This window comes from Pseudomonas sp. IPO3774 (genome assembly GCF_013386835.1).
In the GTDB taxonomy this organism is placed as follows: domain Bacteria; phylum Pseudomonadota; class Gammaproteobacteria; order Pseudomonadales; family Pseudomonadaceae; genus Aquipseudomonas.
The window spans coordinates 1-54405 of the sequence record NZ_JACAQY010000071.1; the positions used below are offsets into that span (position 1 = coordinate 1).

Sequence of the window (54405 nt, forward strand, 5' to 3'; positions counted from 1 at the left end):
ACGCTGGCCGAACGCAGGCTTCGGAACCCCGCATAAGTTATCCGGCTATTGTTACTTCACCTACCTTCCACACATCGGCCACTTATCAATAAGCACACTTGATGTTGCAACTTCCCCAACCTTCTATCTGAACAAACTCTGAACCAGTAACAATTTAAGTCATTAAACGTTGACATCCGGCAACTGCCTGAGTAAATTCCCCGTGCCTGCAACTCAGGGCCATTTTTCAACCTCACAAAAGAAGCCAATGGACACAGTATCTAGTCGTTGTCCGATCACCGTGAATGCGGCGAATCGGGCGCCAAACCCAGAAAAAATGACGGGACTCGCCGTTCCGGCCGAGTAAGCTGCGCTAGAGCCTGACGCTCCAACGTAACTGCCTCACCGGATGCCAGTCCGGTCCCGAGGTGTGTTATGACCTTTCAACTGATTGTTTTACCTGATCTGCGTACGCTGGCTAACGCCCTGCGTGCCAAATTGTGCCGCGAGCCCGTAGGCTTTTCCCCTACCCGCAGCACCTTTGTGACCTCATCCCCCCGCGTGTGCCCGACTCCCCGGGCACACTGGCGTATCTGCCCCACCACCGGCCACCTGGTCCAGCAATGGGATCACGCCGACCCTCAAGACCCACAGAGACGGGACGTTTCCAGCCTGGTCGCGCAAGCGAGCCTGATGCTGAGCCTCTACGTGGACGCTCGCGCGGCATAAGCCAGCTGGAAACAGCAACTTCCTGATTATCCGTTACTTGATTAGCTGGAGTTCTCTATGGACGAAGCCAGTAGTAGCCCGCTGCGCGTTAGTTAACTAACGCGCTGTTAGCGGGCCTGTAGAAAGTTACCCAACACTTTATTTAAACCGATCGCGAAGTCAGCGACTCGGCATGCTTTCGCTCGCCTGTCATCAGGTAAGTACCGGGTATGTTTTGTCGAAAAATTGGCGACAGGAGTACACACAATGAGCGCAGTAAAAAACCCGAAACTGCACAAGAAAAACGGCACGGATACCGACACCAAGCTGTCGATGCGTGCCGCCCGCGAAGCCCAGAACGGCCTCTCGGCAACCCTCGCCAATGTCCGGGCAACCAAGGATGGCCTGACCGAACTGGATGCCTCTGCTCGCCTGCAACGTGAAGGCTACAACGAGGTGGCCCACGACAAGCCGCCTCACGCCATCGTGCAATTCCTCCAGGCCCTGAACAACCCGTTCATCTATGTGCTGCTGACCCTCGGCGCCATCAGTTTCTTCACTGACTACTGGCTGCCACTGCAGGCCGGTGAAGAAGCCGACCTGACCAAGGTCATCATTATCATGACCATGGTCATGCTCAGCAGCCTGCTGCGCTTCTGGCAGGAGCATCGTTCGGCCAAGTCCGCCGAGGCCTTGAAGGCCATGGTGCGCACCACCGCCACGGTGTTGCGTCGCGAGCAAGTGGGCTCCAAGCCGACCCTGCGGGAAGTGCCGATGCGCGACCTGGTGGCCGGCGACATCGTGCAACTGTCTGCCGGCGATATGATCCCGGCCGACATCCGCCTGATCGAGTCCCGTGACCTGTTCATCAGCCAGGCCGTGCTGACCGGCGAAGCCTTGCCGGTAGAGAAGTACGACACCCTCGGGGATGTGACGCAAAAATCCGCCACGTCCACGGCGGCCGACCAGGGCAACCTGCTGGACCTGCCGAACATCTGTTTCATGGGCACCAACGTGGTCAGCGGCCGGGCGAAAGCCGTGGTGGTTGCCACCGGCCCGCGCACCTACTTTGGCTCGCTGGCCAAGGCGATTGTCGGCTCCCGGGTGCAAACCGCATTTGACCGCGGGGTGAACAGCGTCAGCTGGCTGTTGATCCGCTTCATGCTGGTAATGACGCCGATCGTGTTCTTCCTCAACGGCTTCTCCAAGGGTGACTGGAGCGACGCGTTGCTGTTCGCCCTGGCAGTGGCGGTAGGCCTGACCCCGGAAATGCTGCCGATGATCGTCAGCGCCAACCTGGCCAAGGGTGCAACCGCCATGGCCAAGCGCAAGGTGGTGGTCAAGCGCCTCAACGCGATCCAGAACTTCGGTTCGATGGACGTGCTGTGCACCGACAAGACCGGCACCCTGACCCAGGACAAGATCATCCTCGAGCACCACGTCAACGCCTTTGGCAACCGTGATGATTCAGTGCTGACCCTCGCCTGGCTCAACAGCCATCACCAGAGCGGCATGAAGAACCTGATGGACCAGGCGGTCGTACAGTTCTCCGTGCAGAATCCGAAGTTCCAGGTGCCGTTTGCCTACAGCAAGGTGGATGAGTTGCCGTTCGACTTTATTCGCCGTCGCCTGTCGATCGTGGTCAAGGACGCGCAAAACGATCACCTGCTGGTGTGCAAGGGTGCGGTCGAGGAGATGCTGAGCATTTCCACCCACGTGATGGAAGGCGACGTGGCCGTCGAGCTGGATGATCGGCGTCGCAACGAGTTGCTGGCGATTGCCCAGGACTACAACGAGGACGGCTTCCGGGTGCTGGTGCTGGCCACCCGCAACATTCCCCAGGCACTCGCCCGCAAGCAGTACACCACGGCCGATGAGCGCAACCTGGTGATCCGTGGTTTCCTGACCTTCCTTGATCCACCAAAGGAAACCGCTGGCCCGGCGATCGCTGCCCTGCGCGAAATTGGCGTGGCCGTCAAAGTGCTCACCGGCGACAACGCCATCGTCACCAGCAAGATCTGCCGCCAGGTCGGCCTGGAGCCAGGCGTACCGTTGCTGGGGACGGAAATCGAAGCGATGGACGACGCCACCCTCAAGCTGCGGGTCGAGGAGCGCACGGTGTTCGCCAAGCTGACACCGCTGCAGAAGTCGCGGGTGCTCAAGACCTTGCAGTCCAACGGCCACACCGTGGGCTTCCTCGGCGACGGCATCAACGACGCTCCGGCCTTGCGGGATGCCGACGTGGGCATCTCGGTGGACAGCGCGACGGACATTGCCAAGGAATCCGCCGACATCATCCTGCTGGAAAAGAGCCTGATGGTGCTGGAAGAAGGCGTGCTGAAAGGCCGCGAAACCTTCGGCAATATCATGAAGTACCTGAACATGACCGCCAGTTCCAACTTCGGCAACGTGTTCTCGGTGCTGGTGGCCAGTGCGTTCATCCCGTTCCTGCCGATGCTGTCGATCCACCTGCTGCTGCAAAACCTGATGTACGACATCTCCCAGCTGGCCTTGCCGTGGGACAAGATGGACAAGGAATACCTGGCCAAGCCACGCAAGTGGGACGCGAAAAACATTGGCCGCTTCATGATCTGGATCGGGCCGACCTCGTCGATCTTCGACATGACCACCTTTGCCCTGATGTGGTACGTGTTCTCGGCCAACAGCGTGGAAATGCAGACCCTGTTCCAGTCCGGCTGGTTCATCGAGGGGCTGCTCTCGCAAACCCTGGTGGTGCACATGCTGCGCACCCGCAAGATCCCGTTCTTCCAGAGCAACGCCGCATGGCCGGTGATGATGATGACCTGCATCGTGATCGGGCTGGGCATCTACGTACCGTTCTCGCCGCTGGGCGCGATGGTTGGCCTGGAGCCGCTGCCACTGGCGTACTTCCCATGGCTGGTGGGCACCCTGGTCGCCTACTGCTGCGTGGCACAACTGATGAAAACCCTCTACATCCGCCGCTTCAAGCAGTGGTACTGATCAACCGCCCCTGAAAGCGCTGGCTATCGGTAGATAGCCAGTGCACGCGGAGACAGACAATGAACACACTTATGAGCTACCTCGACAACGCTGCTCGCGCGCTGCTGGTGTTCGGCCTCGCCCAGGCGGCCAAGGCGGTGATGGTGCTGGGCGTACGGCTGTACGTGCGCAACGTGCTCAGCGCCGTGGAAATGCGCTTCATGCTGGGTTTTTCCAGCAGCTTGAACAGCACCTGCATCCGCTTGCTGCGCCCGCGTCGATAAATGGCAATACGCACTACAAGGAAAGATCACCATGCGCGTCTTGATCTGTGCAGGTCGTCATTACGCCGATACAAAAATGTCCCGCCAGGTGCTGGACGCCTACCACCGCCTGCGCCCGGTGCAGGTGTTGATCCACGGTGGCAGCCAGTTCCTGGGCAGCGACGTGGAAGACTGGGCCCGGGAAACCGGAGTGGATGTGGTGCGTTACCCACCCAACTGGCAACGCCATGGCAAGCAGGCCGAACGCCATCGCAACCAGTTCATGCTCACCGACAGCCGGCCCGACGTGATCATCGCGCTGCCCGGTGGCGACGACACCTCGGAACTGGTGAGCCAGGCCAGGGCCAGTGGCATCCATGTGCTGACTGTAGACAGCTGAATCAACCCTTATTGGAGTATCCAGGCATGAACGAAGAACCCCGTTGTAGCGGTACCCCGTTGCACACTTTTTTCTATTTGAAACACGGCGCGTCCCTGCCAAGTCCGGTCGGGGCGCGCCACCGGCTGTTGATCGAGGTTCACCATGTACAAGAAACACACCCCTGACGGTTTCACTAAATACCGCAACCGCACCACCCACGTTACCTTCCATCCCCTGCCCGCCTCCAAGATTCGGGCAGTGCGGCGCAACCTGATTTTCGTCGGCGTGACCGCGGGCATCGTGCTGGTGCTCAGCCTGATGTCGAATGCCCATGCGGCAGGCGGCTCCTACGTGGTCGACGACGGCGCAATCAACGCCCCGGGCGAATGCAATGTCGACGCCTGGTTCACCGCCAACCGGCACGCTGGCTCAACCCACAGTGAAACCCTGGCGCCGGCCTGCACCTCCGCTGCCATTCCTTGGTTGCAGTGGACTGCCGCCGTGTCCCGGGCCAACCATGATGGCGACGGCGAAACCCAAGTGAATCCGCAGCTCAAGGCGCAGTTGTGGGCCCGGGAAGACCTGGGCCTGGAACTGGCCGCGTCTGCCGGCGTACATTACGCGCTGAACCGCCAGCACTCGTTTGATGGAGCGGACTTGAATGTGCCGTTTACCTGGCAGCCCATGGAGGCCCTGCGGCTTAACTTCAACGCTGGCTGGAGCCACGCTTATAACGACGGCGACCAGACCCATCGACCGACCTGGGGCACCGGGTTTGAATACAGCCTGATGGACTCACTGACACTGATCGCCGAACGCTACGGCCAACAAGGCGGTGACCAGGCCTGGCAAGCCGGGCCGAGGATGCATATCGGCAAGAATGTGGACGTGGACCTGGTGGTAGGACGCAGTTTGATCGGGGATCAGCATCAATGGCTCACGACGGGGGCCACACTGCGGTTCTAACCCGCAGACGATGACCCCTGTGGCGAGGGAGCTTGCTCCCGCTGGGCTGCGTAGCGGCCCCGGAATCTTTGGGAGCGCTTCGCACTCCAGCGGGAGCAAGCTCCCTCGCCACAGGCTTGGTATGACCGTAATAGCGATTTAAACCTGCCCCTTGGCCTGCTGCTCCAGATGCACCTGCAACGCAGGATCAATCTTCAACTGCGCCGCCAGCTCATCCAGATAATTGCGCTCCGCGTCCCGCTGGTCATCCACCAGCAGCACACTGACCAGGTACACCTCCGACGCCACCGCCGGATCGCCGGCAAACTCGGCAAAATCCGCCGCATTCAGCGGTTTGGCCACCTCGGCATCCAGCCACGCCTGCAATTGCGGATCATCGGTGTGCTTGCCGATCTCGGCCAAGATCATCTGTTGCTCCCGCTCATCAATCTCGCCATCCGCCTTGGCTGCCGCGATCAATGCACGCAGCACGGCGTGGCTGTGTTCTTCGACCTGCGCGCCAGACAACTGGTCAACCGTCTGCAACGCCTGCTGCGGCGCCGACGCCTGTTGCCGCTGCCAGGCCTGATACGCCTGGAACGCCATCATCCCCAACGACGCCAGCGCCGCGTAGTTGGTGCCGCCGGTGCGCCCCTGAGGCGCCGCACGGGTTCCGCCAAGCATGCCGCCCAGGCCACCGAGCAAGCCACCAAGGCCGCCACCGCCGGAAGCCGAAGCAGCGCTGCCGCCCAGCAAACCGCCAAGCAAGCCGCCCAAACCACCGAGCCCGCCCTGAGACCCGGGTGCAGCGCCGCCCTGCTGGCTGGACGAGGCCTGGCCCGCCCGCAGCAATTGTTCCAGTAGATCGCCGGTATTCATGGTGTCACCCTCCCAGGGCGCAGAGTTCCAGATCAACAACAATAGCTGCGCTGCGCGAGAACACCATGACCGCCCGGCAGGCTCGCATTATCATGGCGACGCGCCCCCCATCGAGGAACCTCACGTGACCCGTACCGAGCAGATTGCCTTGATGGCGACCTATAACCAGTGGATGAACCGCAAGGTGTATGAAGCGGCCCACGGCCTGAGCGACGAAGACTTGATTGCCGACCGTGGCGCGTTCTTCGGATCGATCCTTGGCACGCTGAACCACCTCGCCCTGGGTGATCGCGTCTGGCTCAAGCGTTTCGCCGAGCATCCGGCAGGCTTTGCCGCGCTGGTACCGTTAGACGCGTTGGGGTTGCCGCCACGTCTGAATCAACTGGCCTTCGCCGATATCCGTGAACTGTCGGCCCATCGCGCCTGGCTCGACCAGCTCATCATCGACTGGGTGCAATCCATCAGCGAGCCGGACCTGGATCAGCCCCTGCAGTACCACAACATGGCGGGCACGCCCATGAACAAGAATTTTCATGCACTGCTCGTGCATTTCTTCAATCACCAGACCCACCACCGGGGCCAGGTGACAACGCTGCTGACCCAGGCCGGGCGCGACGTGGGCGACACCGACCTGCTGGCGCTGATGGACTAGCTCAACCGCCGCTGTACTCGGCGTACGCCTGTATCAGCGCGGGGAAATTCTCCCTCTCCGGGAGCTGCGCAAAGCTGTGCTGCGCCGGGGTAGTCGCCCACGGCAGCTTTTCACTGGTCCAGGTCTCTATGAATGGCACATAGCCGCTGGCGTCATCCAGCATGGTGGGACGCAGGTTGATCAGATCTTCCACGCCATTGGGGCGGGAAAACATCCAACTCATGCAGTGGGGGCAGCAGTAGTGGCGGTCTACGCCATGCAACCCGCCGATCACCGGGTTGCCCTGGGTGATGGTGAATCCGTGGCTGGGGATCAGCGCGCTCAGCGAGAACGCGCTGGATGACATCTTCTGGCACCCAGTGCAGTGGCACGCCATGGTGATCAATGGTTTTTCGGTCACGGTAAAACGCACCCGGTCACAACGGCAGCCGCCTTCCTGGGACTCTTGATTGCTCATCTTCCACTCCAGTCACATTGTGTGTGTGTGACCGGAGGATAAACGAGCGGGTGCGTCGCGAACAGCAGTGCCAGCTTGCATTACCGAACGCATGGAGCAGCGAACTGTCATAAAAGACAGAGCGGTGAACATCAGCCAATGGCTGCCCCGCCCTGCCCGCGCGCATCAGCAGATTACCGATGCGACGCATCCCCCAAGAAGGAGACGCTTACATGGTCATTCACTTCAAGGTCGCCGGGCATCTTGCCTGCGGTCATCACGGCAACAACCTCCCTTCCAGCACCGAGCTGAATCGGGTCAAGTGCCGTACCTGCCGTAACACCGAAGTCTTCAAGGAAGCCCGCCGCACCCAACGCAACGCCGCTCGGCGTGCCGCGCGCAAGTCCAAAACCGCCCATGCCGCCGGTGACTGGCGCAGTGCCTGGACCCAGCGCCTGACCGACCTGCCAGGCCGTCAGCGCCTGCCACGCGGGTTCCACGGCCAGCCATTCGTTTAAGTTACGCAGCCGGGGCACGACGGTAAGCGGCCAACAGCACGCCCATCGTCATCAACAACCCACCCGCCCCACGGTTGAAATGCTGCAAATGTGCGGGCCGCAGGCGACTGAGCAAGCGTGCCCCGCATACCGCGTAGAACATCATGATGCTGACATTGAGCACGCACAGCGCCAGCAACAGGCACGCGTACTGCGGCAGTTGTGCCTGGGTGCTGTCGACGAATTGCGGCAGGAATGCCGACATGAACAACAACGCCTTGGGGTTGGAAATCGCCACCAGGAAACTGCGGGTGAAAATACTCGCCGAGCGGGTGCCGCCGTCCTCACCCTCGTCTACCGATGGCAACGCCGCCTGGGGTGATCGCAACATCTGCCAGCCGATCCAGATGAGGTACGCCGAACCGATCCATTTCAGCGCCTGAAACAGCCCTTCGCTGGCCGCGAGCAGCAATCCCAGGCCACACGCCACCGCCGTCACCAGCAAAGCGTCGGCCAACACCGCCCCGGCCATGCCCCAGAACGCCGCCTGCAAACCATGGCGCGAACCATTTTGCAGGGCCAACAGAACCGTCGGGCCAGGTATCGCGATAATCGCGGCGCTCATCATCACGAACAGAAATAAGGTTGCCAGGGACATGACCGGTTCCTACGGGCTGATCAGCTGCGAATCATCCCAAAATAACCTCTGTGTGGCGAGGGAGCTTGCTCCCGTTGGGCTGCGTAGCGGCCCCAAAATCCTGGGAGCGCTTCGCACTCCAGCGGGAGCAAGCTCCCTCGCCACCGGTCATGTGTTGCTCAATTGGGTGCCAATAAAAAGCCCCGGATTGACCGAGGCTGTTGAGGGCTCATGCATCATTGGCGACCGGCCTAGACCGTGCCTTGTAACCCGGTAGCGCCGCGGCATACGCCAGCGCCTGTTCACGGGAACCGAAGGATGCCAGGCGATCAGCCTTGGTACAGACGCGCCACGGGCCGCTGTTGACCTGCACGATGTCATAACCGTTGAGATGCAGCTTGTTCAGCATGGGAGTGCTCATAGTCACCTCTCTCTCCAGAGATAATCCAGGTGTTTGCCCGGTCTACCATACACCCGCTGACGACGAGGCAGCCTACCGGACGTCGAGTCAGCGGTAGGCTGGCAACCCCCATCGCGCGAGGTCAAACGCCTCCAGGCTCAGCAGTCTTCCATCCGCATGCAGGAACTTCTCCTGCGGCATCGCCGGGTCCGGGATGGCCACGGCGTACATCCCGGCCGCCTTGGCCGCAGTGATGCCAAATGGCGAATCCTCGAACACCAGGCATTCAGCGGGCGTCACTCCCAGCCGCTCGGCAGCCACCAGGAAGATGTCCGGCGCCGGCTTGGCAGCGCCTACCTGAGGGTCATCGGCGGTGACGATGGCATCGAACAAGCAGAACCAGTCGCGGTGCAAGGTGGTTTTCAGTTCGAAATAGTGCCGCGACGAACTGGTACCCACCGCAATCGGCACACCGTGGGCCGACAAATGCCGCACCAGCGCCTGGGCCCCGGCCATGGCCGCCGCCTGGGGAAACCGCGCATTCATCAATGGTGTGCGTTCCTGCAAGAACGCCTCGGGGCTCATCGGCAAGCCCACGGCCTGCACGATATAGCTGGCCAGTTCATAAGCCCCCAGGCCGATGGTGTTCTGCTTCATGCTCCAGTCAAAGGTGCGGCCGTAGCGGTCGGCAATCAGTTGGGTGACTTCGGTATAGATGCCTTCGGTGTCGAGCAGCAGGCCGTCCATGTCGAAGATCACGGCCTTGATCGGCGCGGGTAGCGGTGCATTCATCACGGTGTCCTCAGGTGCGCCCGGCGTAATGGTCGATCAAGCGGTTGAGCAAAATCGCCAGCACGATGATCACCCCAGTGATCGCCATCTGGTAGAACGAGCCCAGCCCCAGCAGGTTGAAGATATTGCGCAACACCTGCAGCAGCATCACCGCCACCGCCGTGCCTACCACGCTGCCGCGCCCGCCGAACAGGCTGGTGCCACCCAACACCACGGCGGCAATTGCATCCAGTTCCAGGCCCTGGGCAGCGGTCGGTTGGCCGACGTGCAGGCGTGAGGTCATCAACAAGCCGGCGAATGCTGCCAGGCCGCCGCAGATGGCGAACACCGCAATCGTCACCGCCCGCACCGGCACGCCGGACAGCCGCGCAGCCTCCAGGTTGCCGCCGGTGGCCAGCACATACTCGCCAAACACCGTGTAGCGCAGCACCAGCCAGGCGATGACGGTGATCAGGATAAAGATCAGCCCCAGCACCGGAAACGCAATGCCAGCGCTGGGCCAGATGTCGATCATGGCCGAGCCGAACGAGGTGAAGCTGGCCGGCAATCCGCCAATCGGCGCACCGTCGGATGCCAGGAAGGTGGCCCCGCGCAGCGACACCAGCCCGGCCAGGGTGATGATAAAACTCGGCACCTTGCCAAACACCGTGAGGCTGCCCATCAAGGTGCCGATGGCCAGTCCCACCAGCAACGTGGCCGGCACCGCCAGCCAGCCGCTGACCTGCTGCTGCAGGAGCACCGCCACCAGGATCCCGCCGAAGGCACACAGGCTGCCCACCGACAGGTCGATATTGGCCGTAAGGATAACGAAGGTCATGCCGATGGCGATGATCCCGACAATCGCCCCCTGCTGGAACAGGTTGGCGATGTTGCCGAAGGTCAGGAAGTCGTCCGACAGGAACGTCGCCACCACCACCGCAAACAGAAAAATGAACACAAAGTTGTAGCGCATCACCCACTCCAGCACCGCACTGCGACGGCGGCTGGTGAGGGTGACGGGCTTATCGAAAACCGGGCTTGGGTTGCTTGCAATAGTCATGGTTCTACACTCGTTCTACCGATAAGGATAGCCTGGTCGATCTGGTCGCGACTGGCAGTCAAGGGGTCGAAACACAGCGCGTTGCGCCCCTCATGCATCACCCAGATGCGGTCGCAATTGACGTACAACTCGTCCAGCTCGCTGCTGGCGACCAGCACCGCCGCCCCTTCCTGCGCCAGGCTGCGGGCCAGGGCATAGAGGTCGGCCTTGGCGCCGACATCCAGGCCACGACTGGGCTCGTCCAGCAGCAACAGGCGCGCGCCGTCGATCACCCACTTGGCCATGACCACCTTCTGTTGATTGCCGCCGGAGAGCTGGCGTACCGGTTGCTCAAGGTTGTCGAGCTTGGTCTGCAAGCGCTGCAGCACCGGGCCGGCGCGGTCCTTGGCCTGGCGATGGGAAAACCAGTTCAAGTGCCGGGTGTGCACCAGGCAGGCATTGCGGTAGATCGGCGCATCCAGCAGCAGGCCTTCGGTCTTGCGGTTTTCCGGCACCAACCCGACGCCCTGGCGGATCGCCTGGCGCGAGGTTTGCGGCTGATAAGGCTGGCCAAACAGTTCAACATCGCTGTCGTTGCGCCCCACGCCAAACAAGGCTTTGAGCAACGTGCTGCGCCCTGCCCCGTTAAGCCCGGCAAGCCCGACAATTTCGCCCTGGCGCACTTCCAGCCCCTGCACGTCCAGGCCCTGCTCGCCTTGCAGCCGGCGAATATTCAGCGCCAGGTTGTCCCGCGGCGCCTGACGCGGGCTGCGTTCCAGCAGGTCGCGGTGCTCGCCGACCACGGCGGCGATCAGCGCCTGGTCGTCGATCTGCGCCAGCTCGTGGGTTTGCAGGGTTCGCCCGGCACGCAGCACCGTGACCCGGTCGCCGATCTCGCGAATTTCATTCAAGCGGTGGCTGACATACAGCACCGCCACACCCGCCGCAGTGATCTCGCGAATCACCTGGAACACCCGCTTGAGTTCGGTCTCGTTCAGCGCCGCCGAAGGCTCATCCATCACCACCAGCCGGGCCTCACAGGTCAGTGCCCGGGCGATGGCCGCCAATTGCTGGTTGGCAATCGACAGGCTGCCCACCCGGTCGGAACTCGAGAAGTTGGCCCCGACCCGCAACAGTGCGGCCTTGGCCAACGCACTGCGCTTGCCCCGGGAAATAATCCCGAAGCGCTGGGGCGCATAGCCGAGCATCAGGTTCTCTTCGACGGTCATCTGCGGGATCAGGTCGAGCTCCTGATAGATCATCGCGATCCCGGCCTGGCGCGCCTGTTGCGGATTCTTCAGTTCCACCCGCCGGCCCGCCACCGACATCTCGCCGCCATCCGGGCGATGGGCGCCGGCGACGATTTTCAACAGGGTACTTTTGCCCGCGCCATTGGCACCCAGCAGGCAATGCACCTCACCGGGCCGAACGTCGAGGGAGGCATCGGTCAGCGCCACCACATTGGGCGGAAAACGCTTGCTGACATGACGGATATCCAGGGCCAACTCACTCATGATCCTGCTCCAGCAAATAGCGGGCGGTGGCCGCGTCGGTGGCCAGCACATTGACGTAGCCGGCCTTGACGCTGGCGTGGACGATGCGGTGCTTCTGCGCGCCGACGCACACGGCAATGGACCAGGCCTTGTCGCGCAAGGCGGCCAACGGCAGGCCCAGGGTGCGGGCGTCGAGTTCGGGCATCACCGGTTCACCGTCCATGCCGATAAAGCGGCCCATGATGTCGCCGACCGCGCCCAGGCGTTCCAGCTCTTCGAGCAATGGCCGGTCGATGTAACCCGACTCCATCAACACCGAATGGTCAGACAACTCCCCCAGGCTGAAACACGCCACCGGCGCCTGTTGCCCGAGGCGCAATACCTGGGCGATCACCGGGTCCTGCTCCAGCGCCTCGCGGGTATGCGCATGCCCGAGAATCGCCGGCACCGGCAGCAACGTGGCCTGGCCACGGGCAGCCTGGGCGAAGCGCTCGGCGACGTTATGGCTGGACTCGCCCATCGAACGGGTATTGATCGCGCCGTTCAGCAGCACCACGTTGACCCCCTCGTTCCAGCGCGGCACCAGCCACTGGGCCATTTTGGTCAGGGTGCGGCCCCACGACACGCCGATCAGCGCCGGCATCGGCTGCAAGTTGCACAGGTAACGGGCGGCGGCCTGGGTCACCACGTTCAGCGCGGTGTCGGCATCTTCCACATCCAGCACCAATGCTTCACGCAGGCCGAAACGCCGTTGCAAAGCCACTTCCAGCTGCGGCAAGCGCGCCGAGCGGGCGACGATATCGATGCGCACCACCCCGCAATCCCGCGCCTCGCGCAGCAAGCGGCTGACTTGCCAGCGGGTCAGGCCGGTCTCCCGGGAGATATCGCTTTGGGTCTTTTCCAGGTCGTAATACAGCTTGGCCACCTGGACCATCAAGTCATCACGCTGGGAATCGGCCGACAACCGCGTGGCAAACGTTTCTTCAGGATGGGCGCTCATGCTGCCGGCCTTACGCCGAGCGTGCGGTTCGCCGGTGGCTTGCAACTGATGGGCGCAACGCTGTCGGTGGCGGCGCGGTAGCGGCCCAACAGCTCGATGTATTGCTCGTGGGCGTAAGGGTCGGGCTCGATCAGCCGGCCGATGGTGGTGAAGTCGGTAGCGGCTTCCTGCAAGGTGCCGAACTCGCCAAGGGCGCAGGCGGCAGCGGCGGCAGTGCCGATCAGGGTGAGGTTATCGTGGGGCACCATTTCGAACGGCACACCGGTGGCATCCACCGTGGCCTGCAACCATAACGGGTTCTTCTGGAAACCACCGGCGGCGACCACCCGGGTGATCTCGATGCCCTCGGAGCGCCAGGTGTGAAAGATGTTCGCCGAGCCCAGGGCAATCGCTTCCACCGAGGCGCGGTACAGGTCATGCCGGTCATGGTTAAGCGACAGGCCCATGATCGCCCCGCGCATGTCCGGCGAGCGGTACGGTGTGCGGTTGCCCATCCAGTAATCGAGCACCAGCAAGCCGGTGGAGCCGGGCTGCAGCTCTGCGGCCTGGCGGATCAGGCGCTGGTGCCCGGCATCGTCGAGGCCGAACATCTTTTGCGCCAGCCAGTTGAGGATCGAACCGGCGGAGACTTGCCCGCCTTCCATCAACCATTGGCCGTCGAGCAAGGCGCCGGGGTATGGGCCCCAGATGCCCGGTACGTCGATGCGTTGCGGGGTGTGCATCAGTTGCACCACCGAGGTACCGCCGATAAACAACAGCTCGCCGGCGCCAGTGGTGCCGGCACTGAGCATTGCCATGTGGGCGTCGATTCCGCCCTGGGCCACCAGGGTGTCGCGGCTCAGGCCCAGATGATTGGCGGCATCGGCGCTCAAAGGGCCGATCCGGCCACCGACCTTGATCACTTCCTGAGGGAGTTTTTGCGCCAGTTCAGGCACGCCCAGTTCAGCGTACAATTCCACCGGAAAACGCTGCTGCAAGGTGTCGTAATTCCACTTGCAACTGGCATTCAATTGGGAGGCGACCCAGCGCCCGGTCAACTGAAAGTTGATCCAGTCCACGGCCTCGCAAATACGCTCGGCGCGCTGGTAAACCTGAGGCTCGTGCTCGGCCAGCCACATGGCCTTGGGCACCAGCCATTCCACCGCGTCACCGCCCTGGTTCATCATCGGGTGGCTGATGTGGGCCGTGCGCGCCGACTCGGCAGCGGCGCGGCAATCCATCCATAACAACGCCGGGGCCAGGGGTTGGCCGTCCGCCTGGGCAACCACCACGGTGGAGGCTGTGGTGGCGACGCACACCGCCGCCACCTGCGGGTGCCCGGCCTGGGCCATCAACTGCCGGCAGGCCTTGCCCAGCGCCGACCACCAGTCCGCCGGCGCCTGCTCGGCCCAACCCAACTGCGGGTATTGCGTGGCATACGGCGCCTCGGCGACGTGTACCAGTTTGTGGCTGTGCAGGTCATACAAACCAGCCCGCACCCCACCTGTTCCGAAATCCAGTCCCAACAACAAGGTCATCGGTAGTTCTCCTGCGTCTTGTAACAACGCTTTTTGTTTTAAGCCCGGCAACGCACAGCGTCGTCGGGCTTGGCGACACACAGCTGACGCGGCTCAGGGACGGAAAATTACCTTGGCCGCGACTTCGCTGCGATCGGCATAGCGCTTGAACATCGCCGGCAATTCATCCAGCGGCAAGTCGTGGGTAATCATGAACTGCCACTGCAATTCACCGGAAGCCAGCTTGTCGATGGAGGCCGTCCACTCATCGCCCGGGAACGGTGCCGAGAACGAGTTCCAGGCGCCGTGCAGGGAGATTTCCTGGCGCAGGAAGTGCGAGAACGTCGCAGTGCTGAGGGCCACGTCACTGGTGGGAATGCCGATAAACACCACATGCCCGCCAGCCTTGGTCAGTTGCACGGCCTGGTTGATCGAGCTGGGATGGCCTGCCGCTTCAATCACCAGTTGGCAACGGGGCAACTCGGCATCCGCCGCGCCGCTGAGCAGGGTGTGGGTGGCGCCGGCTTCGCGGGCCATGGCGAGTTTCTCTTCGGCGATGTCGATGGCGACGATGTCCTTGGCCCCCATGATCCGCAGCCACTGGATCGCAAACAGGCCGATCGGCCCGCAACCTACCACTGCCCCGCTCTGCCCGGCCTTGAAGTCGGCTTTCCAGATCGCATGCAGGGCAATCGCCGCCGGGTCCACCAGGGACGCGGCAATCGGGTCCATGCCTTGGGGCACCTTGATCAGGTTGCTCAGGGGCACATTGACGTACTCGGCATACGCGCCGTCGCGGCGGCTGCCGAAGTAATCGTAGCGCTCCGAGCGGGACGGAAAGCCACGGGCATATTGGTCGCTGCTGACGTCCGGGATCATCGGCGGCACAGTCACCAGTTCGCCGATGGCATAGCCTTCGACACCGCTGCCGATCTCTTCGATAAAGCCTGCGAATTCATGGCCGCAAATCAGCGGCATCACATGGGCGCCCTTGCTCAGCATGCGCGGGATATCCGAGCCGCACACGCCGCAGGCGGCGACCCGAACCAGCGCGTGGCCGGCCTTGACCGCAGGTTTTGGAACATCTTCGACCCGGATATCGCCCGGTTGGTACATGACGGCAGCTTTCACAGTGAATTCCTCTGTTGAGTGACGAGTGCGTTCGAACAGGCACCTACCGCAAGAGGTGCCCGCAAAAATCCATAGCGTGGCGGCGCAGATCCGTCAGAGCGCGCCGGGGCGGTATTCGCCGAAGGTTGAGTCATGCTTGACCTCGGCCACGTTGGCCTTGGTCACCACCTGGGTACCGGCGTCGACAAAGTTCGGCACCGACTTGCCGGCCGCCAGGGCCCGCGCCGCCTCAATGGCGACCTCGCCCAGGTAGCGTGGGTCGTTGAGGGCGGTGGCCACGTATTGATCGCCGCTCTGGATGGCATTCAAGGCCTCGGACAAGCCGTCGATCCCGGCCACGAGGACGTCTTTCTTGCCGCTTTCGGTGAGCACTTGCAGCGCGCCCATGGCCATGTCGTCGTTATGCGCGATCACCGCCTTGAGGTCCGGGTGCGCTTGCAGCAAATCCTGCATTGCCGTGACTGCGTTGGCGCGCATGTACTCGCTGTAGGGGCCGTCGATGATCTTGAAGTCGGTGCCGGCCAAAGCGGTGTGGAAGCCCTTGCGGCGTTCTTTCATCACCGTACCGCCGGCGTCGCCCTGAATCTCGATGATCTTGCCCTTGGTCACACCGCGCTGCTTGAGCGCGGCGAGCAGCGCCTTGCCGGACAGCTCGCCCATCTCGGCATTGTTACGGCCAATGGTGGTGGCGACCGGGGCATTGATTGCGCGGTCGACGGCAATCACCGGCACCTTGGCGCGTTTGGCGGCGTCGAGGGCCGCGCCCACGGCGTCGGGGTTCACGGCATTGATGATGAGGATGTCGACCTTGCGGGTCAGCAGGTCCTGGATATCGTTGTTCTGCTTGCTGATATCGCCGTTGGCGTCGAGGAAGATCAGCTCGTCGCCGCCCTTGGCCGCTGCAGCCTTGGCGCCGTCGCGCAGTTGTACGTAGAAAGGAGATTGCAGGGTGACCTGGCTGAAACCGATCTTCAGATCCTTGGCCTGGGCGTTCAGCGCCAGCGCCGAGGCCGCGACAGCCAGTGCAAGGGCCAGCACATGAACAGGTTTACGGGCTATCTGGAGCATGGTGAGTCCTATTTTTATTGTTGTCAGGATTCGGGCACGGCCTTCAGGGAGGCCGTGCTCACAAATGTGAACCGCGATCACATTTGAAAAACTATGCCTTGCTCCCGAGAGTGTCAAGGCCAATTTGTTAAATTCCGAACAAATGAAATAAAAATCACAATGCTGTTTGAGTCAGATCAGCAGGATCGCCCCGCTGTCCCTGATCACCTGCTGCTGTGCCGCCTCGAGCCCGGGGTCGCTGATCACCCGCTGGAAGTCCGACAGCTCGGCGAAGTGTGCCGCACGTACTTCGTCGAACTTGCTGTGGTCGGCCACCAGCACGCAGGTCTGCGCCCGCGCCATGACCCGGCGCTTGACCTCCACTTCGTTGAGGTTGTAGCAGGTCACACCGTGGGCGGCGCTGACGCCGGCCGCGGAAATGAACGCCCACGCCACACGGATGCCATCCAGGATGCCCGCCTCGGCATGGCTCTCGAAGACCATGTTGCGCCGGTGAAAAGTGCCACCGCAGAGGATGATGGTGCAGTGGGGCTTTTGCTGGAGCTTGAGCAATACGTTGAGGGAATTGCACAGCGCGGTGAACTCCAGGTCATCCGGCAACGCCTCGATAATGAACGGCGTGGTGGTGCCGCAATCGATAAACACCGTGTCGCCGGGGCGCACCAGGCTGGCGGCCAGCACGCCGATCTGACGCTTCTCGGCGACGTGGCGCTGGTCCTGTTCGGCGACCTGGTAATCGGGCTCCGGCGGCCCGCTGCGGGTTACGTGCCCGCCCAACAGGCGCAGGCCCTGGGGGCTGTCTGCCAGGTCGCGGCGCAGGGTCATTTCCGATACGCCCAGCAATGCGGCCATGTCACGCAAGTGAATCGCCGACTCGCCCTGCAAGGCCTTGTGCATGGCCCGAAATCTTTCGCTTTTCTTTGAATCCACTGCGTTCCAACCCTCGTTGAATGCGAGCCCTTGATCAGGGCAGTCACAAATTCCATTTACAATGTTATTTATTTCACATTTAATGCATCCAACTTAACACAAACCGCCTTTTCCCAGCACCTCATCCTTACAGGACACTTGCCATGCCGACTGATCCGTTGCCGCTCGCGGCCTATATCGACCACACCCTGCTGGCCGCCGATGCTTCCCAGGCGAGCATTCGCCAACTGTGCGCCGAGGCCCGCGAGCATGGCTTCAAGTCCGTGTGCGTCAACAGCGCCAACGTGCCGCTGGCCGCCGAATGCCTGCGCGACGCCGCGCCGTTGGTCTGTGCCGTCGTCGGGTTCCCCCTGGGTGCGGGCTTGAGTGCAGCCAAGGCTTATGAGGCAAAGCTTGCGATCGAGGCCGGTGCAGGCGAGATCGACATGGTGCTGAACATCGGCTGGCTGAAGGATGGCCTGCTGGACCAGGTACGCGACGATATTGCCCAGGTGCTGGCGGCCTGCGGCGCGGTGCCGCTGAAAGTCATCCTCGAGACCGGCCTGCTCGATGACCAGCAGAAAACCCATGCCTGCAGCCTGTGCCGCGAGCTGAACGTGGCGTTCGTCAAGACCTCCACCGGTTTCGGCCATGGCGGCGCGACATTGGCGGATGTGCGCCTGATGCGCGGCGTGGTGGGGGCGCAGATAGGCGTGAAAGCGTCGGGCGGCGTGCGCGACCTGGCGACGGCCCAGGCGATGATCGAAGCCGGTGCTACGCGCCTGGGCAGCAGCTCCGGGATCGCCATCGTCAGCGGCGCAAAGGCGGCCGCGGGCGCCTACTGAGTTGAGTGCAGCGCTGGCGCCCTTTCACAACCCTTTCACAGTCGGGCGCCTATGGTCATCTCAGCTCCTGGTGAAAACCTTTAAGCCCGCGCTCCCCATCGCGGGCTTTTCTTTGCCCGGAATTTATCCGCAGGTCAGCTACAGCCGGCGTGGCGGTGAGCCGGCGCAGGCCACGCCCTCCAGGCAGAATACAAACGGGGCCACCACTTGAATCTCGCCTTTGAGCAGCATTGAGGGTGGAGGCGCAGGCACTGGCGACGCCGCCGGAACGAATCTCTCCACGGCGCTGACGAACAGATCCGAACCTGTATGGCTGATGACTTTGTGGCGTATCAGGTTGCCTTTGGCGTCGACCACGAATTCAACCCTGACCAGGCCGCTCAATCCTTGCAGGCGAGCTTCTTCGGGGTACGACTTGAAGTGATTGAGGTGAGTGAGCAACTGGTATTCCCATAAGCGTTGTTCTGCCAGTTGTTCCCGGGTGGGGCCGCTCGTGCAGGCACAAAGCAGTAAGACAAGTGCAATCCAGCTGTATTTCATAAACGCAGTTCCGTTGACGTTTGGTGTGCAAGGTGAGGCTAATCAAGGCTCGGTGCGTCAGCGTGTTATCCAGGTCGAACAGAATGGCCCGTGGGTACACGAATGCTTCTTGTGGAAAACCAAATCTGCCTCTCAGGCGGTGGTACTGACGATGGAACCGGTACCGCTTCCACCGTCGGAAGTCAGTGCCTGCAACAACGCCGAGGACGCAGACTGCAATGCAGCTGCCGTTGCGGCAATCTGCGCCTGGGCGGCAGCCACGGCGGCCGCTTTGGCGTCTGCGCTTTGATTGCTGGCCTGGGCCTTTTGCATGTTTTGCTGCTGCTCTTGAAGCTGCTTTTGCAACTCCGCAATCTGCTTTTTCAGCGCCTTGACGGTGTCGGACTCCTGCGACGTGGATGCCGCCTGGCCGCCACCTGCAGCGGGCGCACTTTTGGCACCCGTGTCCGGGTTGAGACTCAAGGTTCCAGAGTCTTCGGTCTTGGAGCTATCGCTGACGCTGGCCGGACTTGGGTTGGCGGGTACTGAAGCGAGACTGCTGACGTTCGTGATCATGTCAAATATCCAATTCCGGTATCGATGTTAATTGATCGGCGCTTAAGCTGATTACTTTAACCCGTTATCGACCCTACCGAACCTTGCTACAGCGACGGACCGATTCAGCGGCGAGGTCTCGAAAAGACGTTGACCAGGCTTCCATCCGGATCACGCAGCAATACCGAAGTGTTGCCCCATGGCATGACCGTCACCGGCATCACCACATCAGCCCGACCGATACGCAGCAGGACGGCCTCCACATCGTCCACTTGAAACTCCAGGATCGCCGAACGGTTGCTGGCGGCGACTGCCAGTCCATCGTTGTGAAGGCGGACCAGGCGCTCATCGGCTATGGCCAGGACGACGCCGTCGAGGTGAATTTCAGCGAACCCGTCAGCCAGGTGCCTTGGCTCGACAGTCGAAAGGTTGTGATAGAACTGAACGAGCCGTTCAAAGTGGTTGGTAACGAGACGAACAGACGAGAATTTCATCATTTGACCTGACAGGAGTGAGAGAACTCACCTTAATTCAAGCCCGCGTCAGTTCCTGACAGTAGTGTTGTTATCGGCGTTCCAAACCACAGCCTGTGCCACCACCACGTACTCGCCATTGAAGGTTGCCGCTGGCGAGCCGTAAAGCTGGTAACCCAGCGCAAGCGCTTCAGAGACCCGGTGACAGAAGGAGGCATCGTCCTTGCCTGTCAGGATCCGATAGGTAGGTAGGCCTTCAGGAGGGGAATTCTGCATGGGAGCACCTGCTGGAACAGTTAAGGAAAGCCACTTGGCGATCGGGTGACGCCGGCTTGTTCCCGATGATATCAGTCGATGATCACATCGCGCCCCTCGGCCTTCAAGCGCGCGAGGTTGTCCTTCATCTGCTGCAACCGTTCAGGCGGATGCCCGTGCCATTTCGTGACCTCCGCCACGACGCGCAAAGGGTCAGTGGAGCGATAGGAAAGCGTGGGATTGCCGGGAAACTTCTTATCCGTCACGTTGGGGTCATCCATGATTGCCCCCGTTGGCTCCACAACATAAATCCGTTCCCGCCCACTGCCGAGCGCCAGCTCAGCCCCCCAGATGGCGGCATCCAGCGTGCCCGCAAAGTAAACCCAGGACAGTGCTTTACCTTCTGTAAAGTTGGACGGGTAGCCGACGCGGATCAGATCGCCGGGCTCCAGGTCGGCCCGGGTGCCGTGAAAGAACTGACGGATGAACATGCCAGCGGTATTTGACATGGGCTCGTTGCTCCGTGGATGAATGTTATGTTTGGATGCGAATGCCCCCATCGGCTGGGTTCTTCTATACCACCGCACCTCAGGAAACCGTTGTGACGAATCTGACCATACGACGCGCCAGTATCGAAGACTTGCCTTTCATTGTTTTGCTGCTGGCAAATGACTCCCTGGGGGCTGTTCGAGAAGATAGCAGTCTTCCGCTTCAGAGTTCCTACACACGAGCGTTTGAGGCCATCGACGCAGACCCGAACCAGTTTCTTGCCGTCGCTGTGGCTGATGAAGAGGTGGTCGGTACTCTCCAACTTTCTTTCATTCCGAATATTTCTCATCGGGGCGCATGGCGAGCTCAAATCGAAGCCGTCCGCGTGCACGAGCGAATGCGTGGGAGCGGATTGGGCCGGCAATTCTTCGAATGGTCGTTTGAGCAAGCACGTCAGCGCCACTGCCAACTGATCCAGCTTACCTGTGATCGTACGCGGCCAGATGCTCATAGGTTTTATGAGTCCCTGGGGTTCTTGCCAACCCACACAGGCTTCAAGATGAAGCTGTGACCATTCGAGGCGAGCTGGCCCGGCGTTTGATTGCCGGGCCAGAGGGCGGAGTCAAAGCAATACAGTAGCAAGCATGCCCAAGGCGCCGAGGACAAACCCGATCAGTGCGCCACGCCCTGGTGCTTCATGGAACAGCGCCCAGACCACCACGGGCTCAAGCAGCAACAGGGAGGTGACTGAGACCACGGTGACGACCCAGATATCACCGACCGCCACGTACCCCAGCCAATACGCACCCAACAGGCAAAGCCCGGCAAAACACATCAGCACAACGGGAAGGACGAACGCCTCCCATGAACCATGCCCTGTCTGGGCAAGCCTGGCGGTTACCACCTCGCTGTAGATTGCACAAAACTCCCCCACCACCATCAACCCTAGAGCAGAAACTCCGAGTAGTTCTTTGGACATATCAAAAACTCCTTCGTATTCAACGCAATATTTTTCAGCTCCCAGCGAGCAATGCCGCTGCCCAGGAGCGTGATGCAGTGATACGAAGCAGCCTTGAACAGGCCTGAATTACCGAAGTGCTTTTCCATGCTCATGTCCTTCAAAGGGTGAGTCTCAGCGCCCGGAAAAGGGCGCTCGCTGCGATCATACGTTCCGATAGCCCGCCTGAACAACCTGCCCCCTCTCGGTCTGCCGCGAAGTGCTTCTGCTGGATCAGTGAGCGTTGAACCAGTCGGGGGCACAACCGGAAAATGACACCAATGGTCGTTTCAAAAACAGGTTCCGGTCGTAATGTCAGTGAGCACAAGCAGGCTTGCTGTAGTCGAAAAGAGGCTTTGCGACTAAACCGGTATAGGGGACATCGCCAAATGAGCAAGGGTAGGCCCCCTACCCCCACGGTGGCCGAACACCCGGCGCACCCGGCACATTGAAGGACCGACGCCATGCAGAACCTCAAGATCGCGACATTCAATGTCAACGGCATAAAGACGCGACTGCCCAACCTTCTGCAGTGGCTGGAAAAGGAGCGCCCGGACATCGTCTGCCTGCAGGAACTGAAGGCGCAAGACAACGCGTTCCCCGCTGGAGAACTTGAGGCGGCGGGCTATGGCTCATTGCACCATGGCCAGGCATCCTGGAACGGAGTGGCAATTCTCGCGCGGGATTCCGAACCTCTTTTGATCCATAAGGGCCTGCCGGGAGCCAAGGACGACTCGCAGTCTCGATACCTGGAAGCGGCTGTCCATGGCGTGATTGTCGGATGCCTGTACCTGCCCAACGGCAACCCTCAACCCGGGCCAAAATTTGATTACAAGCTCGCGTGGTTCGAGCACCTGATCTCCCACGCTGCAACACTGCAGGCCAGCGAACATCCGGTGGTCCTGGCCGGTGACTACAACGTGGTGCCCACCGACCTGGACATCTACAACACCCGCTCATGGCTCAAGGATGCCCTCCTCCAGCCAGAAAGCCGTGAGTGCTTTCAAAGGCTGCTTTCCCAGGGCTGGATCGACTCGCTGAGGCACCTGTACCCGGAAGAGCGGGTGTACACGTTTTGGGATTATTTCCGTCAGCATTGGCAGAAGAATTCCGGGCTGCGCATCGACCATCTGCTGCTCAACCCGGTACTCGCGCCGTACCTGAAAAACGTCGGCGTAGATGCATGGGTACGGGGTGAAGAGCATGCCAGTGATCATGCGCCGACGTGGATCGAGATCTCATCACGGCAAACCCGGTCAAGAAAGAAGCCAAAACGCAGTTGATCACAAGCCACGACGCAGACTATCGGCACGCGTGCCGGTACCCGACTCACCCATCCCAAGGTGTGATCCGGGCTTACTGATGGGGCACGAATTTCGCGAGCATCAGCCAGCGACTTATGGCCGCAACGAGTTCGGTCTTGCACTCCACCGGCAGCCAATGCCCGCCAGGCAGGCTCGTCACTGTGAGGTCTGCGCAGGCCGCGCGCATTGGATCGCCCAACTGATTGCCGTTGATGGTATTCATCGGGTCGTAATCACCGTTCACAAACAGGACGGGCATGGACAGGCGGCCGCCATCGGGTGCGCGATGGGCGTATTCGATGTTGGCGTCGTCGTTCAGATACCACGCGCAGGGCGTGCGGAAACCATGCTCCTCGAACGTGCGCACCAGTACCGCGAAGTCCGTCTCGGGCCAGAGCGCCGAGTCTGGTGGGGTCGGGGGAGCCCGGTGCGCTTCGCCAAACCGCCCGCCTTTGCGGGTCACTTCTGCATTGGAGGCGACCCTGGCGATGCTTGCAGGGTCGCCTCTTCGATAAATCGACGCCAGCGATGCTGCTTTGTCCGCGTCAAGATCAGCCACGGCGGACGCAAAATGCGTGTTGTAGTAGCGGTAATAGTCCCATTGGCCGTCTGGATACTGGTCGGTCGGGTAAATCCCTCGGTCAACCAGCGGTATGAGCGTCGCCAGCGCGTTCGTGGAAGGAAAGTACGGAACCGAAACCAGCACAACGCCGCGGCTGCGCCAAGGTTCATGGGCGACCAGTTCACCGGCCACGACGCTGCCCCAATCGTGGCCCACCCAGATGGCGGGCGTTCCACCGAGATGGTCATGCAGCTCTGTCATGTCTGCCACGATGTTTTCAATCGTGTACGCATTGATCGCGGCCGGCGCCGAAGAGCCGCCATAGCCGCGCATATCGGGTGCGACACAGTGCCAGCCTTGGGCAGAGAACGCTTCCATCTGTGCACGCCAGATCAAACCGAGTTCGGGCCAACCATGCAGGAACATCATCAATGCCCCATCGGCAGGTCCCGACTCCAGATAATGCGTTGTGTGACGGGGCGTACTGAAGATGCGCGAAGTCAGCTTGAAAGTGGACATAGGATCTCCTCATGTCATACCGGCGCGATGTTTCACTGTAGGTCACCTCGAGTGCGTGAGCACCACTGCCCGCGTATTTTCAGGTCGCGCTTATCCTGGGATCGGGAGCAAAAGAACTGAAGCAACCACACGTCAATCAACGTTGTAGAAAATTTGAATTAGCCAGTTGCCCGGCCGGTCAAGAATTATGAACGCAGTAAATCTGACGAGGTAACAGCAATGACTATCCAGGCAGAGACACTCGTACAACTGACCGAAGCCCTGCAAGAGCGAGGCATGCATCTGGTTTCAGATGTTCACTTCACCCGCGCGCCCTATCGGCAGAATCACCTCTGGGTCTGCACCGTAGCGTAACGATCCCTTATGATGCTTGCCTGCCAGAAGGTCGCCAACCGCGACAGATGGATCAATGCGAACACTCTTATGGATAAGCCCGATGCGGATCAACGTTCTGACAATTTCCCTGGCCACCTTGATGATGACCGGGTGTGCCAACCATGGCGCCAAGCCTTCGACGCACGCGCTGGCGACTCAAGATAACGTAGTTGGCATCTGGGCCATGGTTCCTCTGCGCAACGGAATTGCCAACGTGGTCGAATACAGCGCAGATGCCAAGGCCACCTTGCATCCATTCAACTGCGCTGAACCCGGGAAGCACCAGGAAAAAGAAGTGAGCGACTTCAAGGTGTCCGACGATGGAAAGGTCATCCATCTCAAATCACCTTCAGACAACTTCGACCTGAAGGTCCTGGCATTCGACCCGCAGACCATGACGCTGAGCATGGATGTTTCGGATACGAGCCTGACCTTCAACTACGTAAAAGTCAGTAACGTCGCACCGCTGTGTGCCCTTTATCCAAACGCCGCCGCTGAAGCTGCGCGCAAAACCCCTTTCAAGGCCAGTGATTTTGTAGCGGATCCCGGGATACCTGCCCACTCCGGTATGGAGCGATATATTGGCAAGTGGGCAAATGACAAAGGTGAGCCGGAGGTAGAAGTCATCATGGGTCCCAACGGCAGTGCCTACCTCTACATGGCTTCCAGCAAAAACTGGCACTTCCTGTACAACGAGGTGCATTGGGTAGGCGACGAACTGCATTTTGAAAGCTATGCCTATTCAGACCTTCCCTCTCTTTACAGCCACCCTTTCCATAAATCCAAGACCCACAGCATTCTTCAGCCGAGCGGCGACGGAGGATTACGTTATTCGATCTTTATCGATAAGCGCCGGTACGAATTTCCATTGAGCCGGGCGAAGAACTGAGGTTGAGGTAGCGCAGTACTGTTGCGATGACCGGGCGGTGCATCTGCAACGCAGAAGGCAAGGAAGCCTCGCAAACGAAGTGGATTGCGGACCTGTTGAAAAATTGCCGACCGGAAACAAACAAGGGCTTGCATCAGCTTTCGCCCGCAAACCCTTGGTTTTAGATGGTGCCCGAAGCCGGAATCGAACCGGCACGCCCTTACGAGCGGGGGATTTTAAGTCCGAAAGCTAATCCTTTAAATACATAGACATAGAAGCAATTCCTTTCCGCATCAGAGATAAAAATGACCCTCTACAGCCCAGCAAATTCAAGGGCCGGCATTTTTTTGCGGAAAGGAATTAACCCCTCCCCGGCGTCCTGCCGACCGAACACAAACCACCCAAAGAACGCCGACTGCTAAGCTGTTCACTTCACCAGAGGAACGCCGATGCCCAACTCAGACCTGCTCCCTTCCCTGCTCTCCAAGTTGTACGAAAACCAGTTGGCCCTCGAAGCCTCCATCATGGAGCTATCGAACTGGGTTGAGCAGCGCGGCTCAGCCGATGTAGCGGAGAACATCCGCGGCGCCCTGCACACCATCGACGAGAATGAAGAGTTCATCAAGCTGACCCTGGCCGTCCTCATGGCGCCCGACTGATCGTCGGGTAAACCTGCAGTTCGTCGCCTCAGGCCTTTCGCTTGTCCAAATCTCGAATACTGTACGCGCATACAGCATTCGGAAGTACGCCCCATGAACATCGATGAAGACACCTGCGAGTGGCTTGGCATCCCCACGCCTCTCGAAATGCATAAACAGCATGCCCGCCTACTGGAGAACGAGGTCCAGGAACTGAACCTCCAACTGCGTAAAGCGAGGGCGGACATCTTCGGCCTGGTCGCGATGCTGGCTGAAGCGCAGGCAAAGAAAGACGAATTCTCAGGATATCTAAGGCAGCGCGGCGCCGAAGCAGCGGTCATGCGTAAGCAGATCGACACCCTCACAACATCAGAAAGAGTCAACGTGCGCGAAGTGGAGAGGCTGCGCGGGATGCTGAACGACCTGATGTCCCGCCCGAAAACCATCGTCTAAGCTCAGGTTTCAGATTGAGGGCTTGGCCATGTGCGGAAGACTTTCCCAGTACAGCGGCATTCATGACTTCGTTGCAGCGCTGAGCATGCCAAATGCACTGGCGAACTCCGTGGGTGAGTTACCCCTGGAGCGGTACAACGTCGCCCCGACAACCCAAGTCGCCCTGCTCCACCTGCAGGGTGACCAGCTGCACGCCGACCTGGTGCGATGGGGATGGCGCCCGCACTGGGCCAAGGACCGCGCCGCGCCGATCAATGCCCGCGTCGAGAAGGTGGCCCACGGCCCGTTCTTCCGCGCAATCTGGCCGCACCGGGCAATCACGCCCATCGACAACTGGTTTGAGTGGGTGGACGAAGGCGGACCGAAGAAGCAGCCCTACCTGATCCGCCGGCGGGACGGTGCACCCGTGCTGTGCGCCGCCATTGGCCAACTGCCCGACAGCGACGAAGGCCCTGGCGAGCATGACGGCTTCGTGATCATCACCGCCGACAGCGCCGGCGGAATGGTGGACATCCACGACCGGCGGCCCGTGGTGCTGACGCCGGACCTGGCTAGGGAATGGCTGGACCCGGCCACGCCCAAGGAGCGAGCAGAACAGATGGTGCTACACCAGGGCGAACCGGCCGAGGTTTTCGAGTGGTTCAAGGTCGATACTGCCGTGGGCAATGTGCGAAACAAAGGGCCGGCGTTGATACATAAAATAATGAATCAGTGAATGAGCTCTTTTGCCTTTTCAAGACACTCCGTCGCGCTATCCAGCGCCTCAGCAGCCTTGGCCGAATCCGCACTACCGTTCTCTGTGCGCTTTCCAGTAATCACGAACAGGATATCGACGCCGGATTTCGCGACCGACGCGAGGTAATCCGCCCGCGGAAAACGAATCCCACTCTCGTACCTTCCCTGAGCATTCACTTCCACTCCACCAATCGCACCAATGGCAGATTGGGACAATCCAAGTCTAAGGCGTTCAGATTTCAATCTTGCACCGATGCTCATGCCTGTATATCCAAATGGGTGTACTCATGGGAGCCATTGAATACAGAGCAAGTTCCCGCCTACAGTTTTCTTCATCTACCGAAAAACCACATGACGCCCACCACAGCAACGACCCACCCCAGCGTCAAAAGAAAAGAGAGCCCTGCCAGCTGCTTGTCCATAAGTGCCTGTCAGTTTTAATGGAGAATTGCCGTCCTGAGCATCCAAGCCAAAAGCGTAGCTCATCATCCTCAGTGCGCAATCGCCCTGACGTACGCCTGGCACGCCCGCAGCGCGATCACGGCATTATCCCCGGCGTCGGTGATGCCGATAACTCTTTGAACATGCGTTGGGTTAAGCTGGGTTAGCTTGCGTAGGAGCCTACGCTGGCGCAGGACAGCCGGCGACCCTTAGAGGTGCTGCATCCGCAATAATGACAGGAGCGGTTGCCGGATTTAACACACCAACGACAACCGCTCAGTCAATAGGACTTGCTATAGGTAGCGTATATGCGTCAGGTTTTTGCAGAAAGCATCGAGCTAGCTTGGTTTAACGACGGACTGTCTGGGATATCCATGGATATGAGCGAAAAAACGTTTCAACGGGGCTTAAAAGAGCTACTGGTTAAGCAGTTTCTAGCACCACGTTCCCCATCCACGCTCTGGTTCAATCCTGCTCTTTTTCCAGGACGACCGAGTAAAATTCATTACCGAATACCGTAGGAAAAGCACTCGCGACTCCTCCACCCCGGTAGCAGTCACGATTGAAACCGAAGCAGAGATGTAATGGTAAGATTGAGGATTAACTACGTGATTGAACTACGGAAAAATATAGCCGCATTTATCTTATTATTAATGTTTTCGGCAAGTGCTTCAGCGCTAGACGCAAACATGAGATTAGAGAACATCAAATCTTTAGGCTTAAGTGTTGAAATACCAACGCAATTCACACCATTATCTGAAAAGCTAGCTGAAATTAAATATCCATCAAAAAGAAGACCTCAGGTTATTTACAGCAATGAAAGCGGCTCTGTATCTTTTGGCATATCAAAGTTAAAAAAACCGGAACTAGTTGGAATTGATGAAATCAAAGATAATATTTTAATCGCCATGAAAAACTTAGCACCTCAAGCTTCACAGATCGAGGCTGGGGGCAATAAGGCATGGCTTATAACATTTACATCGAAGGGGCTCGATGCTGACATATTGAATATGCAGCTATATATGCTATCAGATAATAATTTGATAATTGCAACATTTAATATGACTGAGAGCAATGTCAACGAATATCAGTCTCTTGGTAAAAAAACACTTACCTCAATAAAACTGAATGGATAAACAGTGCAAGGCTCGCTCCGCTTTGTGCACGAAACAGGAGTCTTGGCTGGACTTGCAGGGACGTTCTGCGGGGAAGGTGGCCGGGTGGATGTTGACGCATCCTGCCCGGCCGCTCCTTTTACTTCGGTGTAGAAACCTCTTTTAGGTAGGCCTGACAGGCTCGCAGGGCGATCAATCCTTGGTCTCCGGCATCGGTGATGGCGATAATTCTTTGAGCATGCGCTGGGTCAAGTTGGGCTCGACGGGCTGCATGAACCACGCCGACGGCGCCGGGGGCGGCAGGCACGTCGCAGCCACCGGCTGAATCCGTGGCGTCGAGAAGGACTGACAACCGCACATCAGCAGTAGCAAGACGGTCACGCAGCAGAGCCTGGTTGCGCTGGGCATCGGATAATTCCTTGGTGTGTTTTTGATCGGCAGCGGCCAGTTGCTGCTCGGTGGCCAGGCGCTTGTCCTGCTCGGCGCGGGCCTGGGCGGTAGCGGCACTGCCGATCGCGTCAAGGTCCGTCTGGAACTGTCCCGCCTGCTTTGCCAGCTTCCCGTCATACCGCCATTCCTGCACCTGCCAGGCAGCGCCGAAGCTCACGGCCATAGCCAGCAGGATCAGCGCCGCCAGGCTGGCCAACTTCTGCACCGGCGTCATGCCAGCACCTTCAGCGCCACTTTGTACAAAGCCTGGCGATCCTCCAGGCCGTTGATGCCGCCATTGATACGACGGGTGATCTTCAGGAAATCGCTCTGGTCCGCCAGAGTGTTCAGCCCGCGGGTAGACCAGAACCAGGCCGCCGACATCGCAGCGTATTGCGGCTGCTCGAGCAGTTCCGGGCGACTGATCAGGTCCAGGCCCAGGGCCTCGCCGCACGCAGCGTAGTTGGCCCGGCCAGTAACCTGGATCAGGCCGCGGCCACGGTATTTGAAGCCATCGCCATTGACCTTGTTGCCCAGATCGGAGCGCCCTTCGTAGCCGGCCTGCTGCGGCGTGGGGCCCCACAACTCTTTCAGCCAGCGGAACTGCCCCGACTCATGCCCGATCTGGGCGATGAAGGCAGCGATGCGCAGGCACGTGACAATTCCGTACTTGGCCATGGCCGTATTCAGCACAGGAACAAAAACGCCGGCTTGTCGGCCGGCGTTCGGGAGGATCTGTAGCAACTGCTGCTCTGTGATCGGCATGCTTTTCTCCAGGCAATAAAAAACCCGCTCAGGGCGGGCGGCTTCGACCGTTTGCAGTTACGTAGGCACGACGGGCCACTCAATGGCATCCGGGTACTGCGGTTGCTCAATAACCCGGCTCAGCGCTACTCGGTATTTCTTCCAGGACTTGAGCGCCGCGAGATCTGTGTCCGTCGCTTCGTCGACATCCACGGCATCCTGAAGTGGCGCGATCGCATAGTCAGCGAGGGCACGCAACCGCACGATCTCTGCCAGGGCCCTTTCCAGCAGTGCCTCACCAGATGTAGTTGGCTCAAGTAACGCCGCGGTCGGGAGTGACTCCACCGCCACATGCAGGGTGATGCTGTGAGCTAAGTCTGTTGGCTCACCGTCCTTACCCACACTTACCGCCAGCACGCCGTCGTTGTAGCTGATGCCGACCGAGCAGGCCGAATCGACCTGATTCACCGCGTAGCCCCAGCCTTCTGGCGGTGGGACCATTCCAAGCGTGCCGTGCACCAGGTACTGTCCCGGGCCCGGGTGCTCGGTCGTAATGGTGTTGACGCCCAAAGACGTGACATCAATGACGGCGCCGTCGGCGCCTAATATGTTTACTGCTGCACGAGTGGTCATTTAGATAGCCTTCAGTGTGCCGTCGGCGGCGCGGGTCGTGTTTTGGGTGTGGTACAGCTCTGCCCAGGCCGTCCAGTTGCTGGCGGCCCGAATCCTGAAAAACATCCTGTTCGCCGTAAGCGCCGTCCACATCTCATTTGCGTAGGCGCCGTTAGGGTGCTGGTTGTGAATGCCATGCCCCTGTCCATCTATGGTGCCCTGGCCTATCGGAACTCCAGTCGTGGCTGCTGTCGTGTTAAAAAACTTGGTCACGTTCAGGGTGCTCAGGCTGCCCGCCTCCGTGATGCTTGAACCACCCAGCCCGTAGTCGCCAGCCGCCAATGCGCCGAGAATCGCCCGGGCGGCGGGGGCTGTTGTCGCCCCTGTACCGCCCTTCGCCACCGGCACAATGTTTTCCGTCGAGACCGCGCCCAGGCCGGCCAGGGTGGCGCCCCATTGGTTGACGATCTGCCGAAGTTGATCGGCGGAGTCCTTCACGTAGCCCTGCATCGGCGCCAGGGCGTACGTACCCGCGGAGACTGTCGCCCCCAGGTAGTTCGGCGAGATGGTCAGCACCGTGTTGCTGGCGATGTTGGTCACCTCATACCAGCGCCCATCGGGCCCAGTCCATGCATCACCTACGCGCCCGTTGGCACTGAACGACGTGCCTGTGCCGGTGACGGTGCTGGAATTCAATGCAACTGCAACTGTGCCGGCTCTGTACCAAGGCATACTTTTCTCCAGGAAATAAAAAAACCACTCAGGGCGGCTATTGGATATTGAATTGTCTGATGAACGGCTAAATCACTGGCTTAGCGAACACCACGGGCACATAAAATGTCGCAGCGTTAGAGACTCCAATCGTAAACATCACAATCCGGTTGTTTGCGTAGTCCCACACGCAGTACAACTTAGCGCCCTTGCTAGAACCGGCACTGACATCCATCCCTATGTTGTTGATCATGATGTAATCGCCGGAGTCCAGGGGGGATGGCGCTGTAAAGTTGACCTGGGTCTGACCCTGCGGTGTTGTGCTGGATCCAATGTAGGTCCATGCCGATATCGTGCGGGTGAACTGCGCACACGGTGTCCCGCTATCAAACAACAACTTTCCTTGCCCATCCCATAATCTAAACCCGTACTTTGCAGTGGGAGTTGCCCCGCCGAACGAGGCCACGAAGAACTTTCCAGAGCCCATTCCCAAGAATGAGAAGCCCGTCCAGTTGCCTGCGGTACCGGTTATCTTGGCGTAACTTATGGTTACCGAGGCACTGGGGCGAACAAACACCAAAGGCGGTTCCTGGGTGGTTATCGGCGCCGGGAAGACGATAGGTCCGCTGTAGTCACCTTTGTACAGGACGACCAACCTGGCAAACTCCGAATCGATGACCACGACACCTGAGTCGTTGGTAAACGACATTCCATAAGACGCCATTATCGGTACTTCATCACTAAAAGCCTTTGTGTGGCCAACCCTGGGGCCGGCGGTGACGACGGATTTATGCTTCGGTTAACGTACCAAACCCTAACTACCCCGGACATGACTTGAGGCTCGTATTGGATTGCGTTCAGGTTCTGTGCGCTGGGGTCTTCAGGGTATGGCGCGGTTGGAACGCACACCGCGTTGCAGGTGGCTGGATCACAACCAGGCACCGCTATGTCGCTATACAGCGTGCCGGCAGGCCGGGTTACTAGGGCTGAATAGATAACGCGCACGGTGAAAGAGGTCTCATCCAATTCAAGGAGGCCCGTAGGCCCCCAAACTCTCGCCCCATGGCTCATGCTGAAAGATCCCCCCACTGGTATCGCTTCACACCGTTCTCATCGAACACCTTGCCACCGGCGTTGTTGATTACCTGGCGTGCCTGGCCGCCGAGCGGGCTGTTGATTTCAAATGTCCCGTCGAAGAACAACTTCCAGCCGGTAATACCTGCCTGGTAATTGTTCGACTGGATGTAGTTGCCGATCTTGGCGTTGGTGATCGTCCCGTCCTGAATCATGGCGGAGCTCATGAACACCTGACCGCCCTGAACTACAAACGGCGTGGTGAAAGCACCACCATCGATTGTGTTCACTACGGCAAACCGATCAGCACTCACCAGGAACTGGCTTTGCAACAAACCATCAGCGCCCTGCTCGATACCCAGGCCGATCCCGGCGGCGACATACTGACCGTTGGCATTGACCTGCATTTTGACGGACCACATGGTGGAAAGCTTTCCATTGGTATCAGCCTGAGCCCTTGCTGTTACCTGAATCGCAGCCTTGTTCTTCACCTCGCTGATTGCGCTGGCCAGGTCTCCCTCGTCGGTACCATCCCGCCCGCCGCCAACAACAGCTTGAAGCGTGGTGGACTGTGAGGCGACGGCCTTGTTGGTGTCGGCCAGGGAATCGGTAACCGTTTGAACGGCTGCCGAGTTCTCTGCAACCTTCGCCTGTGTCGTATCGATTCTTTGGCCGAGCGCGGTGTCCGCATTCGCCCGGGCGATTTCCTCCTGGCTGATCGCCGCACCGTTATTGCCGACGGTGACCCCCACCTGATCGATGCGAGTCCCAAGAGCACTATCGGCATCAGCCCTTGTCGATGCCTCACCGCCAATTGCAGCAGTGTTGCCGTCGACGCTGCTTTTCAACTGATCCAGTCGTGTCGCCGTTGCAAGGGTTTCAGTGGCTACCACCTGCTCAAGCGAGGTAAGCCCGGCCCTGTTCTGCCCTACCGCCGCATCCAGCGACGTGGTGCGCTCAACCAGCGCTCGGTTGTCCGAGGCCTGAACCTTCACCTGCTCAGCGAACTTGGCGGTGGCATCCCAACCTTTCAGGGCGTCCGCCAGGTCGCCCTCCCCGCTGTCCTCCCTCCAGCTCGCCTGGAGCGATTGCAGGGCGGAGGCCTGTGCCGTGACCTTGCCGTCCACGGTGTCGATGGACGCCTTGTTCTGCTGGATCTGCAACGCCATGGCCTGGGTTGTCTCGGCAATGGTGCCGATATCGAACCAGTACTGGGCATTGGGAGGCGTAGTGTTTTTCGGTACCGGCGCGATGGCTTGGTACAGGTGCTGGCCCTGCCGCACTACGTCGCCGGCGGCATAGGTTTTGGTCGGATCATAGACCAGGGCGTCCGTGATCTGATCGATCAGGTCTTCCAATTCCTGCTTGGCCTGCTCCAAGCGATCGTTCACAGACCCCGGACCGTCGCCGGAGATCAGTTCAATCTCCTTGACCAACTCCTGAGCCAGCTCGGTTTTACCAATCTGGCCGGCAATCAAGTCCAGGATGGGGCCGGCCTGCGAACTGGCCTGCCCAATCACACCGTTCACCACCGGATAGAACGGCCCGATGTTTCCGGTCCGGTCCACCAGGCGCGCCCAGAAGAAGAAGCGAGCGCCCGCCAACAGCGACTGCATGCGGTAGTCGGCCTGCGGATACGCCAGGTCGGCCAGCTTGGTAGCGGCTCCAAGATTGTTTGCAGGGCCATACCACAGTTCGGTGCGCTGGGTATCCTCGGCACCAGCAGGGAATCCCCACTTGATGCCGATGCCGAACAGCTCACTGGTGGTGGTCAGGAATGACACCGCCGGCGGCAGGCCGACCTTTCCTTGTAGATTGGTCAGGTTCGAGCTTTTCCAGATCGACGAGATCTCAAAGGCGCTCACCGCGCGCACCCGAGCCAGGTAGGCCCCGGAGTAGATTCCGGTGACGTCCACGCTCGTTGAGCCAGTACGCTGCACCTTGATCCAGTTGCCGTTATCCTTGCGCCACTCCACGTCATACGCGACGGCGCCAGCAACAGCGGGCCACGAAATGTTCATGGTGCTGATGGCCAGGCCTTGGTCGATCGATACGTTCGATGTAACTGTGACGCTTGCAGGTGCCGGAACAACGGTGATCGGGATCACACTGATTGGGCGCTCTTCCAAGCGCGCACCTGTGTCGATGCTGGCGAACTTGCCAGGCTCATATTGCAAGGCGCTGATGTCGTAGTCGCCTTCTGGCGTCCGTGCGGTCCGCATCACTCGATATAGAGGGATCGCAAGGTCGTCAGCGTCGATTGCCCACTGAAGCTGTGCCGCCGGCGCCTCACTGTAGGCAACGGTCACAGTTACGTTGCGGCCGCTCACGCTTTCCACGGTGCGTCCTTCTGCCCGTCCGCCGGGAAGGTTGATCACCAGGCGGTCGCCGGCCTTGGCTAGGGTGTCGCGGTCCAAGGTGATGACCTTCCCCGTCGCAGCCGCAATGCGCCCGCCGATCTCACGGCCCGCCAGCAGCGAGTCGGCAACGGGGATGATGAAGCCCGGCAATGGGATGCGGCCTTCCATGCCGGTCCTGAAACTGATAGTCCGGTCTTGGTTGTTGCTCAGCACCAGCCATTTGGCGCGACGCTGAGCCTCAGATGCACGGGTGCAGCCGATGGCGCTGATCTCCGTCGGTTTGTCGCCCAGGCGGCGCTGGAGCGGCAGGTCTGAATAGACCGTGACGTCGGTGTCGTAGTTGTTCAGTGGGTTGTCGTAGCTGACCAGGCAGCGCGTGAAGCGTGTCTTGGCCGACGCACTGCCGTAGGAGATTTTTCCGTCGATTACATTGGATCGGGTGAAGACGTAGTCGATGTCCTGCGACCGAGGCATATCAGCTTGCATGACCAGTTGACCTTGGGCCCAGTACGTCATGCCGCGGTAAATACCTGCGATGTCGCGCAGCAAGGACCAGGCGTCGGCCTTACCCTGCAGGTTCATGTCGCACAGAAAGCGTGGCTCAACGCCTGCGGCACCGTCCGGCACCATCTGGTCGCAGTACTGCGCGATGCGGTACAGCTCCCACTTGTCCACCATCCACGGCTTGATGCGGCGACCCAGGCCAAATCGGTCCTGGGTGCAGATCCCGTAGGTCACCCAGGCCGGGTTATTGGTCCAGGCCTCCTTCATGGTTCCGTCCCAGGCGCCAGAGTACGTGCGGGCCACCGGGTCATAGTTGCTCGGCACCTGCCAGCGGCGGGCCTTACACTTCACGGTGACCGCCGGAATGTTGGTGAACTGCTCGGCGTCGAACTCGATGAACAGTAGCGCTGTGTTCGGATAGCGCAGCTTTGCGTCGATCACCTGGGTGTAGCCGGCGATGAACAGGCTGTCCGCGATCTTATCGGTGTTCTGGTTTGGAGTGATGCGGCGAAATCGAATCAGCCACCCGCTGGTCGCAGGTGGAAGATCGATACGCATGGACTTTTCGTAACGAGTGGTGGCTTTGCCTGTCATGGCGCCAACCAATACCTCCTGATATGCCCCTCCATCGGTGGCCACGTCGACCGCGTATTGGATGCTGTAGCCGCCAATGTTCCCCTCACTGTCCTGGCTCGCCAGTCGCGGTGTGGCCAGGCGAATACGCGCTGCCGACAGCTGAAGATTGGTCAGCGACTGAACCCACGGCGTGCCGCTGCGCAGTTCGATATTCAGCGAGGTTTCGTTGTCGACAGACGGGATACCGGGGATATAGGTCTGCTCAACCGACCCCGGGCGCCAATCCCACTTTACATTGGTGAAGTTGAAGTTCCCGCTGCCATCCTGGATCGGCGTGTTGTCGAGGAAGATGTCGCGCGCGGTTGGTGTGCCGTCGAATTCACCCTCGCCCACGGCGATCAAGATCTTGGCCACGTTGGTCGAGCGCAAGCTGTCGGGCGCCTCTACTGGTGCTTTTGGCTTGCTCTCGCCACCTTTGGCACCGTGAACATCCAGATTCTGTGCTGCGCCCATGCTTTCCTCCAGGCAATAAAAAACCGGCTCTTGGCCGGCTTGTTTGGTGCGTTGTGCCTACGTTTTGTCCTCGGCGTAGATCGATGCCGAGATGATTGCCCCGCCCCACCGACGGTCTCCGATACAGATCGGGACAGGGTTGCCGCTGGCCGTGGTGTTCTTGGCTGATCCAAATGCGTAGCTGGGCATGTTTTCTGGCGAGGCGCTTTGTGATAACCCCTTGGCTTGAGGGCTTAGCATCTGTATGACGCCTCCCGCTACGAGGCCTAAACCGAGCTGCACAGCCCAGGCCTGCCCGAAATATGAACCCGCCACAATAAGCACCGCGCCGATAATTGTTTGTATCAGCCCTCCGCGCTTGCTGCCCTCTACGACCGGAACGATACGTATCTCCCTGGCACCGCCCATGCCGAACTCATCCGGCCCGACGTTTTTCCTGTTGCGGAAGATGGCGAAGCGAAGGCCCAGGCGATCAAGGCGGCGGATCTCAGTCTCGAATCCATCAATGGTTGCCTTCAGCGCCCGGAAAACCTCCCAAGTGTCGCCCGAACCAACCTGGCGCCGATGCAGTCGGCCAAACTTCTGGGCCAGCGAGCCGGATAGCTTGATAGTGGTCATCGGCGAATAAACGATGGCGCTCATCGGGCCTCCTTGTGTCGAAGAATTAAGCGGGTGCGATGCAGCCATGGGCCGCCGTAGATGATCACCTCTGATGGCCGGCCATACAGGTGGTGCAGGACGAAAGGCCCTGGTCCGAACACGCAGGACTCTTCGCCTGGCAGCGTCGAATCAGTCCCCAGGTAAATCCCTGCGTGGTTCGGGTGAGCTGTGCGGCCTACCTCCATCACGATCATGTCGCCTCGCCGTGGGCTTTCGACCTGCTCGAATCCGGCGGCGGCGTAGTTCGCCTCGTACAAGCTGGTGCTGCCCGCACTCTCCCACCAGCCATCGGCGCGCTGGAAGGATTCAAATTCAAGCCCCCACTCCCGCTGATACCAGTCAGCGCAGACCTGCCAACAATCCCACGCCCCATGCACGAACGGGCGCTTTAGCAGCGGCGTGCTGCCGGTTGGTGTGATAGTTCGAAGATCGCCCTCGGGCCAGGACAGAATGTGCCAGGGCAAAGCCGTGGCTTCGCACATGGCCAGGTCACGCGATGAGGGGCGGCTAGTGGCGTCCGGGTGCGAATGCACGATACCGATAACCTGGCCTTGGTCTTCTGCCGCGACATAGTCCTCTGGCTCAAGCCGGAACTCTTCGTTTGGATCCGTGGCGATGTTCCGGCACGGGAAGTACTTCTGTGACCGGCCCACGGCCAGCACCAGTCCGCAGCACTCTTTCGGGTACTCGGCCACCGCATGCGCCTGTATGGCCGCAATGATATGTTTGCGCATTTTCAGCTCCGGGCAATGAGTGACACAGCCGGAAATCCCCCGAACGGGTAAGGGTTGCCCTCACCGAATCGGGGAATGCAGCAGCGCCCTAGCGTTCCATCGGGAATGTCGTTTTCGGGGTTATCCGTCAGGTTTCCGTCTTTGTCCCGATACGGCCCGGTGTAGCCACAATCAGGCCCTCTGTAGCCGCCGGTCAGCGCCCAATGGCATAGCGTGGTCATCTGCCTGCCGATTGTTTCACTGCCGACGTCGCCAGGGCTGGCCAAGCCCCAACTGACCGACTCGCCGTCCTCGTTGGTCTTCTGGTCGACATACCAGACCTCGATCGATTCTTGGGTGGGGTCGGCCGCAGGGTTGCCGCCTTCGAAGTTAACGGCATCAAGGAACTCGGCCAGCGTGTTGCGAATTGTCAACTTGAACTCCAGCAGATCCTCGAAGGCTAGGCAGAGCGCAGTGATGCGCCCGTTGACGTTGCCGACGGCCAGTTTCGGCCGTACCGCCGTGCCGTCGCCATTCGCCTCGCTTCCCTCGTACTGCATGGGCCAAGCGCCGTACTCCTCCCCCTTCCACCAGATCGACTTCGCTGGCAGCTGGTCGGCGTTCGAGCCGGCGGCCAGCAGCTCGGCAGGCGTGTGCGGGATAGCGTGACCATGGAAGCGCAGAATTCCCGCGCCGTAATCGCTGCCGTCCAATTCGAACAGCATGACTTCATTGCCAGGCTCAAGAGTCTGGATAGCATTGATCAGGGACATAGATTGACCTTTACGGGTGGAACGCGCGCTCAAATGTCGCCGTCACTTTGAATACGCCACCGCCCATGGGCGTCGGGGTTGGGTTCTTGCAGGTGAACAGGCCAAGCTGCCCCAGCGGAGTGATCCACAAGAAAGCTTTGGCGCCCTGGTGTCGATCGAAGAACGCCATGATGGCCAGTACCGTGGCAGTGTTGCCGGTATGGGTGATTGGGTAGGCATCTTCTTTATTGTTGGGCCCATCGCCGACGACTTGCTTATAGCCCCCGCCAAAGCGTGATTCCCTGGTCCTATATTCAAATGTCGGCGACTCCCCGTGCTGGGTGGCCCATGTGAAAGTTTCAATCGCCACGGTTACCTCCCGTTGATCAGGCGCCAGATTGAGCCGCCAGGCTGTAGGCCCTTGGCAATTGCGGTTTCAGCCTCAGTTTTGGCTGCCTGCTGAATGCCCTTGCCCAGTTGCGTGGTGTCTTCCTGCGTTGCATTGCCGCCGTCGCTTGCTGTTTGCACGGATACCGACACGGGGAAGTTGTAGGTGTTTCCACCGCCACCGCCACCTCCACCTCCACCGCCCAGCGCACGCACACCAAGTTCGCCGCCGGCCGTCCTGGTCAGTGGCATGATCGCCTCCGGACCGGCCTCGGCGAAGATGCCCGCACCCTTGGCGAATGCGAACATCTGCGGCTTATCGTGCACCTGGTTGCTGAAGCTCGACAGGCTCGGCGAGTCATAAACACCGCCCTTGGCGTTGGCGGTGATAGCGCTACCGATGCTTGAGCCGAAGCTGGCACCTCCACCGCCATACGCAGACGCTATGCTCGATAAGATGCTGGATGCAGCCTGCCGAGTGGCGATCCTCGCCATGTCCGCCAGGATCGACTTGGTGAAGTCGGAAAACGAAAGCTTGCCGGTGACAGCAAAATTGGCGACTGCGTCTTCCATGCTGGAAAAGGCATTGGTGAACAGGCTCTTGGTCTGGCCAGCCACATCGTTGGCAGATTGCAGGTAGTTCTGGAAAGCCGACGATGCCCCGCTACGCCAGTCGCCTTGGGCCTCCGACATCTTGTCGTAGTTATCGACCACGGTGTCGCTGTACTTCCTTTCCGCGTCCTCCAGGCTGGCCAGGTCGCGCATGTAGTCTTCCTGACTGTACTTGTCAGGCGCAGTCTTGCGGCGATCCAGCAGCTTGGCGCGCTCGTCGTTGAACCTGTCTGTGGTTGCGTCGAGACTCGCTTGTAGTGCTGCTTGCCGGTCGCCCAGGCCCAGCCCATTTGCAGCGCGGGAGCCGGCGGCTTCCAGTGCGGCTCGCTGGCGTTCCAGCTGATTGACGTACGCCTCTGAGGCGGCTGTCAGTTGCTCCAAACGGCCCTTCTCGTTTGTGGCGATAACCGTCAGCTGGCTGTCGGCGTCCTTCTGAGCCTTGACCATCCCCTGCCGTGCGTCGGCGATCTTCTGGTCAAGCTGGATGCTCTGAGCCGCCGTTGTGCCTTTCTTGGCCTTGGCAGCCTCCAAAGCGTCGATCTCGGCCTGGTAAGCCGCGGCGACATCATCCTTTTCCTGATTGATCAGGGCCGAACGCTGCTTGGCATAGTCCGACAGCGAAACTACGCCGGCTTTCTGCTGGGCCTCCAGTTCCTTCTGGGCGTTTCGGTATTCATTGACGATATCGGATAGGTTGTTCTTGGCGTTATTGAAGCCGGTCAGGTCGACCTGGCTGGAGGCGACTTTCGGGTCTTTGTACTTGTCATTGACGTCCTTTATCTGCTCGGCGACGTACTTAGGATCAACTCTCTTATCGTTGGGGTTCGCCGCGCGGATCTTCGCTGTGTCCTCATTGATCTTTTTGATCTCGAGAGCGCGCTTTCCTTCATTCGAAAGGTTCGCCAAGTGCCTAGCATCAGCACGAGCAGTTGCATCCACCGCGTCGTCTTCGATCTTTCTGCGGTCGCCTACGTACTTGCTTTGACGCTTTTCAATCTCGACATAGGCTTCTTTTAGTCGGATCGACTCTTCAAGCTGCTTGCGCTCCTCAGATACCGAGGCACTGCCGGCAACAATTTTGTTTCCGGACGTCTTTTTATTCAGGTCGTCGAGCTTTGCTCTCTCGCTTTCTAACTGCTCTGCCAGAGTTTTCTCGCGTCCGAGCGAAAGCGGGATATCGAGCGCTTTCTTGGCTGCATCCCGAATGTCATTCCATCCACGCTCAATGAGCCCAAGGTTTTGGGTGATCTGGCCGGCTCTTGTTTCAATAGTCGAGGCGTAACTGTCGGTAAGTATTTTTGCAGCGCCGACCGTATTTCCTTGCTCTTGGAGAGCGACGATTTGCGAGTACACACTCGCCGTCAAAAAATGATATTGCTCATTTAGAGACTTCGCCGCAGCGACGGGATCCTCAGCAATTTTCACGAACTCTGCGACGGTTGCATCAACCGACTTGCCAGTCGCCTTCTCCATGGCGATAGCAGCTTCTGATATCTCAACAAAGCTCCCGCTAGCGAGCTTACCTTTACCTGCCAAAGATGCCAGGACCTCGGCAGCCTGCCCTGTCGTGCCGATTGTTGCGCTCACCTGGCGAGCCATATCGCTAAGCTGGGCGGCACTTACCCCGGCGCGATCGCCAGTCAAAACCAGTGATTTACTGAAGTTTTCCTGCTCCTCACTGCCTTTATGGTAGGCATATGCAAGCCCGCCGATGGCGGCCACCACGATCCCAATAGGTGCAGCGATAGCGAGCATGCTGGTCATGGTCGCGCCAGCGCCAACTCCCAATTGGGTCACGGCACGAACCCCACTACCCCAGTCCCCTGACTGAAGCGCGTTGCTAAGCTGCATGACGTTTTCTTGTGCCTGGCGGGTTCCTAGCTTCAGCTTGTCGAATGCACTGGCGGTCTCGGTCAAGCCGGCCCGGTCTTTTCCGATCTTGGCCAGAGCCTCGTTGTAACGAAGCGCGTCATACTCACCCGATTTATGCAGCTCGTTGAGAGCCCGCTCACGAGCCTCCAGTTCAGCAAGTTTCTTGGTGAGTGGATCTATGCCATTAACAGTTCGCTTGAGCGCCTCAATGCGACGGTTCTCTGACTCAATCAGTTTCTGCTTTTGAGCATTCTCTTTCTCGGCAGCTGCGATCTGCCGCATCCGCGACGATTCGACTTTCAGTTCTGCCTTATCGAGAAGCCCCTCAAGTCGAATTTCATCCTCAGTCAGTAGCAGACCACGCTCCTGAGCCTTAACGTAAAGCTCATTCGCCCGCGAGAGATTCTCTCTGGAGCCCGCGGCGGCCGCGACAGCAGCTTCAAGCTGCCGAGTGATGGTCATCTCGTACGCGGCACTGTCGCTTCTTTTTTTGCCGGCGGTTGCCTGACGATCAATCGCGACAGTCGTCTTTTCGACCCCTTGCGCTACTTCTGACTCGGTCTGAGAGATTTTCTTGCCAGTGTTCGCGAGACCTTCACCAGTTTTCCCAAGTTCATCGATGGCCTTTTCAGCCTCCACCGCCGAATCGACAAGCTTGTCCAGATCATCGGAAGCTTTAGCTGCCTGTGAAGACTCAACCGAAATGCCCAGGGAGGCGAAATTTGTGCTCATTGGCTTCTCTCTTCTTGCACGGTTGGACTGCAATCCGATGCTTTTCTTTGGGCAATAAAAAACCGGCTCATGGCCGGCTTGTTTTGTGCGCTTATTTCGGCGGAGGCTAGGAATCCTGCGTTAAATCGCTGCCGCAGTGCTTGCACTTAACGGCGATCGCCAGAATCTCCTCTCCGCAGAACTGGCAATTCTTCTTTGGCTTTTCCTGGGTTGGCATACTGAAATTGGTGAGCGGCGCTTCAGGCTCACGCACCATCACCACGGGCGATGGCTGTTTGAATGCCCAAACCAGAGCCGCGACCCAACCCAGCAAGCTCCAGCCGAGGAAGAAATTCACGGCGGCTATGGCGGGCAAATTCGTGCTTTTCCTAATCCATGCCTCAATAGTGGGGAGCATATAGAACATCGGCACGAACACTACCGAGCTATACGCAACTATCGTTCCGAATGCGTTGAGCGGTCCGCGCTGCGTGCCCATCGAATAGCTGAAAAATGCCAAAAAACCTAAAACGAGCAGCCTCAAGACAAACATTCGAAGTCCCTGTCCAGTGATCATGGGGTATCCATGCTTGGGACTTTATCGTATCACCGTCGAGGCATGGGCAAAAATGCCAACAACAAAGCCCTGCATTGGCGGGGTTCTTCGGGTTCGCGTGCATCAGCAGCTGGCCAGACATCCAGCGTGGATGGAATGCCAGTGGCGGGGCAAGGGCTTGGCGTAGTAGCGTTGCGCCTCTACGGCCCAGCCGGATGAACGTGCAGCGGAGCAGAGAAATGGATTTTGTAGAACGCTTGAACGCAATGTCAGCGAAGGTTAATCAGCTAGCATCGACAATTCAAACTGAGGAAGCAACAAAGACTGCTTTCGTAATGCCGTTCATTCATACCGTGCTGGGCTACGATGTGTTCGACCCCTCCGAAGTCGTTCCGGAATACGTGTGCGATGTCGGCACGAAAAAAGGGGAAAAGATCGATTACGCGATTTTGAAGGGTGGCCAGATACAGATTTTGATCGAAACGAAAAAAGTCGGCGAGCCGCTCAATATTAACCATGCGAGCCAGCTCTTCCGCTACTTCCACGTTACGACTGCGCGAATTTCCATCCTCACAAATGGCAGATTTTATCGGTTCTATACCGATCTAGATGCTCCAAACAAAATGGACGAGAAGCCATTTCTTGAGATCGACCTGCTCAACATCGATGAGCATGTCATCCCCGAGCTTCAAAAACTGACAAAATCCGCTTTCGACGTTGATTCGATCATCAATGCCGCTGGCGAACTGAAGTATGTGGGAAACATCAAAAAGGAAATGGCCAAGCAGTTCACCCAGCCTGATGATGATTTCGTTCGTTTCTTCGCATCGCGAGTCTACGAAGGAGTAATCACCCAGAAAGTTAGAGATCAATTTGCTCAGCTCACAAGGAAGGCGGCTTCTCAGTTTCTCAGTGACCAGATCAACGACAGGCTTAAGTCAGCGATGAGTAAAGCCACGTTTCCCACGCTAGCTGAATCGGTCGTGGCCGAAAATCAGGCTGATGCACAAGAAGAGCCTGAGGATCGCATTCTGACGACGATGGAGGAGCTTGAAGGGTTCCATATTATCAAAGCGATTGTTCGGACTGTTATAGATGCAAAGCGCATAGCTAGCAGAGACACACAGAGCTACTTCGGTATCCTCCTAGACGACAATAATCGAAAACCTATCGCCAGGCTTCACTTCAATCGCAGTCAAAAATATCTGGGAATTTTCGACAAAGACAAAGTCGAAACGCGCCACCCTATCAACTCGCTGGACGAGATCTATGAGTTTTCAACCTCGCTGAAAGAAACGATCTCTTTTTACGAGGAGGCCTAAAAAGGATTTCCCCAGTCCTTCGCCTGCAAGCCCAAGGACTGGGATTGCGCCAATATCGGCGCGTTTATGACCTGGAGGTCAATGTGGCTCTAATACTCAACAACCTGGCTCTGTCCCGTCACAACACCCCACCAACTGCCCAGTTACATCTGGGGGACGCGGACGGCTGTGCGGTAATCGTCAACGTAAAACTTGAAGGCAAGCCGGTCGACGAGTTCTCGCTCAAGGAGATTACGAAGCTTGGTCTAGAGGCGGCCAAGCATCTCACGCATCAGGTTTGATCGAAGCCTGAAGCGAATCAATACGCGCTGCGAGTGCCGTGTCGGCATTGGCTCTCGCAGCCGCTTCGCTGGACACCTGAGCACTCAAGCTCGACACCGACTGAGACAGCACCTGAATGCGTTCATCGGTAACTTTGACCATCCCGATCGTGCTATCGCCGATCAGGGCTTCGTTGATGTAGAGCTTTCCGTCGACAATGGCAAAAGGCTTATCCATGGTTTCTCCTGCGGCGATGCCGCGTCATGTTGGTTGTCTTGCGTCTTTGTGCCTGAGGATCACCCTCCCCTAGCGCTCTCCCGCTGCTCCGCCATCACCTGCAGGGCTTCAGCCTCCATACGGCGGAAGTCGCTGAAAATGGTTTGTCGCTGGCTGATCGGTACGCCGCACATCCGAATAACCCCGGAGAGAACGCTGTAGTCCATGCCTGTTGCGCCGCACGCGCCTGTGCGCCACTGGGTGCTCATGGCCTCGAAGACTTTGAAGGCGTCCCAGTTGTCCGGCCAGATGCCGACTTCCCTGTCGGGGATGTCCTGGCGGGACAAGCCGAAGGCCATCAGGTCTGCATCTGATGGCCCAGGCTCATACAGGGCGCGGGAGGCGCTTAGGAGTTTCCCAGGCGGGCCTCACTGAAGGCTTCGGCGTAAGCATTTAGCACCGCCTTGGGGGCCGAGTTGATCGAGTTGACCAGGATGCGCACGTTTTCAGGCGTGAATTTCTCTTCGATATCCCAACCGACGACCACGTCCAGCAACTGGTCGGCTTGCAGGGCGATCTGGGCGGCAGTGAAAGCTTTGAGGTCCATGTCCCCTACCTGCTTGCCCAGCTCGTCGTGCCGCTCGTTCCAGCCGGTATACAGCTCAGCGAGCGCGGTACGGTCCAGGTACTTGAATTCGAACTCGACCTTTTCAGCGTTGTAGCCCGCGCGCTGGATCATTACCGGCGCCTTGAAGGTCGGCTTTTGGATCAGCTTGAACTTGGCCATGGTTTACACCGTCGCTGCGTAGCGAGTTGGAAGGCCAGTCAGGGCAACGCTGATAACACGGGTCATCAGGTTGTTGCGAGACATGGTCGGCGTCGCGGTGATCGACACATAGCCGTTGTAGATAATGCTGCTGCCACCCGGAAGGTTCAGGCGGAGCAAACGAGGCTGCTTGTCGTCGTCCGCCGCCTCACAGACAGCCACATAGGGCTTGGACGGATCGTCAGCGACGGTGTAAGTCAGCGTGATCGGGTTCTTGGTGGTTGGCATCTGGCGGTCGTTGTCGTCGGCCACGAAACCAAAGGTAAGGAACTGCTGATCGCCACCGGCCGAGTTCATTTCGGTGACTTGCGAGATCTCCGTGAAGGCAGTCACCTCGCGGACGGAGCCGATACCTGAGCCCGCTGGGTACTGCTGAGCGTTGGTGGTGTTCACGCCTGCCAGGGCGAAGGTGCCACTGGCAATCACGCCAACTCGAACGCCGCGACCGTCGAGGCGCGTCCAGCCGGAGTTTACGGCGATGATGTCGCCCTCGGCCAAGCCGTGCGCCGCAGCCGTTGCGACGGCTGGATTGGCGTTTGTCAGGGCGGTGAATGGGATCGGCGTGCCGTAGATGGACGCGATCTCAAGGGTGGCGCCGTTGGGCATTTGCATGGGTGTTTCCTCTTTTCATAAATGACAAAACCCGCGCAGAGGCGGGTTTCGGGGTTTGCCCAACGGGCTTATTCAGGTGGCGATGTCCGCTCGGTATTCGAACGACACCGGCACGGTAAATGTGGGTGGGTCAGGGATTCCGGGGCCTGGGTCGACCGGAGACATTGTGACCACAGTGACACCTGATTTCGTGTCCCTCGAGTACAGGGGGAACAGTGTTGTCAACTCGGCCACAAGCGGATTCGTCTTGGTCTTGCCGGTATTGGCCGGAGCCACAATGCTGACCTGGTAGACGCCGATGAATGCGCGGTGGTCGCCAGCGAGCGTGCTGCTCGCGGTATCGCCCGGGAGCAAGAACGCCCGCAGATAAGTCTCGCCGTCGGCCGGGTCGTACTGGACGTTCTCGAACACGACCCTGATCGGCTCCACCCGGGCCCTGCTCCAAGCAATGAGCTTGGCCTCGTAAATGGACGCAATGATGGCGTGGCTCATACCTGGTTTTTCCTGATTGCATCGTCGACAGTCTTTTGGAAGTTGGCCAAGGTGACTCGAACCATCCCGTGCGGTGCTTGTTTGCTGTGCCCATATTCTAGTGCGATGCCGTAGGGCAGGTTATTCACGATGTAGGCCGTTTGCCCCGCGGTCAGGGTTTGAACCTGCGCCTTAAGCACAGCGATGCTGACGTTACCGCTGACATCAATCTGATCAAGCACTCCCTCGGCCGGCACATCAATTGAAAACTGCCAGTTCCCGCGAAATCGCCCGCCAACGTAGCCCTTGCCTGCCACCAAACCGTTCACGCTGAAGTTCTGGTCGCGCTCGGTCTTGGTCAGGGGCTTGGCGTACTTCAAACCGCGCCGCAGCTTGCCTGCTTTGGTGAAGTTCGATTCGTTGAGATTGATGATCGTATTGCGGACCGCGACCTTGAAGTCATAGTCATCGGCGGCCCGGGTGTTCGCCTGGCGGTGCGCAACGTTCGCCGCCCATATCTCTGGATTGCCCACGGGCGACATGCGGATGACGCTGCTTCCGATCTCGATGACGATCTCGCGGATGGTCGCGTCGATACCACCCTTCGCGCGCTCGGCGAAGTCGCGAATGTTCTCGGCGAAGCTACCGTTCATGCTCGCGTACTTGTTCGTCACGACCGAACCTGCAACTCATACAGGATCGGCGTACCGGCAGGGTTGACCTCTTTCAGCGGCGGCACGATTGACCAAGTACGACCCTGAGCAACCACTTTGTCGAGCAGACCGGGCATCCAGGCCAATCCCTGCGCGGCGATCTTGAGCTTCTTGTCGCCCTGTTTGATGAGACTGTTGTTCTGGAATTCTTGGCCGGTGAAGTCGAGCAGGATGCCTTGGGCGGTTTGCTCGATGGTTGCGCCAGGCGCTTCCCCGCCCGTCTCCGGGTCGTACTCGCCCGGCTCAGTCTTGCTGATGGTCACGGGCTGGCCGAACTCTGTGATCATATCCAGAGCCATCACGGCCATTTCGTCGTAGAAGGTGGCCATGGTGGTCTCCGTTGCTGCTATGCGCGGATTGCGAACAGTCCGCGCTTTTGTAGGTAGTCGGCGAACTGCGTTGCGCTCGGCCGATCTGGAGCCGCCGGCAACAGTCGGCCACTGGTGTTCGGGATCGCCGCATACTGCCGCGTTACCGCACCCTCGACACGATCCAGCAGCACTGCACCTTTGCGCTTCTCCACCGGATCGATGTCGTCCTGATGAATCTCGGCGGCCAGGGCCATCTGGCCGTACTGGATCCGCGCCGGCAGGTAGTTGTTCGGCTTGATCTCGTGATCCAGCAGGACTTCCCGGCGCGGCCAGGACAGAGCCTGCTCGCTGTTCGTCTTGCGCCCCTTCCAGGTCATGCCATCCATTGCCAAGGCGGCCCGGCGCAGAAGCGCTTCCTGCTCCGGAACACCTACAGGGATGACCGTGCCGAATTTCACGGCATACATGGCCAGGTCCGCGGCGCTCGCGTAGCTTTCGGCGTCAGGCTTGCCGGTGCCGTCCTCGATGATGAGTGTCATGCGTCAACTCGCTGGAATGGTTTGAAAATTGGCCGCCGGGTGACCGACAGCCAGCAGTATTACTCCTTGGGCAACTCAGCGACGAGCTTTTCCAGGGATTCTTTGGAGGCGTTGGCCCGATACTGAATCTTGGCTTCGTCGAGCTTTGCTTTCAGCGCCGCGATTTCACCGGCCTCATCAGCCGGCGGCGTGGGGGCCGACTTCTTCAGCGCTTCAACCTCTCCGCGAAGTGCATCGACAGTCAAGGCCAAGCCGTTACGCTCAGTGGTCAGCTCACCTACCGAAGCATGGATGTTGCCCAGCACGTCAAACAAGCGCAACGCTAGGTCGCCAGACACTGGACGATGGATTTCGCCAGCTTCCAGGCCGTCAATAAGAATCTGGATCGATCCATGCTCAGCACGCAAAGCCGCGATAACCTTTTCCAGTTCGGCTTGGTTGCCCGCACCAACAATCTGCGCCCGCTTGGCTTCCGTCACCGACACATCGATGCCGGCTGCTTCGTACGCATTGACCACGCTCGGCCAATCGCCAATCACCAGCACGCTGGTCACACCCGCTTCGGGCTTATCGAAGTGTTCCGGATTGCGGTAACGCTTCTCCGGGTCGAAGCCGCTCAGCTGGTTGCTGTAAGTCAGTTCCATGTGTTTCTCCAAGGCGGTCATTGCTGACCGCACGTTGAGTTTGAGGCTTAACCGCCAGTAACAGGAGGCGTTGAGGTCAGCGTGATCATCACACCGGCGGTAACCTTGTTGCTGCCCGCATGTTTGACCCAATTCGCAGCGGAGCCAACTGCAGCCAGGGTCGGGTTGGAACCGCCAGTGGTGGCTTTCCAGCTGTAACCCAGTACATCGATGTTCACGGTGCCTTCAGCGCGGTAGCCGATGCTCAGGTTTTCTTCGTCGTTCACTTCGTAGGAACGGAAGCCCGGCGCCTGCGACTCGGTGATGGTTACGGCGTTTGGCAGCAGGCCGAAGATCACATCCGCCGGCGCGGTGTCGGTCACCAGTACAGGCTTGCCCAGAGTGCCCGGCAGGCCGCCGTAGATCACAACGCCAGCTTCTTCGTAGATCTTGTTGGTGATGGCTTCGTCGACGATGTCGAAGTAGGCACTGGAGTGCATGACCCACAGAGCAATACGGCCGAACTTGTCGCCGAACTTGCGCATACCGCGAGTCAGCGTCTTCTTGCCATCGGTTTCGATGTTGGCCGAAACCACCATGTCAGCGTTGGAGCCGATGGCGGCACGCAGGCCAGCAGTTGCGTACTGAATGAAGCCTTCCAGGGTCGCATCAGCGACGTCTGCGCCGACGATCTGGGAGAACTCCTCGACCGGACGACCGCGGCGTTTGAACGCCTCTTCGGTGGTCTGGTACGGACCGTATTTCCAGGGTGCCTTGACGCCGACAGCTTCACCGGCGGAGATCTTCTTGGCAGTTACCTTGCCGTCAGAGTTGACGTCACGGTGTTCCAGAGAGCCGTTCAGCTTGTACAAGGCGCGCTTGCGGAAGTCGCCTTCGATCAGTTCGTTGTCCAGCACCATTGCGCCGTTGGACGATGCGTTGAATACATCCAGGTTGTCTTGGACACGTTCCAGGTATGCGGTTTGCGCCTCATCGTTATAAATGATCAGGTCGCTGTTAACGGTTGTAGCCATGGGTCAATCCCCTTACTTGGGCAATGCGAGATATGCGGTTTGGCCGTGCTTGCGCTGAAAGTCGCGCTTCTGCTCGGAGGTCATTTCGGAGCGCTTGAATGCAGCCTTGCCGCCACCCCCGCCCGGGGCAAATGTCCCTGAAGCCCTTGGCCACAGATGGGGTGCGCTTTCGCGCAGAGATTCCGCCCATTCGAGCGGAGTCAGAGGGGTCTTGCCGTCTTTACCGAGGATGACCTGGCCGGATTCATCAACTGCGACTGCATCGCCATCTTCGTTAAGAGTGAACACGCCTTTGGCGCGCAGGATGATGTCGTCGGTTGCTTCTGGTAGAGCGCCGGCTTTCAGCGCTGCACCGCGCACCGAATCGCCCAGGACTTTGCCCTGGAACTTGGCAGCAAAGGACTCAGCCTTCTCGGCGCGCTCGCTGATGGTCTTCAACTGCTTGTCGTAGTCACTACGCAGGCGCTCGGTGCGTCGATTGAAGACCTCGTCCACCTTGCCCTCGGTCAGCAGCTTGGTTTCTTCGTCCTGCCCAGCGCGGCTGAGCAGGCCTTTGACGGCGTCGATGTCGATGCCCTCAAACTGGGTTTCGAACTGGGTCAGCTTGCCGGAGGTTTCCTTCAGCTTGCCCAGCAATTCCGAGTTCTTGGTTTTCAAACCCGAAACGGATGCTTCAACGGCAGTCGCGATAGCGGCCTTGATTGCCGGGTTTTCCAGGTCGATTTCGTTTTCTTCTGCCACGTTGATGCACCCCTTGGGTTTGTTCGCCCGCTTTGCAGGCAATAAAAAACCGCCCGGAGGCGGCTGATTGAATTTGTTCGGTTAGATCCCTGCTCGCTCGAAGGCCAGCGGCTCCAGCCCCTTCATCTGCACCAGAGTCAGCGGCGCAAAGTTGCGATCAAGCTGCAGCTCGGCGAAGCGCTCGACGGTCAGCCCGCCCTCCCGGAACAGTTTGGCTCGGACGGGCCCGATGGCGACGTCCTGGAACGAAGCCGGCTGCTGCTGGAGCCAGTGGTAGTAATCGAGTTCAGCACTCACCTGCTGCCCGCCGTCAGCACCCACTGACGCCCGGGTAGCGCCTTTGGCGAACATCGCGCTGAGCTTAGTCAGCAAGATGAACGTGGTTCGGCAGTTCGGGTGGAACGGCGGCCTTGGACCGGAATCCACCGGAAACTTGCGTTTGTCCATCGAGCGGCACAACTGGCTGGTCTTGCTATCCAGCGTGGCCACCATCTGGATCTCTTGCACTATGTCTGTGTTGACCTTGGCCACCTCCATACGGGCCTGGGACGACACATGCTGAATAGCGGTGTGCACGACCGTGCTGGCATTACGGTTGGTAATGGCCAGGATGCCGTCTTTGTATCCTGCCGCCTTGGTGCCGCGAATGTTGCGGGTGATCTGGAAGTTCGTCTGCCCTTCGAAGAAGCCCTGCCGGATAGTGCCGGTAACGCGTTCACGCTCTGCACTGGTCCAACCCTTGATAAAGGCCTTCAGCAACTTGCCGCCGCCGGTACCGCGCACACTGAGCGGATTCGTCAGCACTGCCGAACGGATCGCAGCAGCCGTTGGTGCTACCACATCCAGCGACACGCCAACCGGCGCCGGCCTGGCAAGGCTGGTCGCCTCAAATTCGGCCTCGTAGTTGGCGATGTCCACTAGGTCGAGGTTCAGTTGCTCGCTGTAGCGGTCGAAGATGCCCAGCAACAGGCTGTCCACCTCCTTCAGCAGCGCCTCCAGGCGCTTGACGTTGTACTCGGTCAGGTCCGACTTGGTTAGCCGGTCCCGTATAGACCGGTCAATCTCCTTGAGGAAAGGAGCAAATTTTCCGACCTCCCCTGCCTTCAGCTTTTCAAGGAAGACCGCGTGCCGGATCGTGGCATCAAGTACTGCCGGATTTACCGCCATTTGGTTCGTCCTCGTCGTCCAGGCCCAGTCCGTCGCTCTGCTCTTCCAGTTCACCGTCGATCTGCAGGTCTGTACGCTCTGGCGCAATCAGGCCCAGCTTGCGCAGGTAGGCCCGAAGGTCTGCCTTAGCGAAACCGCCTTGCTGCCACAAGCCAACCAATGCCGTGATCATTTGCGGATCAGCCGTGAGTTCGACGAACTCCTGATTCACCTGGTAGGCGACCTTCTTGTCAGCGATGCCCATGTAGGCGCAGCACCACATGATCGCCCGGGTATAGGCCTCACTGACGTTTGCTACGCACCCGGCCAGCACCGAAGTGGATGCCGACTGATCGCCACGGGACTCCGTAGCGGTCTTGGCGGCCAGTGACGCCACCACCATCCGGGCGCCCAGCTCGATCATCATCTGGTTCTTATCGGCCATGGCCTCCTTGACCAGTGTGTTCGGTGCCGGCTGCGCGTAACCGAAGGCGCCGCCCGCTGGGAGGAGCATCGGCGCGCGCGATCCGACATAGACCCCTTTTGTCTCAAGCAGCTTTACCCACTGCTCGTCCAATCCAGAAATCCACGGCTGGGCCTGGCCACACCAGAAGACGCTGTCTTCGTAGTCGGCACTGTTCCGGTAATGGCCCAGGTTGATCATGGCGATGTCGTACAGCGGCGACTCGTCGATGCTTGGGTCGTTGTTCTGCGCGCCGACGAAGGTGAACGGAATCTCCTTGAGACGCCCGGTGACGCCTTCCGGCCTGAACTCTTCGATGACCGCCAGCGGCCCGCCACCTTTCGGACCGGACCGGCGCCAGACGCGGCAGACAAAACCGTCGTCCTCCAGCGCCAGTTCCCGGTACTGCTCAGCCGTCTTGTAGCCGAACCCTTCCGGGATCTCCGGCGACTCGCGCAGCACCACCAGAGTCAGCACGCTATGCCCGTTCACCATGCCCGTGCGCCAGTTGATGATGTCTTCGGCGCAATAGGACAGGATCACAGAGTGCCCGCCGATGCCGTCGTCCTGGTGATAGTCGACGTACAGGCCGTGGCGGCCAGCCTCAAGCACCTTCTCAAGCGTGCCTTGTGAATGCTGGTAAATGCTCACCCCGGAGCCGTTGGCATTGTCTTGTAGGTATTCCAGCTTCTTCGGCACCGTGAGGGTCGGGTCTTTATGGAAGGCCAGGCCCAGCAGCCCATTTCGGGTGTGGCCGGTGGCGTTCTTGAACACTGCCCGCTCGCGGTAAGCCCGGTTCCGGTCTTCGTTCTCTGGCGACTTGTCGTGCGCATTGATGTACGGGAGCCGATCGACAACCCGATGCTGACCTGCGCAGACATCGCGGACGGTAGCCCAGCGGTCCAGCACTGCCGTGTATTCCGCCCGCTTGAAGGAGACGTCGTTGCTCATCGGGCGTATCCCATTTTGATAGCGGTGACCGGTTTGATGATCGGGTACTCGCGGTGGATGAAGTAGCCGCCGGCGTCGTTCGCGTGATCGATGCCGGCGGTTTTATCTGGCTCCCCGTTCGCGCCCCACACCTGCTGTTCCAGGCCATCGGCATAGGTCGGACAGGTGAGCGAGTTGACGAGGTAGCGGCGCTCGTCCTGCGCATTGCAGAAGACGGCGTTCATTGCGTTGATTCGGTCTTTCACCGGCGGGTTTGCCGCTGGAGCAATGACCGCGAACCCGGCCTGTTTGAGCATGGCCAGATCGGTGATGCTGGCATTCACAGACTTTCGCGAATCGCCCGAGGCATCCGGGTAGATCCTGATCTCGCAGGTCTTCTTGAAGTCATTGCCGTCGTGCTGCCAGTAGCGCTCTTTGATGCGGCGGATCATGTCGGGCGTGTCGTAGCCGTCGATCAACTCATCTACAGCCCTGGGCAACCCCTGGTCGCGTTTGACGTGGGTGATCGCCGCCATCTTGCCAACGTTGAAGTCCATCCCGATGAACAGCGGCTCGCCAGGCTGCACGGTATCAAAGCACCCGTTGAGCTTGCGGTCGTAGGCCGTGTAAATCGTGCCGGACGTCAAGTTGACGAACTGGCCACGCAGATACGCTTGAATCAGTTGTGGCGGGTACGACTCCATCAGCGATGCGATGTAATCATCCGGCAGGTTCAGCTCGTTATCGAACGTGCTTGCCTGTACCAGGCCGTACATGTCGTTCAGCGCCGGCTTGTCACGCAGTTGCTTTACGAACTGCTGGTAGACGAACTTGAAGCCTTCCGGCGTCGTGGTTACGTCCACGCCGTTCTTCAGCCCGGGCAAGTTGTAACGCATCCGCGCAATGATCTTGCGCCAGGCCTGCTGAGCCTTCAGCAAGCTCATCACGTCCAGCTCATCGACCAGGGCCTGGCCAATCTTGAAGCCGACGATGGTCTGCGGCTTCTCCATCGACCGGCAAATCACAGTGCCGCGGTACTGCCGGCCGCTGTAGATGTGAACTTCGTGGTTCGCCTGGTTGATCTTGGTCTTCAGCCCCCAGTCGTAGGCCACCTCATCCATGGTCGGATAGAAGATGTCCCGGATCTGCGGGTAAGTCGGTGCAAAGTACCCAGCGTTGACGCCGGGCCACTCCATGAAGTGCTTGCTCAGTGCCGAGCATCCCACCCAAGTCTTGCCTGAGCCGAACCCGGCAACGAACGCACGGAATTTGTGGGGCAGCGTGAGGAACTGAGCCTGCGGAACGTTAAGGCTCGGCATTCGGCTTCCTCGCATCCACCACGTCGACCTGGATGCGGGTCGGGATCACCGGTTCATCACCAACCTCTTCCTTCCGGGCCCGGTTGACGTAGATGTCACCGCACTCTTTGGCAGCCTGCTCCAGTAGCTGGGCAGTCAGCGCCATATTCTTCATGCCTTCGGCTTTCTCAGCCATGCGGCTCAGGGCGCGCAGTCGGAAGGCTCGATTGGCGATCGGGATGTCTTCAGTCTCTTCGCGGAACCGCTTGCGGCTCTCACGGAACATCGTTGCCCACTTCTCGCCCAGCGCCTTGCCGGCTGCCT

General features: G+C 59.5%; 66 protein-coding genes and 1 pseudogene (1 of these 67 only partly in view). 18 read left to right on the forward strand and 49 right to left on the reverse strand.

Annotated features, from left to right (window positions below; translation table 11 throughout):
* The first annotated feature begins 414 nt into the window (after window positions 1-414).
* From HYE77_RS30700 to HYE77_RS30720, 5 genes are all read left to right on the forward strand, one after another.
* Entirely contained in the window at window positions 415-708 is a 294-nt protein-coding gene (locus HYE77_RS30700; RefSeq protein ID WP_003219143.1) for a hypothetical protein, read from the forward strand.
* Between the two features lie 246 nt (window positions 709-954).
* Window positions 955-3669, forward strand: a complete 2715-nt coding sequence (mgtA, locus tag HYE77_RS30705) for a magnesium-translocating P-type ATPase (protein ID WP_177070357.1) — start codon at window positions 955-957, stop codon at window positions 3667-3669.
* A gap of 59 nt (window positions 3670-3728) precedes the next feature.
* Window positions 3729-3932, forward strand: coding sequence for a hypothetical protein (locus tag HYE77_RS30710; RefSeq protein WP_238544234.1), 204 nt, complete (start codon window positions 3729-3731; stop codon window positions 3930-3932).
* 31 nt (window positions 3933-3963) lie between these two features.
* Window positions 3964-4311, forward strand: a complete 348-nt coding sequence (locus tag HYE77_RS30715; protein ID WP_003217865.1) for a DUF2493 domain-containing protein — start codon at window positions 3964-3966, stop codon at window positions 4309-4311.
* Between the two features lie 144 nt (window positions 4312-4455).
* A complete protein-coding gene (locus HYE77_RS30720; RefSeq protein ID WP_177070359.1) occupies window positions 4456-5259 on the forward strand; it encodes a hypothetical protein in 804 nt (267 codons plus the stop codon).
* 138 nt (window positions 5260-5397) lie between these two features.
* Here the strand turns inward: HYE77_RS30720 and HYE77_RS30725 are convergent, their stop codons facing one another.
* Window positions 5398-6117, reverse strand: a complete 720-nt coding sequence (locus HYE77_RS30725; protein ID WP_177070361.1) for a tellurite resistance TerB family protein — start codon at window positions 6115-6117, stop codon at window positions 5398-5400.
* Window positions 6118-6241: 124 nt separating this feature from the next.
* Between HYE77_RS30725 and HYE77_RS30730 the strand changes: the two genes are divergently transcribed.
* The gene (locus HYE77_RS30730) at window positions 6242-6769 is read left to right on the forward strand and encodes a DinB family protein (protein ID WP_087693914.1); all 528 of its coding nucleotides are present in this window, start codon (window positions 6242-6244) and stop codon (window positions 6767-6769) included.
* 1 nt (window position 6770) lies between these two features.
* Here the strand turns inward: HYE77_RS30730 and HYE77_RS30735 are convergent, their stop codons facing one another.
* Entirely contained in the window at window positions 6771-7226 is a 456-nt protein-coding gene (locus HYE77_RS30735) for a GFA family protein (protein ID WP_003207766.1), read from the reverse strand.
* Between the two features lie 212 nt (window positions 7227-7438).
* Between HYE77_RS30735 and HYE77_RS30740 the strand changes: the two genes are divergently transcribed.
* Window positions 7439-7723 carry a hypothetical protein gene (locus HYE77_RS30740; RefSeq protein ID WP_003207761.1) on the forward strand — a complete coding sequence of 95 codons (285 nt, stop codon included), beginning with the start codon at window positions 7439-7441 and terminating at the stop codon, window positions 7721-7723.
* Window position 7724: 1 nt separating this feature from the next.
* On the opposite strand, the gene HYE77_RS30745 is transcribed toward HYE77_RS30740, so the two are convergent.
* The 10 genes from HYE77_RS30745 to deoR all read right to left on the reverse strand — a co-directional run bounded on the left by HYE77_RS30745 (window position 7725) and on the right by deoR (window position 17667).
* A complete protein-coding gene (locus HYE77_RS30745) occupies window positions 7725-8360 on the reverse strand; it encodes a LysE family translocator (RefSeq protein WP_177028281.1) in 636 nt (211 codons plus the stop codon).
* Window positions 8361-8568: 208 nt separating this feature from the next.
* On the reverse strand, window positions 8569-8760 hold the full coding sequence (locus tag HYE77_RS30750) for a hypothetical protein (protein ID WP_023658809.1): 192 nt from the start codon (window positions 8758-8760) through the stop codon (window positions 8569-8571).
* An 87-nt stretch (window positions 8761-8847) separates the two neighbouring features.
* Window positions 8848-9531 (reverse strand): HAD-IA family hydrolase, encoded by a 684-nt coding sequence (locus HYE77_RS30755; RefSeq protein WP_177028280.1) that lies wholly within the window; start codon window positions 9529-9531, stop codon window positions 8848-8850.
* A 10-nt stretch (window positions 9532-9541) separates the two neighbouring features.
* A complete protein-coding gene (locus HYE77_RS30760) occupies window positions 9542-10570 on the reverse strand; it encodes an ABC transporter permease (protein WP_003207754.1) in 1029 nt (342 codons plus the stop codon).
* The gene (locus HYE77_RS30765) at window positions 10567-12063 is read right to left on the reverse strand and encodes a sugar ABC transporter ATP-binding protein (protein WP_003207752.1); all 1497 of its coding nucleotides are present in this window, start codon (window positions 12061-12063) and stop codon (window positions 10567-10569) included. Before HYE77_RS30765 ends, HYE77_RS30760 begins: the two co-directional genes overlap by 4 nt.
* On the reverse strand, window positions 12056-13042 hold the full coding sequence (locus tag HYE77_RS30770; protein ID WP_003207750.1) for a sugar-binding transcriptional regulator: 987 nt from the start codon (window positions 13040-13042) through the stop codon (window positions 12056-12058). The genes HYE77_RS30765 and HYE77_RS30770 overlap by 8 nt, the downstream gene beginning before the upstream one ends.
* Window positions 13039-14559, reverse strand: a complete 1521-nt coding sequence (locus tag HYE77_RS30775) for a ribulokinase (RefSeq protein WP_177023101.1) — start codon at window positions 14557-14559, stop codon at window positions 13039-13041. The genes HYE77_RS30770 and HYE77_RS30775 overlap by 4 nt, the downstream gene beginning before the upstream one ends.
* Before the next feature lie 93 nt (window positions 14560-14652).
* Window positions 14653-15669, reverse strand: coding sequence for a galactitol-1-phosphate 5-dehydrogenase (locus HYE77_RS30780; protein ID WP_023658808.1), 1017 nt, complete (start codon window positions 15667-15669; stop codon window positions 14653-14655).
* A gap of 93 nt (window positions 15670-15762) precedes the next feature.
* Window positions 15763-16737 (reverse strand): substrate-binding domain-containing protein, encoded by a 975-nt coding sequence (locus tag HYE77_RS30785; protein ID WP_003207745.1) that lies wholly within the window; start codon window positions 16735-16737, stop codon window positions 15763-15765.
* Between the two features lie 171 nt (window positions 16738-16908).
* A complete protein-coding gene (gene deoR / locus HYE77_RS30790) occupies window positions 16909-17667 on the reverse strand; it encodes a DNA-binding transcriptional repressor DeoR (protein WP_008435058.1) in 759 nt (252 codons plus the stop codon).
* 143 nt (window positions 17668-17810) lie between these two features.
* Here deoR and deoC point away from each other — a divergent pair, with 143 nt between their 5' ends.
* On the forward strand, window positions 17811-18491 hold the full coding sequence (gene deoC / locus HYE77_RS30795; protein ID WP_003207741.1) for a deoxyribose-phosphate aldolase: 681 nt from the start codon (window positions 17811-17813) through the stop codon (window positions 18489-18491).
* Between the two features lie 138 nt (window positions 18492-18629).
* Here the strand turns inward: deoC and HYE77_RS30800 are convergent, their stop codons facing one another.
* The 5 genes from HYE77_RS30800 to arr all read right to left on the reverse strand — a co-directional run bounded on the left by HYE77_RS30800 (window position 18630) and on the right by arr (window position 20802).
* Window positions 18630-19031, reverse strand: coding sequence for a TonB family protein (locus tag HYE77_RS30800; protein ID WP_177070363.1), 402 nt, complete (start codon window positions 19029-19031; stop codon window positions 18630-18632).
* Between the two features lie 132 nt (window positions 19032-19163).
* Complete coding sequence (locus HYE77_RS30805) at window positions 19164-19586, reverse strand: hypothetical protein (protein WP_003207738.1); 423 nt, start codon at window positions 19584-19586, stop codon at window positions 19164-19166.
* A 104-nt stretch (window positions 19587-19690) separates the two neighbouring features.
* A complete protein-coding gene (locus HYE77_RS30810) occupies window positions 19691-20059 on the reverse strand; it encodes a VOC family protein (RefSeq protein WP_102370267.1) in 369 nt (122 codons plus the stop codon).
* Window positions 20060-20107: 48 nt separating this feature from the next.
* Complete coding sequence (locus HYE77_RS30815) at window positions 20108-20314, reverse strand: DUF1737 domain-containing protein (protein WP_008435062.1); 207 nt, start codon at window positions 20312-20314, stop codon at window positions 20108-20110.
* A gap of 71 nt (window positions 20315-20385) precedes the next feature.
* Window positions 20386-20802 (reverse strand): NAD(+)--rifampin ADP-ribosyltransferase, encoded by a 417-nt coding sequence (arr, locus tag HYE77_RS30820; protein ID WP_023658807.1) that lies wholly within the window; start codon window positions 20800-20802, stop codon window positions 20386-20388.
* 92 nt (window positions 20803-20894) lie between these two features.
* Here arr and HYE77_RS30825 point away from each other — a divergent pair, with 92 nt between their 5' ends.
* Window positions 20895-21353 carry a GNAT family N-acetyltransferase gene (locus HYE77_RS30825; RefSeq protein ID WP_102606039.1) on the forward strand — a complete coding sequence of 153 codons (459 nt, stop codon included), beginning with the start codon at window positions 20895-20897 and terminating at the stop codon, window positions 21351-21353.
* Window positions 21354-21404: 51 nt separating this feature from the next.
* On the opposite strand, the gene HYE77_RS30830 is transcribed toward HYE77_RS30825, so the two are convergent.
* Both HYE77_RS30830 and HYE77_RS30835 read right to left on the reverse strand, forming a co-directional pair.
* Window positions 21405-21722 (reverse strand): hypothetical protein, encoded by a 318-nt coding sequence (locus HYE77_RS30830; RefSeq protein WP_032899360.1) that lies wholly within the window; start codon window positions 21720-21722, stop codon window positions 21405-21407.
* A gap of 5 nt (window positions 21723-21727) precedes the next feature.
* Window positions 21728-21889 carry a hypothetical protein gene (locus HYE77_RS30835; RefSeq protein WP_023658806.1) on the reverse strand — a complete coding sequence of 54 codons (162 nt, stop codon included), beginning with the start codon at window positions 21887-21889 and terminating at the stop codon, window positions 21728-21730.
* Between the two features lie 354 nt (window positions 21890-22243).
* On the opposite strand from HYE77_RS30835, the gene xth reads away from it, so the two are divergent.
* Entirely contained in the window at window positions 22244-23062 is an 819-nt protein-coding gene (gene xth / locus HYE77_RS30840; RefSeq protein ID WP_102368989.1) for an exodeoxyribonuclease III, read from the forward strand.
* 73 nt (window positions 23063-23135) lie between these two features.
* Here the strand turns inward: xth and HYE77_RS30845 are convergent, their stop codons facing one another.
* Window positions 23136-24164, reverse strand: a complete 1029-nt coding sequence (locus HYE77_RS30845) for an alpha/beta fold hydrolase (protein WP_177070365.1) — start codon at window positions 24162-24164, stop codon at window positions 23136-23138.
* Between the two features lie 219 nt (window positions 24165-24383).
* On the opposite strand from HYE77_RS30845, the gene HYE77_RS32765 reads away from it, so the two are divergent.
* The 5 genes from HYE77_RS32765 to HYE77_RS30865 all read left to right on the forward strand — a co-directional run bounded on the left by HYE77_RS32765 (window position 24384) and on the right by HYE77_RS30865 (window position 27213).
* Entirely contained in the window at window positions 24384-24518 is a 135-nt protein-coding gene (locus tag HYE77_RS32765; protein ID WP_023658805.1) for a hypothetical protein, read from the forward strand.
* An 82-nt stretch (window positions 24519-24600) separates the two neighbouring features.
* Window positions 24601-25428 (forward strand): hypothetical protein, encoded by an 828-nt coding sequence (locus HYE77_RS30850; RefSeq protein WP_134326554.1) that lies wholly within the window; start codon window positions 24601-24603, stop codon window positions 25426-25428.
* 428 nt (window positions 25429-25856) lie between these two features.
* A complete protein-coding gene (locus HYE77_RS30855) occupies window positions 25857-26066 on the forward strand; it encodes a hypothetical protein (RefSeq protein ID WP_134326553.1) in 210 nt (69 codons plus the stop codon).
* 93 nt (window positions 26067-26159) lie between these two features.
* Window positions 26160-26498: a hypothetical protein gene (locus tag HYE77_RS30860; RefSeq protein WP_177028272.1), complete on the forward strand. Its 339-nt coding sequence runs from the start codon at window positions 26160-26162 to the stop codon at window positions 26496-26498.
* Window positions 26499-26526: 28 nt separating this feature from the next.
* Window positions 26527-27213, forward strand: a complete 687-nt coding sequence (locus HYE77_RS30865; RefSeq protein ID WP_177028271.1) for an SOS response-associated peptidase — start codon at window positions 26527-26529, stop codon at window positions 27211-27213.
* On the opposite strand, the gene HYE77_RS30870 is transcribed toward HYE77_RS30865, so the two are convergent.
* Both HYE77_RS30870 and HYE77_RS32770 read right to left on the reverse strand, forming a co-directional pair.
* A complete protein-coding gene (locus HYE77_RS30870) occupies window positions 27207-27494 on the reverse strand; it encodes a helix-turn-helix domain-containing protein (protein WP_008431807.1) in 288 nt (95 codons plus the stop codon). The genes HYE77_RS30865 and HYE77_RS30870 overlap by 7 nt on opposite strands.
* Before the next feature lie 230 nt (window positions 27495-27724).
* Window positions 27725-27835: pseudogene (locus HYE77_RS32770) on the reverse strand (lysis protein); the annotation flags it as partial.
* Window positions 27836-28282: 447 nt separating this feature from the next.
* On the opposite strand from HYE77_RS32770, the gene HYE77_RS30875 reads away from it, so the two are divergent.
* Complete coding sequence (locus HYE77_RS30875; protein WP_177023111.1) at window positions 28283-28810, forward strand: hypothetical protein; 528 nt, start codon at window positions 28283-28285, stop codon at window positions 28808-28810.
* Window positions 28811-28928: 118 nt separating this feature from the next.
* Here HYE77_RS30875 and HYE77_RS30880 read toward each other — a convergent pair whose 3' ends face one another.
* The 12 genes from HYE77_RS30880 to HYE77_RS30935 all read right to left on the reverse strand — a co-directional run bounded on the left by HYE77_RS30880 (window position 28929) and on the right by HYE77_RS30935 (window position 42596).
* Complete coding sequence (locus HYE77_RS30880; RefSeq protein ID WP_177070367.1) at window positions 28929-29453, reverse strand: lysis system i-spanin subunit Rz; 525 nt, start codon at window positions 29451-29453, stop codon at window positions 28929-28931.
* Complete coding sequence (locus tag HYE77_RS30885; protein WP_177040406.1) at window positions 29450-29983, reverse strand: glycoside hydrolase family 19 protein; 534 nt, start codon at window positions 29981-29983, stop codon at window positions 29450-29452. Before HYE77_RS30885 ends, HYE77_RS30880 begins: the two co-directional genes overlap by 4 nt.
* Window positions 29984-30040: 57 nt before the next feature.
* Window positions 30041-30595 carry a tail fiber assembly protein gene (locus tag HYE77_RS30890; RefSeq protein WP_177070369.1) on the reverse strand — a complete coding sequence of 185 codons (555 nt, stop codon included), beginning with the start codon at window positions 30593-30595 and terminating at the stop codon, window positions 30041-30043.
* Entirely contained in the window at window positions 30596-31306 is a 711-nt protein-coding gene (locus HYE77_RS30895) for a phage tail protein (RefSeq protein WP_177070371.1), read from the reverse strand.
* Window positions 31307-31373: 67 nt separating this feature from the next.
* On the reverse strand, window positions 31374-31994 hold the full coding sequence (locus tag HYE77_RS30900) for a hypothetical protein (RefSeq protein WP_250884703.1): 621 nt from the start codon (window positions 31992-31994) through the stop codon (window positions 31374-31376).
* Window positions 31995-32352: 358 nt separating this feature from the next.
* The gene (locus HYE77_RS30905; protein WP_177070373.1) at window positions 32353-36312 is read right to left on the reverse strand and encodes a phage tail protein; all 3960 of its coding nucleotides are present in this window, start codon (window positions 36310-36312) and stop codon (window positions 32353-32355) included.
* Window positions 36313-36369: 57 nt separating this feature from the next.
* Complete coding sequence (locus HYE77_RS30910; RefSeq protein ID WP_177067392.1) at window positions 36370-36954, reverse strand: tail assembly protein; 585 nt, start codon at window positions 36952-36954, stop codon at window positions 36370-36372.
* On the reverse strand, window positions 36951-37706 hold the full coding sequence (locus HYE77_RS30915; protein ID WP_177070375.1) for a C40 family peptidase: 756 nt from the start codon (window positions 37704-37706) through the stop codon (window positions 36951-36953). The genes HYE77_RS30910 and HYE77_RS30915 overlap by 4 nt, the downstream gene beginning before the upstream one ends.
* Before the next feature lie 2 nt (window positions 37707-37708).
* Window positions 37709-38458, reverse strand: coding sequence for a phage minor tail protein L (locus HYE77_RS30920; protein ID WP_177070377.1), 750 nt, complete (start codon window positions 38456-38458; stop codon window positions 37709-37711).
* Window positions 38459-38468: 10 nt separating this feature from the next.
* Complete coding sequence (locus HYE77_RS30925; RefSeq protein WP_177067395.1) at window positions 38469-38807, reverse strand: phage tail protein; 339 nt, start codon at window positions 38805-38807, stop codon at window positions 38469-38471.
* A 2-nt stretch (window positions 38808-38809) separates the two neighbouring features.
* Window positions 38810-42040, reverse strand: a complete 3231-nt coding sequence (locus HYE77_RS30930; protein ID WP_177070379.1) for a phage tail tape measure protein — start codon at window positions 42038-42040, stop codon at window positions 38810-38812.
* Between the two features lie 106 nt (window positions 42041-42146).
* Window positions 42147-42596, reverse strand: coding sequence for a superinfection immunity protein (locus HYE77_RS30935; RefSeq protein WP_218173635.1), 450 nt, complete (start codon window positions 42594-42596; stop codon window positions 42147-42149).
* Between the two features lie 218 nt (window positions 42597-42814).
* Between HYE77_RS30935 and HYE77_RS30940 the strand changes: the two genes are divergently transcribed.
* A complete protein-coding gene (locus HYE77_RS30940) occupies window positions 42815-43897 on the forward strand; it encodes a type I restriction endonuclease (protein WP_177070381.1) in 1083 nt (360 codons plus the stop codon).
* Window positions 43898-43941: 44 nt separating this feature from the next.
* Window positions 43942-44178 carry a hypothetical protein gene (locus HYE77_RS30945; RefSeq protein WP_177028262.1) on the forward strand — a complete coding sequence of 79 codons (237 nt, stop codon included), beginning with the start codon at window positions 43942-43944 and terminating at the stop codon, window positions 44176-44178.
* Here HYE77_RS30945 and HYE77_RS30950 read toward each other — a convergent pair.
* The 15 genes from HYE77_RS30950 to HYE77_RS31020 form a co-directional block, all read right to left on the reverse strand.
* Window positions 44162-44395 carry a hypothetical protein gene (locus tag HYE77_RS30950; protein ID WP_177070383.1) on the reverse strand — a complete coding sequence of 78 codons (234 nt, stop codon included), beginning with the start codon at window positions 44393-44395 and terminating at the stop codon, window positions 44162-44164. The genes HYE77_RS30945 and HYE77_RS30950 overlap by 17 nt on opposite strands.
* A gap of 59 nt (window positions 44396-44454) precedes the next feature.
* Window positions 44455-44733, reverse strand: a complete 279-nt coding sequence (locus HYE77_RS30955; RefSeq protein WP_177070385.1) for a DUF1799 domain-containing protein — start codon at window positions 44731-44733, stop codon at window positions 44455-44457.
* Between the two features lie 47 nt (window positions 44734-44780).
* Entirely contained in the window at window positions 44781-45161 is a 381-nt protein-coding gene (locus HYE77_RS30960) for a phage tail assembly chaperone (RefSeq protein WP_177070387.1), read from the reverse strand.
* A gap of 3 nt (window positions 45162-45164) precedes the next feature.
* Window positions 45165-45812 carry a phage tail protein gene (locus tag HYE77_RS30965; protein WP_177070388.1) on the reverse strand — a complete coding sequence of 216 codons (648 nt, stop codon included), beginning with the start codon at window positions 45810-45812 and terminating at the stop codon, window positions 45165-45167.
* Window positions 45813-45884: 72 nt separating this feature from the next.
* On the reverse strand, window positions 45885-46304 hold the full coding sequence (locus HYE77_RS30970; RefSeq protein WP_177070390.1) for a phage tail terminator-like protein: 420 nt from the start codon (window positions 46302-46304) through the stop codon (window positions 45885-45887).
* Complete coding sequence (locus tag HYE77_RS30975; RefSeq protein ID WP_177070485.1) at window positions 46301-46936, reverse strand: hypothetical protein; 636 nt, start codon at window positions 46934-46936, stop codon at window positions 46301-46303. Before HYE77_RS30975 ends, HYE77_RS30970 begins: the two co-directional genes overlap by 4 nt.
* A 17-nt stretch (window positions 46937-46953) precedes the next feature.
* A complete protein-coding gene (locus HYE77_RS30980; RefSeq protein ID WP_177070392.1) occupies window positions 46954-47325 on the reverse strand; it encodes a hypothetical protein in 372 nt (123 codons plus the stop codon).
* A gap of 17 nt (window positions 47326-47342) precedes the next feature.
* On the reverse strand, window positions 47343-47846 hold the full coding sequence (locus tag HYE77_RS30985; protein ID WP_177070394.1) for a DnaT-like ssDNA-binding protein: 504 nt from the start codon (window positions 47844-47846) through the stop codon (window positions 47343-47345).
* Window positions 47847-47905: 59 nt separating this feature from the next.
* Window positions 47906-48490 carry a hypothetical protein gene (locus HYE77_RS30990; protein WP_177070396.1) on the reverse strand — a complete coding sequence of 195 codons (585 nt, stop codon included), beginning with the start codon at window positions 48488-48490 and terminating at the stop codon, window positions 47906-47908.
* 47 nt (window positions 48491-48537) lie between these two features.
* Window positions 48538-49503, reverse strand: coding sequence for a major capsid protein (locus HYE77_RS30995; RefSeq protein ID WP_122814721.1), 966 nt, complete (start codon window positions 49501-49503; stop codon window positions 48538-48540).
* Window positions 49504-49515: 12 nt separating this feature from the next.
* The gene (locus HYE77_RS31000; protein ID WP_106578028.1) at window positions 49516-50244 is read right to left on the reverse strand and encodes a hypothetical protein; all 729 of its coding nucleotides are present in this window, start codon (window positions 50242-50244) and stop codon (window positions 49516-49518) included.
* Window positions 50245-50325: 81 nt separating this feature from the next.
* Window positions 50326-51411 (reverse strand): minor capsid protein, encoded by a 1086-nt coding sequence (locus HYE77_RS31005; protein WP_177070398.1) that lies wholly within the window; start codon window positions 51409-51411, stop codon window positions 50326-50328.
* Complete coding sequence (locus HYE77_RS31010) at window positions 51386-52804, reverse strand: DUF4055 domain-containing protein (RefSeq protein ID WP_177070400.1); 1419 nt, start codon at window positions 52802-52804, stop codon at window positions 51386-51388. The genes HYE77_RS31005 and HYE77_RS31010 overlap by 26 nt, the downstream gene beginning before the upstream one ends.
* Window positions 52801-54102 carry a terminase large subunit domain-containing protein gene (locus tag HYE77_RS31015; RefSeq protein WP_177070402.1) on the reverse strand — a complete coding sequence of 434 codons (1302 nt, stop codon included), beginning with the start codon at window positions 54100-54102 and terminating at the stop codon, window positions 52801-52803. Before HYE77_RS31015 ends, HYE77_RS31010 begins: the two co-directional genes overlap by 4 nt.
* Window positions 54089-54405, reverse strand: the 3' portion of a protein-coding gene (locus HYE77_RS31020) for a DUF2280 domain-containing protein (protein WP_167665108.1). 145 nt of this gene lie beyond the right edge of the window; 317 of the gene's 462 nt are visible here — the last part of the coding sequence; the start codon falls outside the window, past its right edge; it ends in the stop codon at window positions 54089-54091. The genes HYE77_RS31015 and HYE77_RS31020 overlap by 14 nt, the downstream gene beginning before the upstream one ends.

Coding starts and splice junctions, on each gene's coding strand:
- HYE77_RS30735 (WP_003207766.1), bottom strand. CDS start 7,226: ATGAGCAATCAAGAGTCCCAGGAAGGCGGCTGCCGTTGTGACCGGGTG.
- HYE77_RS30775 (WP_177023101.1), bottom strand. CDS start 14,559: ATGACCTTGTTGTTGGGACTGGATTTCGGAACAGGTGGGGTGCGGGCT.
- HYE77_RS30755 (WP_177028280.1), bottom strand. CDS start 9,531: ATGAATGCACCGCTACCCGCGCCGATCAAGGCCGTGATCTTCGACATG.
- HYE77_RS31005 (WP_177070398.1), bottom strand. CDS start 51,411: ATGGCGGTAAATCCGGCAGTACTTGATGCCACGATCCGGCACGCGGTC.
- HYE77_RS30865 (WP_177028271.1), top strand. CDS start 26,527: ATGTGCGGAAGACTTTCCCAGTACAGCGGCATTCATGACTTCGTTGCA.
- HYE77_RS30905 (WP_177070373.1), bottom strand. CDS start 36,312: ATGGGCGCAGCACAGAATCTGGATGTTCACGGTGCCAAAGGTGGCGAG.
- HYE77_RS32765 (WP_023658805.1), top strand. CDS start 24,384: ATGACTATCCAGGCAGAGACACTCGTACAACTGACCGAAGCCCTGCAA.
- HYE77_RS30895 (WP_177070371.1), bottom strand. CDS start 31,306: ATGCCTTGGTACAGAGCCGGCACAGTTGCAGTTGCATTGAATTCCAGC.
- HYE77_RS30700 (WP_003219143.1), top strand. CDS start 415: ATGACCTTTCAACTGATTGTTTTACCTGATCTGCGTACGCTGGCTAAC.
- HYE77_RS30995 (WP_122814721.1), bottom strand. CDS start 49,503: ATGGCTACAACCGTTAACAGCGACCTGATCATTTATAACGATGAGGCG.
- HYE77_RS30835 (WP_023658806.1), bottom strand. CDS start 21,889: ATGGAAAAGCACTTCGGTAATTCAGGCCTGTTCAAGGCTGCTTCGTAT.
- HYE77_RS30720 (WP_177070359.1), top strand. CDS start 4,456: ATGTACAAGAAACACACCCCTGACGGTTTCACTAAATACCGCAACCGC.
- HYE77_RS30950 (WP_177070383.1), bottom strand. CDS start 44,395: ATGGATAAGCCTTTTGCCATTGTCGACGGAAAGCTCTACATCAACGAA.
- HYE77_RS30785 (WP_003207745.1), bottom strand. CDS start 16,737: ATGCTCCAGATAGCCCGTAAACCTGTTCATGTGCTGGCCCTTGCACTG.
- HYE77_RS30830 (WP_032899360.1), bottom strand. CDS start 21,722: ATGGTGGTGGGGGAGTTTTGTGCAATCTACAGCGAGGTGGTAACCGCC.
- HYE77_RS30960 (WP_177070387.1), bottom strand. CDS start 45,161: ATGGCCAAGTTCAAGCTGATCCAAAAGCCGACCTTCAAGGCGCCGGTA.
- HYE77_RS30940 (WP_177070381.1), top strand. CDS start 42,815: ATGGATTTTGTAGAACGCTTGAACGCAATGTCAGCGAAGGTTAATCAG.
- HYE77_RS30760 (WP_003207754.1), bottom strand. CDS start 10,570: ATGACTATTGCAAGCAACCCAAGCCCGGTTTTCGATAAGCCCGTCACC.
- HYE77_RS31015 (WP_177070402.1), bottom strand. CDS start 54,102: ATGCCGAGCCTTAACGTTCCGCAGGCTCAGTTCCTCACGCTGCCCCAC.
- HYE77_RS30715 (WP_003217865.1), top strand. CDS start 3,964: ATGCGCGTCTTGATCTGTGCAGGTCGTCATTACGCCGATACAAAAATG.
- HYE77_RS30920 (WP_177070377.1), bottom strand. CDS start 38,458: ATGTCCCTGATCAATGCTATCCAGACTCTTGAGCCTGGCAATGAAGTC.
- HYE77_RS30765 (WP_003207752.1), bottom strand. CDS start 12,063: ATGAGTGAGTTGGCCCTGGATATCCGTCATGTCAGCAAGCGTTTTCCG.
- HYE77_RS30910 (WP_177067392.1), bottom strand. CDS start 36,954: ATGAGCGCCATCGTTTATTCGCCGATGACCACTATCAAGCTATCCGGC.
- HYE77_RS30810 (WP_102370267.1), bottom strand. CDS start 20,059: ATGAAATTCTCGTCTGTTCGTCTCGTTACCAACCACTTTGAACGGCTC.
- HYE77_RS30930 (WP_177070379.1), bottom strand. CDS start 42,040: ATGAGCACAAATTTCGCCTCCCTGGGCATTTCGGTTGAGTCTTCACAG.
- HYE77_RS30860 (WP_177028272.1), top strand. CDS start 26,160: ATGAACATCGATGAAGACACCTGCGAGTGGCTTGGCATCCCCACGCCT.
- HYE77_RS30850 (WP_134326554.1), top strand. CDS start 24,601: ATGCGGATCAACGTTCTGACAATTTCCCTGGCCACCTTGATGATGACC.
- HYE77_RS30935 (WP_218173635.1), bottom strand. CDS start 42,596: ATGATCACTGGACAGGGACTTCGAATGTTTGTCTTGAGGCTGCTCGTT.
- HYE77_RS30745 (WP_177028281.1), bottom strand. CDS start 8,360: ATGTCCCTGGCAACCTTATTTCTGTTCGTGATGATGAGCGCCGCGATT.
- HYE77_RS30900 (WP_250884703.1), bottom strand. CDS start 31,994: ATGTCGTTTACCAACGACTCAGGTGTCGTGGTCATCGATTCGGAGTTT.
- HYE77_RS30990 (WP_177070396.1), bottom strand. CDS start 48,490: ATGGAACTGACTTACAGCAACCAGCTGAGCGGCTTCGACCCGGAGAAG.
- HYE77_RS30845 (WP_177070365.1), bottom strand. CDS start 24,164: ATGTCCACTTTCAAGCTGACTTCGCGCATCTTCAGTACGCCCCGTCAC.
- mgtA (WP_177070357.1), top strand. CDS start 955: ATGAGCGCAGTAAAAAACCCGAAACTGCACAAGAAAAACGGCACGGAT.
- arr (WP_023658807.1), bottom strand. CDS start 20,802: ATGTCAAATACCGCTGGCATGTTCATCCGTCAGTTCTTTCACGGCACC.
- HYE77_RS30970 (WP_177070390.1), bottom strand. CDS start 46,304: ATGAGCCACGCCATCATTGCGTCCATTTACGAGGCCAAGCTCATTGCT.
- HYE77_RS30750 (WP_023658809.1), bottom strand. CDS start 8,760: ATGAGCACTCCCATGCTGAACAAGCTGCATCTCAACGGTTATGACATC.
- HYE77_RS30710 (WP_238544234.1), top strand. CDS start 3,729: ATGAACACACTTATGAGCTACCTCGACAACGCTGCTCGCGCGCTGCTG.
- HYE77_RS30805 (WP_003207738.1), bottom strand. CDS start 19,586: ATGATCACGAACGTCAGCAGTCTCGCTTCAGTACCCGCCAACCCAAGT.
- HYE77_RS30740 (WP_003207761.1), top strand. CDS start 7,439: ATGGTCATTCACTTCAAGGTCGCCGGGCATCTTGCCTGCGGTCATCAC.
- xth (WP_102368989.1), top strand. CDS start 22,244: ATGCAGAACCTCAAGATCGCGACATTCAATGTCAACGGCATAAAGACG.
- HYE77_RS30980 (WP_177070392.1), bottom strand. CDS start 47,325: ATGGCCACCTTCTACGACGAAATGGCCGTGATGGCTCTGGATATGATC.
- HYE77_RS30870 (WP_008431807.1), bottom strand. CDS start 27,494: ATGAGCATCGGTGCAAGATTGAAATCTGAACGCCTTAGACTTGGATTG.
- HYE77_RS30800 (WP_177070363.1), bottom strand. CDS start 19,031: ATGAAATACAGCTGGATTGCACTTGTCTTACTGCTTTGTGCCTGCACG.
- deoC (WP_003207741.1), top strand. CDS start 17,811: ATGCCGACTGATCCGTTGCCGCTCGCGGCCTATATCGACCACACCCTG.
- HYE77_RS30855 (WP_134326553.1), top strand. CDS start 25,857: ATGCCCAACTCAGACCTGCTCCCTTCCCTGCTCTCCAAGTTGTACGAA.
- HYE77_RS30985 (WP_177070394.1), bottom strand. CDS start 47,846: ATGACACTCATCATCGAGGACGGCACCGGCAAGCCTGACGCCGAAAGC.
- HYE77_RS30885 (WP_177040406.1), bottom strand. CDS start 29,983: ATGCCGATCACAGAGCAGCAGTTGCTACAGATCCTCCCGAACGCCGGC.
- HYE77_RS30770 (WP_003207750.1), bottom strand. CDS start 13,042: ATGAGCGCCCATCCTGAAGAAACGTTTGCCACGCGGTTGTCGGCCGAT.
- HYE77_RS30815 (WP_008435062.1), bottom strand. CDS start 20,314: ATGCAGAATTCCCCTCCTGAAGGCCTACCTACCTATCGGATCCTGACA.
- HYE77_RS30955 (WP_177070385.1), bottom strand. CDS start 44,733: ATGGCCTTCGGCTTGTCCCGCCAGGACATCCCCGACAGGGAAGTCGGC.
- HYE77_RS30890 (WP_177070369.1), bottom strand. CDS start 30,595: ATGACCACTCGTGCAGCAGTAAACATATTAGGCGCCGACGGCGCCGTC.
- HYE77_RS30975 (WP_177070485.1), bottom strand. CDS start 46,936: ATGAACGGTAGCTTCGCCGAGAACATTCGCGACTTCGCCGAGCGCGCG.
- HYE77_RS31010 (WP_177070400.1), bottom strand. CDS start 52,804: ATGAGCAACGACGTCTCCTTCAAGCGGGCGGAATACACGGCAGTGCTG.
- HYE77_RS30965 (WP_177070388.1), bottom strand. CDS start 45,812: ATGCAAATGCCCAACGGCGCCACCCTTGAGATCGCGTCCATCTACGGC.
- HYE77_RS30725 (WP_177070361.1), bottom strand. CDS start 6,117: ATGAATACCGGCGATCTACTGGAACAATTGCTGCGGGCGGGCCAGGCC.
- HYE77_RS30880 (WP_177070367.1), bottom strand. CDS start 29,453: ATGACGCCGGTGCAGAAGTTGGCCAGCCTGGCGGCGCTGATCCTGCTG.
- HYE77_RS30915 (WP_177070375.1), bottom strand. CDS start 37,706: ATGCGCAAACATATCATTGCGGCCATACAGGCGCATGCGGTGGCCGAG.